Annotated in this window: 55 protein-coding genes (2 of these 55 only partly in view); 39 read left to right on the top strand and 16 right to left on the bottom strand. The window is 73.4% G+C overall.

Annotated elements, in window-relative coordinates; translation table 11 throughout:
- The 5 genes from ACFY93_RS19395 to ACFY93_RS19375 form a co-directional block, all read left to right on the top strand.
- Positions 1-298, top strand: partial view of a TraR/DksA C4-type zinc finger protein gene (locus ACFY93_RS19395; protein WP_391360302.1) — the 3' portion only. Its footprint begins 488 nt before the window's first position; 298 of the gene's 786 nt are visible here — the last part of the coding sequence; its start codon lies beyond the left edge, outside the window; it ends in the stop codon at positions 296-298.
- A gap of 112 nt (positions 299-410) precedes the next feature.
- Complete coding sequence (gene lspA, locus ACFY93_RS19390) at positions 411-1,061, top strand: signal peptidase II (RefSeq protein WP_391360299.1); 651 nt, start codon at positions 411-413, stop codon at positions 1,059-1,061.
- Between the two features lie 49 nt (positions 1,062-1,110).
- A complete protein-coding gene (locus ACFY93_RS19385) occupies positions 1,111-2,055 on the top strand; it encodes an RluA family pseudouridine synthase (protein WP_391360296.1) in 945 nt (314 codons plus the stop codon).
- Positions 2,052-2,519, top strand: coding sequence for a GNAT family N-acetyltransferase (locus ACFY93_RS19380; protein WP_391360294.1), 468 nt, complete (start codon positions 2,052-2,054; stop codon positions 2,517-2,519). Before ACFY93_RS19385 ends, ACFY93_RS19380 begins: the two co-directional genes overlap by 4 nt.
- Positions 2,520-2,838: 319 nt before the next feature.
- Entirely contained in the window at positions 2,839-4,425 is a 1,587-nt protein-coding gene (locus tag ACFY93_RS19375; protein ID WP_391360292.1) for a Na+/H+ antiporter, read from the top strand.
- A gap of 145 nt (positions 4,426-4,570) precedes the next feature.
- Here ACFY93_RS19375 and ACFY93_RS19370 read toward each other — a convergent pair whose 3' ends face one another.
- Positions 4,571-5,707 (bottom strand): mechanosensitive ion channel domain-containing protein, encoded by a 1,137-nt coding sequence (locus ACFY93_RS19370; protein WP_391360289.1) that lies wholly within the window; start codon positions 5,705-5,707, stop codon positions 4,571-4,573.
- A 120-nt stretch (positions 5,708-5,827) separates the two neighbouring features.
- Here ACFY93_RS19370 and ACFY93_RS19365 point away from each other — a divergent pair, with 120 nt between their 5' ends.
- Positions 5,828-6,421: a dienelactone hydrolase family protein gene (locus ACFY93_RS19365; protein WP_391360286.1), complete on the top strand. Its 594-nt coding sequence runs from the start codon at positions 5,828-5,830 to the stop codon at positions 6,419-6,421.
- Here the strand turns inward: ACFY93_RS19365 and ACFY93_RS19360 are convergent.
- From ACFY93_RS19360 to ACFY93_RS19340, 5 genes are all read right to left on the bottom strand, one after another.
- Entirely contained in the window at positions 6,403-7,386 is a 984-nt protein-coding gene (locus ACFY93_RS19360; RefSeq protein ID WP_391360283.1) for a M43 family zinc metalloprotease, read from the bottom strand. The two genes, ACFY93_RS19365 and ACFY93_RS19360, sit on opposite strands and share 19 nt — an antisense overlap.
- 375 nt (positions 7,387-7,761) lie before the next feature.
- Positions 7,762-9,426, bottom strand: a complete 1,665-nt coding sequence (locus ACFY93_RS19355) for an alkaline phosphatase D family protein (protein WP_391360281.1) — start codon at positions 9,424-9,426, stop codon at positions 7,762-7,764.
- A gap of 107 nt (positions 9,427-9,533) precedes the next feature.
- Positions 9,534-10,358, bottom strand: a complete 825-nt coding sequence (locus ACFY93_RS19350) for a thioredoxin domain-containing protein (protein ID WP_391360279.1) — start codon at positions 10,356-10,358, stop codon at positions 9,534-9,536.
- 80 nt (positions 10,359-10,438) lie between these two features.
- Complete coding sequence (locus ACFY93_RS19345) at positions 10,439-11,122, bottom strand: hypothetical protein (RefSeq protein WP_391360505.1); 684 nt, start codon at positions 11,120-11,122, stop codon at positions 10,439-10,441.
- Between the two features lie 110 nt (positions 11,123-11,232).
- The gene (locus ACFY93_RS19340) at positions 11,233-12,576 is read right to left on the bottom strand and encodes a DUF2252 family protein (RefSeq protein WP_391360276.1); all 1,344 of its coding nucleotides are present in this window, start codon (positions 12,574-12,576) and stop codon (positions 11,233-11,235) included.
- Positions 12,577-12,871: 295 nt separating this feature from the next.
- On the opposite strand from ACFY93_RS19340, the gene dnaE reads away from it, so the two are divergent.
- Positions 12,872-16,411 carry a DNA polymerase III subunit alpha gene (gene dnaE, locus ACFY93_RS19335; RefSeq protein ID WP_391360274.1) on the top strand — a complete coding sequence of 1,180 codons (3,540 nt, stop codon included), beginning with the start codon at positions 12,872-12,874 and terminating at the stop codon, positions 16,409-16,411.
- A gap of 98 nt (positions 16,412-16,509) precedes the next feature.
- On the opposite strand, the gene ACFY93_RS19330 is transcribed toward dnaE, so the two are convergent.
- Positions 16,510-16,689, bottom strand: coding sequence for a hypothetical protein (locus ACFY93_RS19330; protein ID WP_391360272.1), 180 nt, complete (start codon positions 16,687-16,689; stop codon positions 16,510-16,512).
- Positions 16,690-16,918: 229 nt separating this feature from the next.
- Here ACFY93_RS19330 and ACFY93_RS19325 point away from each other — a divergent pair, with 229 nt between their 5' ends.
- From ACFY93_RS19325 to ACFY93_RS19310, 4 genes are all read left to right on the top strand, one after another.
- Entirely contained in the window at positions 16,919-18,136 is a 1,218-nt protein-coding gene (locus ACFY93_RS19325; RefSeq protein WP_391360269.1) for an NYN domain-containing protein, read from the top strand.
- Between the two features lie 103 nt (positions 18,137-18,239).
- Positions 18,240-19,211: an ATP-binding cassette domain-containing protein gene (locus tag ACFY93_RS19320; protein ID WP_391360502.1), complete on the top strand. Its 972-nt coding sequence runs from the start codon at positions 18,240-18,242 to the stop codon at positions 19,209-19,211.
- A 61-nt stretch (positions 19,212-19,272) separates the two neighbouring features.
- Positions 19,273-20,103, top strand: coding sequence for an ABC transporter permease (locus tag ACFY93_RS19315; protein WP_391360267.1), 831 nt, complete (start codon positions 19,273-19,275; stop codon positions 20,101-20,103).
- Positions 20,104-20,137: 34 nt separating this feature from the next.
- A complete protein-coding gene (locus tag ACFY93_RS19310) occupies positions 20,138-20,788 on the top strand; it encodes an AAA family ATPase (RefSeq protein WP_391360265.1) in 651 nt (216 codons plus the stop codon).
- Here ACFY93_RS19310 and ybaK read toward each other — a convergent pair.
- From ybaK to ACFY93_RS19290, 4 genes are all read right to left on the bottom strand, one after another.
- Positions 20,785-21,333, bottom strand: a complete 549-nt coding sequence (ybaK, locus tag ACFY93_RS19305; protein ID WP_391360264.1) for a Cys-tRNA(Pro) deacylase — start codon at positions 21,331-21,333, stop codon at positions 20,785-20,787. The two genes, ACFY93_RS19310 and ybaK, sit on opposite strands and share 4 nt — an antisense overlap.
- Before the next feature lie 18 nt (positions 21,334-21,351).
- Positions 21,352-22,092, bottom strand: coding sequence for an LON peptidase substrate-binding domain-containing protein (locus ACFY93_RS19300; RefSeq protein WP_391360261.1), 741 nt, complete (start codon positions 22,090-22,092; stop codon positions 21,352-21,354).
- A gap of 11 nt (positions 22,093-22,103) precedes the next feature.
- Complete coding sequence (locus ACFY93_RS19295; RefSeq protein ID WP_391360259.1) at positions 22,104-23,168, bottom strand: hypothetical protein; 1,065 nt, start codon at positions 23,166-23,168, stop codon at positions 22,104-22,106.
- Between the two features lie 170 nt (positions 23,169-23,338).
- The gene (locus tag ACFY93_RS19290) at positions 23,339-24,853 is read right to left on the bottom strand and encodes an oxidoreductase (RefSeq protein ID WP_391360499.1); all 1,515 of its coding nucleotides are present in this window, start codon (positions 24,851-24,853) and stop codon (positions 23,339-23,341) included.
- Between the two features lie 226 nt (positions 24,854-25,079).
- Between ACFY93_RS19290 and hisD the strand changes: the two genes are divergently transcribed.
- The 17 genes from hisD (at position 25,080) to ACFY93_RS19205 (ending at position 42,722) form a co-directional block, all read left to right on the top strand.
- Complete coding sequence (gene hisD / locus ACFY93_RS19285; RefSeq protein ID WP_391360257.1) at positions 25,080-26,405, top strand: histidinol dehydrogenase; 1,326 nt, start codon at positions 25,080-25,082, stop codon at positions 26,403-26,405.
- Positions 26,402-27,559: a histidinol-phosphate transaminase gene (locus ACFY93_RS19280; protein WP_391360254.1), complete on the top strand. Its 1,158-nt coding sequence runs from the start codon at positions 26,402-26,404 to the stop codon at positions 27,557-27,559. Before hisD ends, ACFY93_RS19280 begins: the two co-directional genes overlap by 4 nt.
- On the top strand, positions 27,556-28,149 hold the full coding sequence (hisB, locus tag ACFY93_RS19275) for an imidazoleglycerol-phosphate dehydratase HisB (protein ID WP_391360252.1): 594 nt from the start codon (positions 27,556-27,558) through the stop codon (positions 28,147-28,149). Before ACFY93_RS19280 ends, hisB begins: the two co-directional genes overlap by 4 nt.
- Positions 28,150-28,153: 4 nt before the next feature.
- Positions 28,154-28,318: a hypothetical protein gene (locus ACFY93_RS19270; protein WP_391360249.1), complete on the top strand. Its 165-nt coding sequence runs from the start codon at positions 28,154-28,156 to the stop codon at positions 28,316-28,318.
- The gene (gene hisH, locus ACFY93_RS19265; RefSeq protein ID WP_391360247.1) at positions 28,309-28,959 is read left to right on the top strand and encodes an imidazole glycerol phosphate synthase subunit HisH; all 651 of its coding nucleotides are present in this window, start codon (positions 28,309-28,311) and stop codon (positions 28,957-28,959) included. Before ACFY93_RS19270 ends, hisH begins: the two co-directional genes overlap by 10 nt.
- Positions 28,956-29,681 carry a bifunctional 1-(5-phosphoribosyl)-5-((5-phosphoribosylamino)methylideneamino)imidazole-4-carboxamide isomerase/phosphoribosylanthranilate isomerase PriA gene (gene priA / locus ACFY93_RS19260; RefSeq protein WP_391360245.1) on the top strand — a complete coding sequence of 242 codons (726 nt, stop codon included), beginning with the start codon at positions 28,956-28,958 and terminating at the stop codon, positions 29,679-29,681. The genes hisH and priA overlap by 4 nt, the downstream gene beginning before the upstream one ends.
- On the top strand, positions 29,678-30,076 hold the full coding sequence (locus tag ACFY93_RS19255) for a Rid family hydrolase (RefSeq protein WP_391360242.1): 399 nt from the start codon (positions 29,678-29,680) through the stop codon (positions 30,074-30,076). The genes priA and ACFY93_RS19255 overlap by 4 nt, the downstream gene beginning before the upstream one ends.
- On the top strand, positions 30,073-30,828 hold the full coding sequence (hisF, locus tag ACFY93_RS19250; RefSeq protein ID WP_391360240.1) for an imidazole glycerol phosphate synthase subunit HisF: 756 nt from the start codon (positions 30,073-30,075) through the stop codon (positions 30,826-30,828). Before ACFY93_RS19255 ends, hisF begins: the two co-directional genes overlap by 4 nt.
- A 127-nt stretch (positions 30,829-30,955) precedes the next feature.
- Positions 30,956-31,543 carry a helix-turn-helix domain-containing protein gene (locus ACFY93_RS19245; RefSeq protein WP_391360237.1) on the top strand — a complete coding sequence of 196 codons (588 nt, stop codon included), beginning with the start codon at positions 30,956-30,958 and terminating at the stop codon, positions 31,541-31,543.
- Positions 31,544-31,556: 13 nt separating this feature from the next.
- Complete coding sequence (locus ACFY93_RS19240) at positions 31,557-32,831, top strand: MFS transporter (protein ID WP_391360234.1); 1,275 nt, start codon at positions 31,557-31,559, stop codon at positions 32,829-32,831.
- Between the two features lie 271 nt (positions 32,832-33,102).
- Positions 33,103-35,970: an AAA family ATPase gene (locus ACFY93_RS19235; protein ID WP_391360232.1), complete on the top strand. Its 2,868-nt coding sequence runs from the start codon at positions 33,103-33,105 to the stop codon at positions 35,968-35,970.
- Positions 35,971-36,137: 167 nt separating this feature from the next.
- Entirely contained in the window at positions 36,138-37,400 is a 1,263-nt protein-coding gene (locus tag ACFY93_RS19230; RefSeq protein ID WP_391360229.1) for a helix-turn-helix domain-containing protein, read from the top strand.
- A 266-nt stretch (positions 37,401-37,666) separates the two neighbouring features.
- Positions 37,667-38,608, top strand: a complete 942-nt coding sequence (locus ACFY93_RS19225; RefSeq protein ID WP_391360227.1) for an ATP-binding cassette domain-containing protein — start codon at positions 37,667-37,669, stop codon at positions 38,606-38,608.
- Positions 38,605-39,420, top strand: coding sequence for an ATP-binding cassette domain-containing protein (locus ACFY93_RS19220; protein WP_391360224.1), 816 nt, complete (start codon positions 38,605-38,607; stop codon positions 39,418-39,420). Before ACFY93_RS19225 ends, ACFY93_RS19220 begins: the two co-directional genes overlap by 4 nt.
- Complete coding sequence (locus tag ACFY93_RS19215; protein WP_391360222.1) at positions 39,417-40,307, top strand: branched-chain amino acid ABC transporter permease; 891 nt, start codon at positions 39,417-39,419, stop codon at positions 40,305-40,307. The genes ACFY93_RS19220 and ACFY93_RS19215 overlap by 4 nt, the downstream gene beginning before the upstream one ends.
- Positions 40,300-41,463 carry a branched-chain amino acid ABC transporter permease gene (locus ACFY93_RS19210; RefSeq protein WP_391360219.1) on the top strand — a complete coding sequence of 388 codons (1,164 nt, stop codon included), beginning with the start codon at positions 40,300-40,302 and terminating at the stop codon, positions 41,461-41,463. Before ACFY93_RS19215 ends, ACFY93_RS19210 begins: the two co-directional genes overlap by 8 nt.
- Positions 41,460-42,722 (top strand): ABC transporter substrate-binding protein, encoded by a 1,263-nt coding sequence (locus tag ACFY93_RS19205; RefSeq protein WP_391360216.1) that lies wholly within the window; start codon positions 41,460-41,462, stop codon positions 42,720-42,722. The genes ACFY93_RS19210 and ACFY93_RS19205 overlap by 4 nt, the downstream gene beginning before the upstream one ends.
- Before the next feature lie 48 nt (positions 42,723-42,770).
- On the opposite strand, the gene ACFY93_RS19200 is transcribed toward ACFY93_RS19205, so the two are convergent.
- Complete coding sequence (locus ACFY93_RS19200; protein WP_391360214.1) at positions 42,771-43,406, bottom strand: TIGR03085 family metal-binding protein; 636 nt, start codon at positions 43,404-43,406, stop codon at positions 42,771-42,773.
- Between the two features lie 131 nt (positions 43,407-43,537).
- Here ACFY93_RS19200 and hisI point away from each other — a divergent pair, with 131 nt between their 5' ends.
- The 11 genes from hisI to lgt all read left to right on the top strand — a co-directional run bounded on the left by hisI (position 43,538) and on the right by lgt (position 52,941).
- Positions 43,538-43,981, top strand: a complete 444-nt coding sequence (gene hisI, locus ACFY93_RS19195) for a phosphoribosyl-AMP cyclohydrolase (protein ID WP_391360211.1) — start codon at positions 43,538-43,540, stop codon at positions 43,979-43,981.
- An 11-nt stretch (positions 43,982-43,992) separates the two neighbouring features.
- Positions 43,993-45,480, top strand: a complete 1,488-nt coding sequence (locus ACFY93_RS19190; RefSeq protein ID WP_391360208.1) for an anthranilate synthase component I — start codon at positions 43,993-43,995, stop codon at positions 45,478-45,480.
- Between the two features lie 51 nt (positions 45,481-45,531).
- On the top strand, positions 45,532-46,188 hold the full coding sequence (locus tag ACFY93_RS19185; RefSeq protein WP_391360206.1) for a TIGR02234 family membrane protein: 657 nt from the start codon (positions 45,532-45,534) through the stop codon (positions 46,186-46,188).
- Positions 46,189-46,366: 178 nt separating this feature from the next.
- Entirely contained in the window at positions 46,367-46,600 is a 234-nt protein-coding gene (locus tag ACFY93_RS19180; protein WP_391360203.1) for an HGxxPAAW family protein, read from the top strand.
- A 104-nt stretch (positions 46,601-46,704) separates the two neighbouring features.
- Positions 46,705-47,160 (top strand): DUF2752 domain-containing protein, encoded by a 456-nt coding sequence (locus ACFY93_RS19175; protein ID WP_391360201.1) that lies wholly within the window; start codon positions 46,705-46,707, stop codon positions 47,158-47,160.
- Positions 47,161-47,359: 199 nt separating this feature from the next.
- Entirely contained in the window at positions 47,360-48,169 is an 810-nt protein-coding gene (gene trpC, locus ACFY93_RS19170; RefSeq protein WP_391360198.1) for an indole-3-glycerol phosphate synthase TrpC, read from the top strand.
- Between the two features lie 6 nt (positions 48,170-48,175).
- Entirely contained in the window at positions 48,176-48,544 is a 369-nt protein-coding gene (trpM, locus tag ACFY93_RS19165) for a tryptophan biosynthesis modulator TrpM (RefSeq protein ID WP_391360196.1), read from the top strand.
- Positions 48,545-48,698: 154 nt separating this feature from the next.
- Complete coding sequence (gene trpB, locus ACFY93_RS19160) at positions 48,699-49,985, top strand: tryptophan synthase subunit beta (RefSeq protein ID WP_391360193.1); 1,287 nt, start codon at positions 48,699-48,701, stop codon at positions 49,983-49,985.
- Positions 49,982-50,797 (top strand): tryptophan synthase subunit alpha, encoded by an 816-nt coding sequence (gene trpA / locus ACFY93_RS19155; RefSeq protein ID WP_391360190.1) that lies wholly within the window; start codon positions 49,982-49,984, stop codon positions 50,795-50,797. The genes trpB and trpA overlap by 4 nt, the downstream gene beginning before the upstream one ends.
- 132 nt (positions 50,798-50,929) lie before the next feature.
- Positions 50,930-51,715 carry a thioredoxin domain-containing protein gene (locus ACFY93_RS19150; RefSeq protein ID WP_391360187.1) on the top strand — a complete coding sequence of 262 codons (786 nt, stop codon included), beginning with the start codon at positions 50,930-50,932 and terminating at the stop codon, positions 51,713-51,715.
- Between the two features lie 119 nt (positions 51,716-51,834).
- A complete protein-coding gene (lgt, locus tag ACFY93_RS19145) occupies positions 51,835-52,941 on the top strand; it encodes a prolipoprotein diacylglyceryl transferase (RefSeq protein ID WP_391360186.1) in 1,107 nt (368 codons plus the stop codon).
- A 166-nt stretch (positions 52,942-53,107) separates the two neighbouring features.
- Here lgt and ACFY93_RS19140 read toward each other — a convergent pair whose 3' ends face one another.
- The 4 genes in view from ACFY93_RS19140 to ACFY93_RS19125 are tightly spaced (each overlapping or abutting the next) and all read right to left on the bottom strand, a layout consistent with a single transcriptional unit that may run on beyond the window.
- Positions 53,108-53,965, bottom strand: coding sequence for an aldolase/citrate lyase family protein (locus ACFY93_RS19140; protein WP_391360183.1), 858 nt, complete (start codon positions 53,963-53,965; stop codon positions 53,108-53,110).
- Positions 53,962-55,188 carry a CoA transferase gene (locus tag ACFY93_RS19135; RefSeq protein WP_391360181.1) on the bottom strand — a complete coding sequence of 409 codons (1,227 nt, stop codon included), beginning with the start codon at positions 55,186-55,188 and terminating at the stop codon, positions 53,962-53,964. The genes ACFY93_RS19140 and ACFY93_RS19135 overlap by 4 nt, the downstream gene beginning before the upstream one ends.
- Positions 55,185-56,540, bottom strand: coding sequence for an ADP-ribosylglycohydrolase family protein (locus ACFY93_RS19130; protein ID WP_391360498.1), 1,356 nt, complete (start codon positions 56,538-56,540; stop codon positions 55,185-55,187). Before ACFY93_RS19130 ends, ACFY93_RS19135 begins: the two co-directional genes overlap by 4 nt.
- Positions 56,540-56,964: the 3' end of an ADP-ribosylglycohydrolase family protein gene (locus ACFY93_RS19125; protein WP_391360178.1), read on the bottom strand. The gene runs 733 nt beyond the window's last position; only the last 425 of its 1,158 coding nucleotides appear in the window; the start codon falls outside the window, past its right edge — the gene reads right to left on this strand; its stop codon occupies positions 56,540-56,542. Before ACFY93_RS19125 ends, ACFY93_RS19130 begins: the two co-directional genes overlap by 1 nt.

Below are 56,964 nucleotides of genomic sequence, written 5' to 3'. Positions count from 1 at the left end.
CACCGAGATCTCCTCGTCGCAGGAGGCGCTCGCCGGCCTCATGCGGGACTCCGGGGACGGCGCGGGCGACGACGAGGCGGACACCGGCACGAAGAACATCACGCGCGAGCACGAGATGGCGCTCGCGGCCAACGCGCGGGAGATGCTGGACCAGACCCGGCGCGCGCTGGAGCGGCTCGACGCGGGCACGTACGGGCTCTGCGAGAACTGCGGAAACGCCATCGGCAAGGCGCGGATGCAGGCCTTCCCGCGTGCCACGCTGTGCGTGGAGTGCAAGCAGAAGCAGGAGCGGCGCTGACCGGCCGGCCACGGGTCCGCCACGGATCGGCCCCGGCCGCTCCTGAGCCGTGCCCCGGGGCCGCCGTGTCGTACTCTCGTCCTCAGTCGGAAACCTAGGTTGAGGGACTCACGTGGCAGAGGCGGAGCGCATCATCGGTACCCCGGACGTTCCGGGGACGGCGGGGTCCGGTCCGGAACAGTCCGGCGACAAGGCGGACCCGGCCGGGCGTGCCGGCTCCGACGCGGCCCCGGAGGCCGGGTCCGGCGAGGCGAAGGACCCCGAGCGGCAGCCCCGGGGCCGCCGCAGGGTCGCCGTCCTCTTCGTCGTCGCCGTGCTGGCGTACGCCCTCGACCTGGCCAGCAAGATGATCGTGGTCGCCAGGCTGGAGCACCACGAGCCGGTCGAGGTCGTCGGGGACTGGCTGCGGTTCGAGGCGATCCGCAACGCGGGCGCCGCCTTCGGGTTCGGCGAGGCCTTCACGGTCATCTTCACCGTGATCGCGGCGGCCGTCATCGTGGTCATCGCGCGCCTCGCCCGCAAGCTGCACAGCCTGCCGTGGGCGATCGCGCTGGGACTGCTGCTGGGCGGCGCGCTCGGCAACCTCACCGACCGGATCTTCCGTTCCCCCGGCGTGTTCGAGGGCGCCGTCGTCGACTTCATCGCGCCCAAGCACTTCGCGGTCTTCAACCTGGCCGACTCGGCGATCGTCTGCGGCGGCATCCTGATCGTGCTGCTGTCCTTCCGCGGGCTCGACCCGGACGGCACCGTCCACCGGGACTGACGTTCGACTCCGGTCAAGCGGTGTCCGGCCCGTCCGGCATACTCGACGGGTGAGCACGATTCCCGAGATCCGAACCCTGCCCGTGCCCGACGGCCTGGAGGGCGAGCGCGTCGACGCCGCCATCTCGCGCATGTTCGGCTTCTCCCGCACGAAGGCCGCCGAGCTCGCCGCGGCGGGGAAGGTCACGGTCGACGGCTCGGTGGCCGGAAAGTCCGAGCGGGTGCACGGCGGCGCCTGGCTCGAGGTGGAGATGCCGCAGGCGCCCGCCCCCGTCCGGATCGTCGCCGAGCCCGTCGAGGGCATGGAGATCGTGCACGACGACGACGACGTGGTCGTGATCGTCAAGCCGGTCGGCGTGGCCGCCCACCCCAGCCCCGGCTGGTCGGGACCGACCGTGATCGGCGGCCTGGCCGCCGCCGGGTACCGCATCTCGACCTCGGGCGCCGCCGAGCGCCAGGGCATCGTGCACCGCCTCGACGTGGGGACCTCCGGCCTCATGGTCGTCGCCAAGTCGGAGTACGCGTACACGTCGCTCAAGCGCCAGTTCAAGGAGCGCACGGTCGACAAGCGCTACCACACACTGGTGCAGGGCCACCCCGACCCGACGAGCGGCACCATCGACGCGCCCATCGGCCGCCACCCGAACCACGACTACAAGTGGGCCGTGACCGCCGAGGGCAAGGCCTCCGTCACGCACTACGACCTGATCGAGGCGTTCCGCGCCGCGTCCCTGCTCGACGTGAAGCTGGAGACCGGCCGCACCCACCAGATCCGCGTCCACATGGCCGCCCACCGCCACCCCTGCGTCGGCGACCTGACCTACGGCGCGGACCCCACCCTCGCCAAGCGGCTCGGTCTCACCCGGCAGTGGCTGCACGCGGTGCGGCTCGGCTTCGAGCACCCGGGCGACGGCCGGTGGGCGGAGTTCGCGAGCGACTACCCCGAGGACCTGCAGAAGGCCCTCGACAAGGTGCGTGAGGAGAGCTACGCGTGAGCGCCGCCCGCACCGTGCGGGTCGCCGGGGACGCGGCCGACCGTGAGGCCTGCTTCACGGTCCGCAAGGAGGTCTTCGTCACCGAGCAGGGCGTCCCGCAGGACATCGAGTACGACGCGTACGACGCCGGTGCCCTGCACGTGCTGGCGGTCCGCGAGGACGGCACGCCGCTCGGCACCGGGCGCCTCCTGCACGGCGAGGCGGCTGCGGCCAAGACCGGTGGCGATCCGGCCGTCGGCTCCCTGGGCCGGCTCGCCGTGACGCGCGAGGCGCGCGGGCTGGGCGTGGGGGCCGCGCTGGTGCGCGCCCTCGAGGACGCGGCACGCGCGCACGGTCTCACGGCGGTCGACCTGCACGCGCAGACCCACGCGCTGGCGTTCTACGAGCGGCTGGGATACGTGGCCTACGGGCCGGAGTTCCCCGACGCGGGCATCCCGCACCGGGCCATGCGCCGCACCCTCTGACCAGCCGCACCTTCTGACCGCCGCGCCCTCTGACCCGCCGAGCCCCCTGACCCGCCGCCCGGACCTCCGCCGGTGAGCCGTGTCCGCCGGCGTACACCGGGCGTGCCGGAGGCCGCCGTGAACCGCCCCCGGCCGCGCCGGTGCGCGCCCCGGGTCCGCTCCGGTCCGAATCCGGGTCGCCTCCAGCCGGGAAAGTCCCGTCCGGCGTGGCACGCTGGACGTCCGGCCGGTCTTGATCGCCCGCGCGGCGGGACCGGAACGCACCCGGGCCTGACGGCCCGGACCGCCGCCACACGCCGAGACCGTCGGAGCGCTGATTGTGGATCAGTTGGCCCTGCTGTTCGTGCTGTTGCTCGGGGCCGTGATCAGTGTCCCCGTGGGGGACCGGTTCGGGCTTCCCGCCCCGGTGCTGATGACGCTGCTCGGGCTCGTCCTGGCTCTGCTCCCCGTCGTGCCCAACGTGGACATCCCGCCCGATCTGATCCTGCCCGCCCTGCTGCCGCCGCTGCTCTACGCCGCCGTACGCCGGACGTCCTGGCGGCAGTTCACGTCGAACAAGCGGCCGATCTTCCTTCTCGCCGTCGCCCTGGTGTTCGTCACCATGGCGGCGGTGGCCGCGGTCGCCTCCACGATCGTGCCCGGTCTGCCGCTCGCCGCGGCCTTCGCCCTCGGCGCCCTCATCGCGCCGCCCGACCCGGTCGCGGCCACGGCCGTCGCGGGCCGGCTCGGACTGCCGCGCCGGCTCGTGTCGATCCTCGAGGGCGAGGGGCTGTTCAACGACGTGACGGCGATCGTCATGTACCACGTGGCCATCGCCGCCGCCGTCAGCGGCACCTTCTCGGTGGGGCAGGCGGCGCTGGACCTGCTGCTGTCCGCCGTCGTCGCGATCGCGGTCGGCCTCGCGCTCGGCTGGGCGGCGAACAAGCTCATGGACATCCTGGGCGACCCGACCCTGCAGATCGGTCTGACCCTGCTCGTGCCCTACGCGGCGTACGTGCTGGCCGAGGAGGCGCACGGCTCCGGTGTGCTCGCCGTGCTCACCACCGCGCTGTTCCTCGCGGAGTACGCCGCCGACCCCGACGACGTCCTCACCAGGCTGGCCGGGCACACTTTCTGGGACATCGTCGACACCCTGGTCACCGGGGTCGCGTTCGGGCTGATCGGGCTGGAGCTGCACATCGCCGTCCAGACGGCCTCCGGGCGGTGGGGCGAGATGCTCGGGTGGGCCGGCGCGATCGTCGTGGTGGTGGTCCTCGTACGGCTGGCGTGGCTGCTGCCGGCGACCTGGCTCACCAAGAGACTGCACGCCAAGCGTGACCACGACGAGGACATCCCGACGAGCTGGCGGGAGACCGTCGTCATGTGGTGGTCGGGGATGCGCGGGGTGGCCTCGGTGGCCCTGGCGCTGGCGATCCCGCTGAAGATGGACGACGGGTCGCCGTTCCCGGACCGGGACGAGATCGTCTTCATCGCCTTCGGAGTGATCATGGCGACCCTGGTGCTGCAGGGGCTCACGCTGCCCTGGCTGGTCCAGAGGCTCGGCGTGCGGGCCGACACCGAGCGCGAGAAGGACTTCGAGAAGGACCTGGCGGTCCGCGCGGCCAAGGCGGCGAAGGCGCGGCTCAAGGAGATCGAGGCGTCCGAGGAGCTGTCCGAGGAACTCGCCGAGCAGCTGTTCAGAAGGGCCCTGGACATCGGTCTGCGGATCAGCCCCGACATGGCGGAGGACGAGCGGCAGGAGGCGCACGAGAAGCGGATGGTCCGGATCAAGCGGGTCCGGCGCATCCAGGGGGAGATGCTCTCCGCGGCCCGCCACGAGGTGATGGCCGCCCGCAGCGAGCCGGATGCCGACCCGGAGATCGTGGACCGGGTACTGCGCCACCTGGACGTGCGCAGCCTCAGGTGAACGCGGGGGCGGGGGCCGGCCCGTGTGCGGGATCGCACGGTCCGCGAGACGCCCCCGCGCGGACCGTACGCGGGAGAGGCGCCGCCCCCGGGTCCGCTCGGCACGGCGCGGCCGGCCGCGGACCCGGGGGCGTTCGCCCGTGGGCTCAGCCGCGTCCCGTGCGCGGCGTCTCGTGCGCGCGCACCCGTGCCGGGCGGGGCAGGGACGCTCCGTCCGCGCGGCCGTCCAGGCGGACGGCCGCGCGGTCGGGGGCCGGGACGGCGTCCGCCGTGTTGACGCGGGGAAGCGCGTACGGGTGCTTCTCGGTGAGCCACCGGATCATCCGTTCGCGGACCGTGACGCGCACCGTCCAGATGTCGTCGGCGTCCTTCGCGGTCACCAGGGCGCGGACCTGCATCGTGTTCGGCGTCGTGTCGGTCACGGCGATGCCCCAGTCGCGGCCGTCCCAGGCCGGGCACTCGCGCAGGATGTCGCGGAGCTTGTCGCGCATCTCGCTCACCGGCGCCGTGTGGTCGAGGTGGAAGTAGACGATGCCGGTCATCTGGGCGCTGCCGCGCGACCAGTTCTCGAACGGCTTCGACGTGAAGTAGGACACAGGCATCGTGATGCGCCGCTCGTCCCAGGTGCGCACCGTCAGGAACGTGAGGGTGATCTCGTCGATCGTGCCCCACTCGCCGTCCACCACGACCGTGTCACCGAGCCGCACCATGTCGCCGAAGGCGATCTGCAGCCCCGCGAAGAGGTTGCTCAGGGTGGACTGGGCGGCGACACCGGCGACGATGCCGAGGATGCCGGCCGAGGCCAGCAGTGAGGCCCCCGCCGCCCGCATCGCCGGGAAGGTGAGCAGCATCGCCGCGACCGCGACGACCCCGACGACCGCGGAGACCACCCGCTGGATCAGCGACACCTGCGTACGGACCCGGCGGACCCTGGCCGGATCCCGGTGGGCGGCCGCGTAGCGGGCGTACGAGGAGTCGACGATCGCGGCGGCGATCCGCACCGCCAGCCACGCGGCCGACCCGATGAGGACCAGGGTGAGCGTCCGGCCGATCGCGGCCCGGTGGTCGCGGAGGGCCTCGATCTGGTCGTACGACCCTCTGAGCAGCGCGGTGCACAGGACGACCTGGAAGGGGACGCCGCCGCGTCGCAGCAGCCCCCACAGCGGGGTCTCGTGGTGGCGTTCGTCGGCCCGTCGCAACAGCTGGTCGACGGCCCAGCCGACGACCAGCGTGAGTACGACCGAACCGCCGCCTACGATCAGCGGACGCAGTACGTTCTCCATGCCTTCGAACGTAACCGGCCCCGAAGCTCATGAACATGTGATCTGGGACCCGTCACGGGTACGCGCCGGGCCCGTACCGCCGCAAGCGGAGAGTTGGGCCGGGTACGGCACCATGGGGTCATGAACATCATGCTCTTTCACTCGGCCTACGGGCCGCGGCCGGCGGTGCGCGCGGCGGCGGACCGGCTGCGCGCGGCGGGACACGAGGTGTGGACCCCCGACCTCTTCGAGGGACGCATCTTCGAGACCGTGGAGGAGGGCATGGCCCGCAAGGACGAGATCGGCAAGGAGGAGCTGCTCAAGCGCGCCGTCCTGGCCGCCGCGCCCTACTCCGACCGCGGCCTGGTGTACGCGGGCTTCTCGCTGGGCGCCTCCCTCGCGCAGACCCTCGCGCTCGGCGACCACAAGGCCCGCGGACTGCTCCTGCTGCACGGCACCTCGGACATCGCCGAGAGCGCGTCGGCGGACGAACTTCCGGTGCAGCTGCACGTCGCCGAGCCGGACGCCTTCGAGACGGACGACTGGCTGAACGCCTGGTACCTGCAGATGCGCGGGGCCGGTGCGGAGGTGGAGATCTACCGCTACCCGGGCGCCGGGCACCTCTACACCGACCCGGACCTGCCCGACCACGACGCGGAGGCCGCCGAGGCCACCTGGCAGGTGGCTCTCGGCTTCCTCGACTCGCTCGGGACGGATCAGCCGGCGGCCCGGTAGGCGGCCCAGCTGTCCTGCATGCGCTGCACCTGACCCGACGTGAACTGGTACATGCACGCGTCGTACGTGTAGTCCATGAAGTTGTGGATCGGGTCGGCGCCCGCCTTGCGGGTGCAGGTGTCGCGGCCCTCGGGGCACTGGTAGGCGGCGCTCTTCTCGGCCGGGGTGTCGTCGACGTAGTCGCCGTTGCCGCTGCAGCCGCCCTGGAAGGTGTGGTACAGCCCCATCCAGTGGCCGACCTCGTGGGTGGCGGTGTCACCCTCGTCGTAGTTGGTGGCCGAGCCACCCGGCAGGGACGAGTTCAGGATGACGACGCCGTCCATCGACGGGCTGGAGCGGTAGGAGCTGGGGAAGGTGGCCCAGCCCAGGAGGCCGTCGCCGATGTTGGCGGCGTAGATGTTGAGCGCGTCGGCGCCGCCCTTGCGCAGGGCGGACTTCATCGCCTTCTCCTCGGCAGAGCCGGAGCCGACGGTGTACCAGGCCGCGTTGTCGGTGTAGTCGGTGCCGGCCAGCGTGAACTGGAAGCCCGAGTCGGTGTTGCCGGTGCCGCCGCCGGCGTAGGCCGCGTTCAGGACGTTCATCTGGGCGCCGATGTCGGCGGAGCTGAGGTTGCCGGCCGCGCCGTCGTGGATGACGTGGAAGTAGACCGGGATGGTCGTCGAGGCGGCGAGCGTCGCGCCGCGGCCGCTCGAACGCAGCTTGTCGAGCCGGGCGCGCAGGTCGGCGTCCATGGACTGGGCGCGGGTCTGGCTGAGTTCGTTCGGCTCGGCGATGTGCTCGCCGTGGCCGGGGCGGGCCTCACGGGCCGTGGCGTGGGTGTCGGCTCCGCAGTCGGCGGCCGTGGCCGTGGCGGCGGCGACGCCGGTGGGCGCGGACAGGGGAGTGAGCATCAGAGTTCCGGCCACGACGGCCGTGCCGAGAAGGCGTCTGCGCGTCAGGGAGGATATCCGGGCAAGCGCACGCATATGGGGCTCCTAGCGGATGCGGTGGGGAGAAGGGGCGCAGGGATCTTCCTGGCCGCCGCCGGGAGATTACGTGTACATGCCTGCATGGGGAGAGCGATGATCAGGCCCCGATCGGATGCGGGATGCACAGGGGCAATTGGGGCCAACGCGTTCCGCGTCATCCGCTCGTCGTCCGGAGTTTGAGATCTCGACGTAACGACTTCGGTTACCGGGCGGGTGGTGTGCCCGGATTCGGCTCATGATCCACACCACCCGCCGTAGCCCTCCGTGTTCTCCCTGTTGAGTCACGCACCGGCCGGACTTGGCTGAAAATCGCCGGAGCGGAGGCCGGGTGCGAAAGAAATCAGACAGGAACCGGCGGAGACCGGCCGGGGATCAGACGGGGTCGTAGGTCCGCTCGATCTTCTGGGTGCCGCTGCGCGTGCGGTACGAGCGGACCCAGGACGAGGTGGCGGCCGGGTCCGTACGGTCGGAGAGCACGTAGTAGTCCATCTGCGCGCGCTCGGCGGTGAGGTCCAGGACGCCGTAGCCGTGGCGGTCGGTGTCGACCCAGTGGACGTGCCGGTTGGCGGCGCGGATGAGCGGCGCGGCCACGGCCGAGACGGTGCCCTCGGGGACCTTGACGATGTCGTCGAGGTTGTCGGAGGTCATCGAGGTGACGACGAACTCCGTGGCCGCCGAGGCGGACAGCGGGTACGTACCGGCGTCCACCGGCACGTCGTTGGCCCATGCCATGTGGATGTCGCCGGTCAGGAAGACGGTGTTGCGGATGGAGCGGGACCGCAGATGGGCGAGGAGTTCGCGGCGGTCGTCGGTGTAGCCGTCCCACTGGTCGGTGTTGAGGGCGATGCCCTCCTGCGGGAGCCCGAGCAGCTTGGCCAGCGGCTTGAGAAGACTGGCGGGCAGCGAGCCGACGGAGAACGGGGAGACCATCACGGAGTTGCCGACCAGCCGCCAGGTGGTGTCGGAGGCCGCCAGTCCCGCCTTCAGCCAGTCGAGCTGGGCCCGGCCGGTGAGCGTGCGGTCCGGGTCGTCGACCGAGCCGCTGCCGGTGGACGCCTGCTGGGAGCGGAAGGACCGCAGGTCGAGCAGGGAGAGGTCGGCGAGCTTCCCGAAGCGCAGCCGGCGATAGGTGGTGCCCTCGATCGCCGGGCGGACCGGCATCCACTCGAAGTACGCCTGCTTCGCGGCCGCCTGACGCGCGGACCAGGTGCCCTCGGCACCCTCGGTGTGGTTCACCGCGCCGCCCGACCAGGCGTTGTCGGCGAACTCGTGGTCGTCCCAGATGGCGACGACGGGCGCCTTGTGGTGCAGGGCCTGGAGGTCGGGGTCCGTCTTGTAACGCCCGTGACGGGTGCGGTAGTCGGCGAGGGTGAGGATCTCGTGCGCCGGGGCGTGCGGCCGTACGACGGTGCCGCGCGCCGTGTACTCGCCGGACTTGTACTCGTAGATGTAGTCGCCCAGGTGCAGCCAGGCGTCCAGGTCGCCGCGCGCGGCCAGGTGCCGGTACGGGGCGAAGTAGCCGGCCTCCCAGTTGGCGCAGGAGACCACCCCGAAGCGCATCCCGGTGACGGCGGCGTCGGCGGCCGGGGCGGTGCGGGTGCGGGCCACGGGCGAGTCGGTGCCGCCGGCGGAGAAGCGGAAGAAGTAGTCGGTGGCGGGCTCCAGGCCGCGGATGTCCGCCTTCACGGTGTGGTCGGTGGCGGCGGAAGCGGTGGTGGTGCCCTTGGCGACGATCGTGGTGAACGCCTTGTCCGTGGCGACGGTCCAGCTCACCTCGGTGTCCCGGCCGCGTCCCGAACCGGGGGTCGCGTCGGGGTCGGGGGTCACCCGGGTCCACAGGAGGATGCCGTCGGGCAGCGGGTCGCCGGAGGCGACGCCGTGCAGGAAGGCGGGGGCCTCGGCGGCCCGGGCCGGGATCGCGGCGGCGAGCGGGGCGAGGACGGCGGTGGCGGCCGCGGCCTTGACGACCGTACGGCGGCGGGGGGCGCGGGAGTTGGAGGCGCCCTCGGTGTCGGAGTCTCTGAGTCGACTGGTCACGAGCGATCAGATTACTGATCAGTACACGCAGAGAGCGGGCGAACTCCGAAAGTTCGCCCGCTCTTCAGCGACTCAGAAGACCAGGCCTCGGGGGCGTGCCCCGGAGGTCAGGACTTCAGCGCCTTGCCGAGCGCCGCGGTGTAGTCGGCGACGCTCATGGGGGCGTTCTTGCCATCGCTGCCGGTGACGATCTTTCCGTCCATCATCAGGGTCGGGGTCCCTGGGAAGTTGTACTTCTTGGAGTCTGTGTCGAACTTTTCACTCATGACCAGAGCCCACTTGTCATAGGTGCCCGCCTTCACGGCCTTCTGGAACGGCTTGTTGTTCTTCAGCGCGTCCACCGTGTTCGCCACCTTGATCAGGTACGCGTCGCTCGCGAACTTGTCCTCGGTCTCGCCCGGATGATACTTCGCCGAGTACAGGGCGCTCTTGTAGTCGAGAAATGCTTGCGGGCTGACGTTCAGCGCGGCACCCATCGCGCTCAGGGCGTTCCTGGAGCCCTCTCCCGGGATGCCCGAGTCGATGAATGTGGCGCCGACGTACTGGATCTTGTACTTGCCGTCGTCGACATCCTTGTGCATGGTCGAGCCGACGGCTTGCTCGAGCTGGGCACAGATGGGGCAACGGGGGTCCTCGTACATCACGAGAGTTTTCTTCGCGCTGCTCTTGCCGATGACGACAGTCGTGCCGTTCTCACCGGTGGTGTTGGCAGGCTTGACGAGCTTCTCGTTCTTCACGGCATCCCAGCCGTCGGGCCTGTTGGCCTGCACGACCGCGTAGCCGATGCCGCCGGCTGCCGCGAGGACGGCGACGACCGAACCGGCCACGATCGCCTGGCGCTTCGCCTTGTCGCGCTTCGCCTGGCGCTCGCGCTCGACGCGCAGCCGCTCACGGGCCGCCGACTTCGCCGACTGGCTGTTCCGCTTGCTCATGCTGGTGTTCTCCATGGGGACGCGCGCACACCCGTGCGCGGGAATACGGGAATACGTGAAGGGAGAGGGATCGCCGGTGCTCAGGCCGTGACGGCCGGGCAGGGCGGTCCGCGCCTGCCCAGGGAGTGTGCGAGGAGGCGGGTGCGGGCCCTGCGGGTCCGCACGGCGGGGCGCGGGGCCCGGGCCGCCCGGACGCGCCGCACGCTCACCGCGGCGACCGCGACGAGCAGGGGACGGAAGGTGCTCGCGGCCACCGCCCGCAGCAACTGCTCCAGGGCCCGCTCACCGCGCCTCAGCCAGCCGGCCGCGAGCAGACCGACGGCGATGTGCGCGCCGAGCAGCAGCCAGGCGGCGGCCGGGTCGGTGTGCGCGAGGAGGGCGGCGGCACGGTCGGGGCCGGCGCCGGTGACCCGGGTCAGCGGGGTGCCGACCTCGCCGCCGCACAGCACGTCGAAGCCGACCGAGCGCAGGGGTCCCGCGACCGGGCCGCCCGCCGTGCCATAGCAGACGTGCTGGCCGGTGGTGAAGACCGTGTCGGCTGCCAGCTCCAGGGGGATCAGCAGGGCCGCGATCCGGGCGAAGCCGCGCTCGCGGCCCGCGAGGGCGTACGCGAGGACGAAGACGGCGCCCGCGATCGCGGCCACGGTGCTGAGGGGCAGGGGCATCCGGGACAGCAGGACGTGCGACGCGGTGGAGAGCGTCACGACGAGCGTCGTGAACACCGCCGCGCGCACGGCTCTGAGCTGGGTCCCGGATATGTCCATCGCGCTGGAGAGTGTCCCACGGGTCACCGTAAGGCCTCCCTAAAGGACGCCTATGAGTTACGGGAGCGTTGTGGAACGGCCCCTCCGTTCTCCTTGATCCGTCGCGACGCCTACAGCCCCGGGATCCGGCCGTTGCGGAACAGGTCCACGAAGATCTGGTGGTCCGTACGCGCGCGTGCCCCGTAGGCGTGGGCGAAGTCCACGAGGAGGCCCGCGAAGCCCTCCTCGTCGGCCGCGATCGCCGCGTCGATGGCCCGCTCCGTGGAGAACGGCACGAGCTCCGAGTGACCGCTCTCGTCGTCCGCCGCCGCGTGCATCGTGGCCGTGGCACGGCCGAGGTCGGCGACGACCGAGGCGATCTCCTCCGGGTCGTCGATGTCGCCCCAGTCGAGGTCCACCGCGTACGGCGAGACCTCGGCGACCAGCTGGCCGGCGCCGTCCAGCTCGGTCCAGCCCAGCCACGGGTCGGCGTGCGCCTGGAGCGCGCGCTGGGAGATCACCGTGCGGTGGCCCTCGTGCTGGAAGTACTCGCGGATCGAGGAGTCCGTGACGTGGTGGGAGACGGCCGGGGTCTGGGCCTGCTTGATGTAGATCACCACATCGTTCTCCAGGGCGTCGCTGTTGCCCTCCAGGAGAATGTTGTACGAGGGCAGGCCGGCCGAGCCGATGCCGATCCCGCGCCGCCCGACGACGTCCTTCACGCGGTAGGAGTCTGGGCGGGACAGGGACGACTCCGGCAGCGTCTCCAGATAGCCGTCGAAGGCCGCGAGGACCTTGTAGCGGGTGGCGGCGTCCAGCTCGATGGAGCCGCCGCCGGGCGCGAAGCGGCGCTCGAAGTCACGGATCTCGGTCATCGAGTCCAGCAGCCCGAAGCGGGTGAGCGAGCGGGCGTCGCGCAGCGCGTCCAGGAGCGGGCCCTGGGCGGTGTCCAGGGTGAACGGCGGCACCTCGTCGCTCTTGGCTCCGGTGGCGAGGGCGTGGACGCGCTCGCGGTAGGCGGCCGCGTAGATCCGGACCAGCTCGCTGATCTGGTCGTCACTGAGCGCCTTCGCGTACCCGATGAGGGCCACCGAGGCGGCGAACCGCTTGAGGTCCCAGGTGAACGGGCCCACGTAGGCCTCGTCGAAGTCGTTCACGTTGAAGATCAGGCGGCCCTGGGCGTCCATGTAGGTGCCGAAGTTCTCCGCGTGCAGGTCGCCGTGGATCCACACGCGCGCGGTGCGCTCGTCCAGGTACGGCCCGCCCCGCTTCGAGCCGAAGCCGATGTCGGCGGTCAGGTCGTGGTAGAAGAGGCCGGCCGTGCCCCGGTAGAACGCGAAGGCCGAGGCCGCCATCTTCCGGAACTTCACGCGGAACGCGGCCGGGTCGGCGGCCAGGAGCTCGCCGAAGGCGGTGTCGAAGACGGCGAGGATCTGCTCGCCGCGTTGCTCGGCGCTGAGCTGCGGGACCGACATCGCTGGGTGCCTCCTGGTGCAGGTGGTGTGCGAAAGGTGGTGCGAGACATGTGGTGCATGCCATGTGGTGCATGACATAGGGGACGGGCTTCGGGGCCCGGCCGTGCGGCCGCTCTCGGGTGGTTCCGGGCGCTTGCGTCGTTCCAACGGGTGACGCGCCGCCCGAGTGCCCGGCCGCCCCCGTACGAAGGTACGTGTGAGCGCCCCCGGAGTGTCAGTCGCCCGGCATAGACTTCCGAGCTGACCCCCGGACTGTCCGCAGCCCGTCGCCCGAGTTTCCCAGGAGGCCGCAGCCGTGTCGAAGCCGCCGTTCACGCACCTGCACGTCCACACCCAGTACTCGATGCTGGACGGTGCCGCGCGGCTCAAGGACATGTTCGACGCGTGCAACGAGATGGGCATGAGCCACATCGCCATGTCCGACCACGGCAACCTCCACGGGGCGTACGACTTCTTCCACTCCGCGAAGAAGGCGGGCGTGACGCCGATCATCGGCATCGAGGCGTACGTCGCCCCCGAGTCCCGGCGCAACAAGCGCAAGATCCGCTGGGGCCAGCCGCACCAGAAGCGCGACGACGTGTCCGGTTCGGGTGGTTACACGCACAAGACGATCTGGGCGGCGAACAGCACCGGACTGCACAACCTCTTCCGGCTCTCCTCCGACGCGTACGCCGAGGGCTGGCTGCAGAAGTGGCCCCGGATGGACAAGGAGACCATCTCCCAGTGGTCGGAGGGGCTCATCGCCTCCACCGGCTGCCCCTCGGGAGAGGTGCAGACCCGTCTGCGCCTCGGCCAGGACGAGGAGGCCCTGAAGGCGGCGGCCGACTACCAGGAGATCTTCGGCAAGGACCGGTACTTCCTGGAGCTGATGGACCACGGCATCGACATCGAGCGCCGGGTCCGCGACGGGCTGCTGGAGATCGGCCGGAAGCTCGGCATCCCGCCCCTGGTGACGAACGACTCGCACTACACGTACGCGCACGAGGCCGGCGCGCACGACGCGCTGCTGTGCATCCAGACGGGCAAGAACCTCTCCGACCCGGACCGCTTCCGCTTCGACGGCACCGGCTACTACCTGAAGTCGACCGACGAGATGTACGCCATCGACTCGTCGGACGCCTGGCAGCAGGGCTGCGCCAACACCCTGCTGGTCGCCGAGCAGGTCGACACCGCAGGCATGTTCGAGGCGAAGAACCTCATGCCGAAGTTCGACATCCCCGACGGCTACACCGAGGTCACCTGGTTCCAGGAGGAGGTCCGCCGGGGCATGGAGCGCCGCTTCCCCGGCGGCATCCCCGAGGACCGCCAGAAGCAGGTCGAGTACGAGATGGACGTCATCATCCAGATGGGGTTCCCGGGGTACTTCCTCGTCGTCGCCGACTTCATCATGTGGGCCAAGTCCCAGGGCATCGCGGTCGGCCCCGGCCGTGGTTCGGCGGCCGGCTCGATCGTCGCCTACGCCATGGGCATCACCGACCTCGACCCGATCCCGCACGGCCTGATCTTCGAGCGGTTCCTCAACCCCGAGCGCGTCTCCATGCCCGACGTCGACATCGACTTCGACGAGCGCAGGCGCGTCGAGGTGATCAGGTACGTGACCGAGAAGTACGGCGCCGACAAGGTCGCCATGATCGGCACGTACGGAAAGATCAAGGCGAAGAACGCCATCAAGGACTCCGCGCGCGTGCTGGGCTACCCGTACGCGATGGGGGACCGGCTCACCAAGGCCATGCCCGCCGACGTCCTCGGCAAGGGCATCGACCTCAGCGGCATCACCGACTCCTCGCACCCGCGCTACAGCGAGGCGGGCGAGATCCGCGCGATGTACGAGAACGAGCCGGACGTCAAGAAGGTCATCGACACCGCCAAGGGAGTCGAGGGCCTGGTCCGGCAGATGGGCGTGCACGCCGCCGGCGTCATCATGTCAAGCGAGCCCATCGTCGACCACGCGCCCGTCTGGGTCCGGCACACGGACGGGGTGACCATCACGCAGTGGGACTACCCCCAGTGTGAGTCGCTCGGCCTGCTGAAGATGGACTTCCTCGGCCTGCGCAACCTGACGATCATGGACGACGCCGTCAAGATGGTGAAGTCCAACAAGGGCGTCGAACTCGACCTGCTGGCCCTGCCGCTCGACGACCCGAAGACCTTCGAACTGCTCCAGCGAGGCGACACCCTCGGCGTCTTCCAGTTCGACGGCGGCCCCATGCGCTCGCTGCTGCGGCTGATGAAGCCCGACAACTTCGAGGACATCTCCGCCGTCTCGGCGCTCTACCGTCCCGGCCCGATGGGCATGGACTCGCACACCAACTACGCGCTCCGCAAGAACGGCCTGCAGGAGATCACGCCGATCCACAAGGAGCTGGAGGAGCCGCTCCAGGAGGTCCTGGCCGTCACCTACGGCCTGATCGTCTACCAGGAGCAGGTGCAGAAGGCCGCCCAGATCATCGCCGGGTACTCCCTCGGCGAGGCCGACATCCTGCGCCGCGTCATGGGCAAGAAGAAGCCCGACGAGCTGGCGAAGAACTTCACCATCTTCCAGGCCGGCGCCAAGAAGAACGGCTACAGCGACGAGGCGATCCAGGCCCTGTGGGACGTCCTGGTCCCGTTCGCCGGATACGCCTTCAACAAGGCGCACTCGGCGGCGTACGGCCTGGTCTCCTACTGGACCGCCTATCTGAAGGCGAACTACCCGGCCGAGTACATGGCCGGACTGCTCACCTCGGTCAAGGACGACAAGGACAAGTCGGCCGTCTATCTGAACGAGTGCCGGCGCATGGGCATCAAGGTGCTGCCGCCGGACGTCAACGAGTCGATGTCCAACTTCGCCGCGCAGGGCGACGACGTGATCCTCTTCGGCCTCTCCGCCGTCCGCAACGTCGGGACGAACGTGGTCGAGTCGATCATCCGCAGCCGCAAGGCCAAGGGGAAGTACGCCTCCTTCCCCGACTACCTCGACAAGGTCGAGGCGGTCGCCTGCAACAAGCGCACCACGGAGTCGCTGATCAAGGCGGGCGCCTTCGACACCATGGGCCACACCCGCAAGGGCCTCACCGCCCAGTTCGAGCCGATGATCGACAACGTGGTGGCCGTCAAGCGCAAGGAGGCCGAGGGGCAGTTCGACCTCTTCGGCGGCATGGGCGAGGAGGAGAGCACCGAACCCGGCTTCGGACTCGACGTCGAGTTCACCACCGACGAGTGGGACAAGGCGTATCTGCTCGCCCAGGAGCGGGAGATGCTCGGTCTGTACGTCTCCGACCACCCGCTCTTCGGACTGGAGCACGTCCTGTCCGACAAGGCGGACGCGGGCATCTCCCAGCTCACCGGCGGCGAGCACGGGGACGGCGCGGTCGTCACCATCGGCGGCATCATCTCCGGCCTCCAGCGCAAGATGACCAAGCAGGGCAACGCCTGGGCCATCGCCACGGTCGAGGACCTCGCCGGCTCGCTGGAGTGCATGTTCTTCCCGGCGACGTACCAGCTGGTCTCGACGCAACTCGTCGAGGACGCCGTGGTGTTCGTCAAGGGCCGGCTCGACAAGCGCGAGGACGTCCCCCGGCTCGTCGCGATGGAGCTGCAGGTCCCCGACCTGTCGAACGCGGGCACCAACGCGCCCGTGATCCTCACCATCCCGGCGGTCAGGGTCACCCCGCCCATGGTGGGCAGGCTGGGCGAGATCCTCAGCAACCACAAGGGCGACAGCGAGGTCCGCATCAAGCTCCAGGGCCCGCGCAAGACCACCGTGCTGCGGCTCGACCGGCACCGGGTGAAGCCGGACCCGGCGCTCTTCGGCGACCTGAAGGTCCTCCTCGGACCGTCCTGCCTGGCCGGCTGACCGGCACCCCCCGGCGCACGCGCAGGGCGCACCCGCACACCGGGTGCGCCCTGCGCGCTCTGTGCGTGCCCGGACCGCGACGGTCCGCGCACCGGGCGTCAGTTGTGGCCGAAGCGCTTCTGGTGCTTACGGGCAACATCCGCGGGGCTTCCCTGCGCGTGCGACATCGACGACTGCTGCGCCTCGGTCGCGTGCTGCTGGGCCCGCTCCTGAGCCTGCTCGGCCTGCGAGGAGCGCTGCTGATCGCCGCCCTGCTTGCGGTTCTTGTTCTTGGCCATGGTTCTGCCTCCTGCGGGGGATATAGGGGCCAGGGCCGGGACCAGACTCACACAGGCCGACAAGGGCCGCATTTCGGGCAATTACCGTGTGTGACAAGGCCGGTCGGAGAGTGATCGGCCGATGCGCCACGCCGAAGATCGAGTTCGGGCCGTTAACCTCCGCGAGGTCGGGCAGACTCGAAGCGAGCCCGAAGCAAACCTCCCGGAAACCGGAAAGAGGGTGGACCGCATGGACCGCTGCATCGTCCTGGTGGACGCCGGGTATCTGCTGGGGGCTGCCGCCAGTCTCCTCGCCGGAGAACCTTCGCGTTCCCGGATCACGGTCGATCACGCCGCCCTCATCCAGGGTCTGCGCGAACGCGCCGAGTCCGACACCGAACGGCCTTTGCTGCGCATCTACTGGTTCGACGGCGCCCCCGACCGCGTACCGCAGCCCGAGCACCGCAGGCTGCGCGTGATGCCCCGGGTGACCGTGCGGCTCGGCGCGCTGACCCGCAGTGACGGGCGGTGGGCGCAGAAGGGCGTCGACGCCGCCATGCACGCCGAACTGACCGAACTGGCCCGCAACCGCGCCTGCTCCGACATCGTCCTGGTGACAGGCGACGGCGATCTGCTGCCCGGCATGATGGCCGCCAAGGAACACGGCGTCGCCGTCCATCTGTGGGCCGTTCAGGCCGCCGACGGCGACTACAACCAGTCCGAGGACCTGGTCGCCGAGGCCGACGAGCGCCGGGTCCTGGACCGCGTCTGGATCACCAAGGCCGTCCGCGCCAAGGACTTCGGCGGTGTCTGCGCCCCGCAGCCGGTGCCCCGCCCGGAGATCGCCGCCATCCTCTCCGCCCCGCTGCCCGAATCGGCGCTCGCCGCCGCGGCCGAGCGGCCCGCGCGGGAGGCCGAGCACCGGGCCGCCGACGCCCACCACGGCGCCCAGGACCGGCCGGCCGCGGCCAAGGGCGTGCCCACCCCCAAGGACCTGGCCGCCCTGCGCGCGCCCGGCGCCGCCCAGCCCGCCCAGCACCCGGCGAGCGCCACCCTGCGCTGGTCCTCGGACAAGGGCTGGGTCGAGCGGCCGGGAGGCCCCGCGGAGTCCCCCGAGTCGGCCTCGCTGCCCACCCTCGCCCAGCTCACCTCGGCCGAACAGCGGTGGGCGGACCGCGAGGAGGACATCACCACCGTCGGCGGCGACCCCTACGAGGTCGGGCAGGTGTTCGCGCGTCGCTGGATCGCGCGGCTCACCGACCCGTCGCACGTGCAGAAACTCTCCGTGATGTACCCGCGCGTGCCGCACCGCGTCGACGGCGAACTGCTGCGCTACGCCGCCCGGTTCGGACTGCTCGCGCACAAGGACGACCAGATCGACGAGCACGACCGGTACGCGATCCGGGCCGGTTTCTGGCGCGAGATCGACGTCCGTACGTCGGCGGAGCACGCGCCCGCCGGGGAGTGAGCCGCCGCCCCGGGCGCATACCAGGGCGTACGACCCCGTAGTCTCGTACATCGTGAGTACGCGCAACGCACCGACAGTCCGTGACGGACACCGTGTGGACGCGGTGTGCTCGGTGCGCGGTCTGGTCAAGACCTATCCGGCGGGCCGCGGACGCCGCGGAACCCCCGCCACCCCCGAGGTCCGGGCCACCGACGACGTGTCCCTGGACGTCCGCCGCGGCGAGATCTTCGGACTCCTCGGCCCGAACGGCGCGGGCAAGTCCACCCTGGTCCGCCAGATGACGGGGCTCATGCGGCCCGACGGCGGCAGCGTGGAGATCCTCGGGCACGACATCGTGCGCCACCCCGAGCGGGCCGCCCGGATCCTCGCCTACCTCGGCCAGGAGTCCACGGCCCTCGACGAGCTGACCGTGTCGCTCGCCGCCGAGACGACCGGACGCCTGCGCGGCCTCGAACTGCGCCGGGCCCGTGCGGAGCGGGACGCCGTCCTCGACGAACTCGGGCTCACCCCGCTCGCCTCCCGCCCCCTGAAGAAGCTCTCCGGCGGCCAGCGCAGACTCGCCTGCTTCGCCGCGGCGCTGGTGGGCGAGCGCCCGCTGCTCGTCCTCGACGAGCCGACCACCGGCATGGACCCCGTCGCCCGCCGCGCCGTCTGGGCCGCCGTCGACCGGCGCCGGGCCGAGCACGGCACGACCGTCCTGCTGGTCACCCACAACGTCATCGAGGCGGAGACCGTCCTCGACCGGGTCGCCGTCCTCGACCGGGGCCGGGTCATCGCCTGCGACACCCCCACCGGGCTCAAGGAGCGCGTCGCGGGCGAGGTCCGCGTCGACCTGGTCTGGCGGGATCGGGCCCCGCTCGCCGTCCCCGAGGTCGCCGCGCTGCGCGCCCGCGCCCTGGAGTCGGGCCGCCGCTGGACGCTGCGGCTCGCCCCCGAGGAGGCCCGCGCCGTGGTCGCCACCGTCACCGGAGGGGCCGCCTTCGCCGCCCTGGACGACTTCACGCTGGCCACGCCGAGCCTGGAGGACGTCTATCTGGCGCTCGGCGGCGACACCCGGGGACTGGTCAAGGCATGAACCTGAGGGCGGCGGCAGCCGTACGGTCCGGCGTGACCCCCGCAGCGACAAGGAGTTCGACGTGAGTGTCGTACCCGCCGGGATCGTGCGGGCCGGAGCGCCGCCCGTGGACGGCGACCGCGCGGACGGCGTGCCGCCCGGGCCGCTCGGGCCGCGCGCCCGGCTGTGGCCCTCGCTCGCCGCCGTGTACCGCGCGCAGCTCTCCCGGGCCCGGGTCGCCCGGATCCCTCTGCTGTTCGTCGCCACCTTCCAGTCCGTCGGGATCATGGTCCTGATGCGCGGGGTCGTGGACGGCGGAGGCGAGGCGCGGGCCGTGGTGGCCGGGTCGTCCGTCCTCGTCGTCGCCTTCGTGGCGCTGAACCTGCTCGCCCAGTACTTCGGGCAGCTGCGCGCCGACGGCGGGCTCGACCACTACGCGACGCTGCCCGTGCCGCCCGCCGCCGTGGTGCTCGGCACGGCGGGCGCCTACGCCTCCTTCACCGTGCCCGGCACGGTCGTCACCGCCGGCTTCGGCTGTCTGCTCTTCGGGCTGCCGATGGCCCACCTGTGGGTGCTGGCCGCGGTGATCCCGCTGGCGGGCGCCGCCCTCGCGGGGCTCGGCGCCGCGTGCGGGCTGCTCGCGCCGCGCCCCGAACTCGCCACCCTGCTCGGCCAGCTCGGCATGTCGGCGGCGCTGCTGCTGGGCGTGCTGCCGGCCGGACGGCTGCCCACGGCCGTCCAGTACGCCCGGGACCTGCTGCCCTCGACGTACGGCGTCGAGGCGCTGGCCCGCGCCTTCGGGCCGCGTCCCGACTGGGCCCTCGTCCTCGGTGACCTCGCCGTCTGCGCGGGCGTCGGCGTCGCCTCGCTGGCCCTGGCGACCTGGGCGTACCGCCGGGCAGCCGTCCGGTGACGCGGCCGCGGGGGACGCCTGGCACGATGGCGGTGTGACCGCACCGCTGACTCCTCCTCCGCCGCCGCACCATCAGCCCCCGTACGGCTCCTGGCAGACGCCCGGGGGCGCGACGGCGGGCTCCGCGTACGAACAGGACGGGCCCGGCATGAAGACCGAACTGCGTCAGGCCGCCGTGATCACGGTGGCGGTGGCGCTCGGCGGCGTACTGCTCGGAGTGCTGTGGTCGTGGCTCGCGCCGCACGTGCCGCTGATCGCGGACGGGGAGGCGGTCTATCTGAAGGACACCGAGGGCGAGCAGGCCATCGGCGTCGACGGAACGTTCACGCTGCTCGCGCTCGCCTTCGGTGCCCTCAGCGCGCTGGTCGTCTTCCTGGTGCACCGGCGCGGCGGTGTCCCGCTCGTGGTGGCGCTCACCGTGGGCGGCGTGCTCGCCTCGCTGATCGCCTGGCGGGTCGGCATCTGGCTCGGGCCGGCCCAGGACGTGGTCGCCCACGCCAGGGCGGTCGGCAAGGGCGTCACCTTCTCGGCGCCGCTGGAGCTGAACGCGAAGGGCGCGCTGCTGGCCTGGTCCGTGGCGGCCCTGCTGGTCCACCTCGGCCTCACCGCCCTGTTCGGCCCCCGGGACCCCTACGAGACCCCGTACGCCGCGCCCCCGGCCCCGCCCGGACCTCCGCCGGCCTAGGACCCGCCTGGGCCCGCCTGGGAGCCCCCGGGGCCCTGCCGCCTCAGGGGCCGGCCGACCGGGGCCAGTACGGCGCCGGTCAGGGCCGCCAGGTCGGCGGGCGACAGCTCGACCTCGAGGCCGCGGCGGCCCGCCGAGACGCAGACCGTCGTGTGCGCGCTCGCCGAGGAGTCCAGGACCGTGCGCAGCCGCTTGCGCTGCCCGAGCGGGGAGATGCCGCCGCGCACGTAGCCCGTGGTGCGCTCGGCCAGCGCAGGGTCGGCCATCGCCGCGCGCTTGCCGCCGGCCGCGGCCGCCAGGGCCTTCAGGTCGAGCGAGCCCGCGACCGGGACGACGGCGACCACCAGCGTGCCGTCGACGTCGGCGACCAGGGTCTTGAACACCCGCTCCGGGGACACCCCCATCGCCTCCGCGGCCTCCTCGCCGTACGAGGGGTGCGCGGGGTCGTGCTCGTAGGCGTGGACCGTGTACGCGACACCGGCGGCCGTCAGGGCCACCGTCGCCGGGGTCCCGCCCGGCTGCTGCTTCTTCGCCTTCTTCGCCATCGCCTTCTCGTCCGTCGGTCAGTTGAGGCTGGTCGGGCCGCGCGTCAGCTCCGAGGCCGGCAGCGACGGCAGGTTGCGGATGATCGCGGTCTCGGAGCGCAGCAGCCCCAGCTCCTCGCGCAGCCGGGACGCCGTGTCCGGAGCCTGCAGCAGCCGCTGCTTCGCGGGGATGTCGAGCATCACGGCCGCCGCGACGAGATACGAGACGACGGCCGGCTCGTCCGGCAGCTCGGCGCCCGTCGACAGCGACCGCTCACGGGCGCCGGCGAGCCGCTTCTGGTACTGCCTGAAGGCCCGCAGGACGCCCTCCGCGAGTGCCCCGGCCTCCTGGCCCGGCTCCTCCTCCAGCTCCTCCAGTTCGGCGGTGAGGAACGCGCCGGAGGCGTCGACGGAGAGCAGCCTGGCCCGGGTCGTGCCGGTCGCGATGACCTCGAAGCTGCCGTCGGCGCGCTCCCTGATGGTCGCCGCGTCCGCGACGCAGCCCACCTCGTGGAACGCGGCGAGCGGGTCGTCGCCGAAACCGGCCGCGGGTCCGCGCTCGGGCACGGCGGTCTGGTCCGGCATGCCGGGCGCGCTGTGCGCGACCTCGTGGCCGTCGCGGATGGCGACGACGGCGAACCGGCGCGGTTCGTCCTCGGGGGTCTTCAGCAGCTCGCGCATCATGGCGCGATAGCGCTCCTCGAAGACGTTCAGCGGGAGCACGAGCCCCGGGAACAGCACCGAGTTCAGTGGGAAGAGCGGGAGCCGGACGGTGGTCACGACGGCAAAGCCTAATGGTCGCCGGGGCGGGCGTGTCCGGCGCGCTCACGGGACGGACGCCCGGCGGTGTCCCGCGGGGGCCGCAGCGGCAGGCCCGCGGCCACTTCGAGGCGTACGCCGTCGCGCAGTTCGAGGAACTGGCCGAGCGGATCGTCCGAGACCCGGTCCCAGGGGAACGCCGTGGCGTACGGGCCGATCAGGCGCAGCTGCTCCAGGGCGTCGTTCCAGCGGTCCAGCCGGATCAGGACGTACGCGAGGAGGTTGCGGACCTCGGCGGGCCACGGGTCCGCGGCCGGATAGGCGGCGGAGACGGTGATGGCGAGGTCGGCGGCGGCGTGCAGCCGGGCCCCGGTGCCCCGGCCGGTGCCGAGCCCGGGCGGCGGCGAGCCGCCCTCGGTCAGGCAGGCGAAGGCCGCGCGCACCGGCAGCGCCTGCACCAGCGAGCCGGGCAGCGCGTCCTCGGCGGCCCGCTCGGCGAAGTCGAAGCACTCGGTGTGCGAGCCGTACCAGGCGGCCGACAGGTACTGGAGGGCGGCGACATGGCAGCCGTAGTGGTGCGGGGAGCGGCGCACCGCCTGGGCCCACAGCAGCTCGAACTCGGTGTGCCCGGCGTTGGTGCCGCGCGCGTGGTCGAGCGCGATCCGCCAGGGCACCGGGTCGTGCGGGTCGCCCTCGGCCGCCGCGCCGATCAACGGGGCGACCTGGCGCAGCAGTTCGACGCGGGCGGGTGACTCCCAGCCGCGGCGCACCGCCAGTTCGGCCTTGATCAGCAGGGCGTCCGGGTCGTGCGGGGAGGCGTCCCGCCAAGCCTCCAGCCATCCGGTCCGGGTACGGGCGAAGGCGGCGAGGCGCGTGGTGTACCAGTCGCGGTTCTCCCACTCGGCCGACTCCCGGGTGGCGGCGAGGAGTTTGGCGGCGGGGGCGTACTCGCCGCGGCCCGCGGCGACGAGCACCGGGCCGAGGCGGGTGTCCGGGGCGTCGAGCAGCACCTCGTCGTCGGCGGGCAGGCCGGCGGCGAGGTGCGGGGTGTGCCGGGCCATCCGGGCGGTCCGGATCAGCGCGCGTAGCAATGCCATGGTGAGGTCATTGAAAACCGCCGGTCGGGGCGGGGCCAGGGGGGGCGGGATGACGCTTTCGTAACCCTCGGCCGGTTGTGCGCGAAGGGGTCAAGTTCTGGCAAAGGGTCGCCCTGGGCGGGGAGCCGGGGAGCCGGGGAGCCGGGGAGCCGGGGACGGCGGCCGGGGGCTCAGTTGCGGCGCAGCAGGCGTGTCGCGCCCGCCGCGACCGTGGTGGCCAGGACCCAGCCGAGGAGGACGACCGTCGCCGCCAGCCACTGCCAGCCGCCGCTGAGCTGCCAGTACCCCATCTGCCCGAAGTCGATCACCGGGAGGAGCAGGTCCAGGGCGAAGAGCGGGGCGTTCCACGAGGGGTGTTCGTGTGCCTTGATCGGCGGATGGTCGGCGTGGGTGAAGGCGAGGGACGAGGCGGCCCACAGCAGGGCCATCCACAGGGCGGCGCGGCCCGGCCGGTACCCGTACGCCACCGTCCAGTCCTGCGCGTACCCCCACAGCTTGGCCGCCGGGGGCAGCGTCTCGCGGCGGCGGCGCTGCTTGGCGAGCAGCACCTCGCGGGCGTCCTCGTCCGCGCCGCAGCCGCGCAGCACCGTCGCCAGGCACTCGTACGGCTCGGGGTTGTACTCGGCGGTCGCCGCGGCCACCCACTCCAGCCGCAGCGCCAGCGGGAACGCGCCCCGGGGCACCAGGCTCTCGTAGGTGAAGCCGCCCATCTGCAGGCTGCCGGGCCCCGGCCAGGCCGACGCCCTGTCGATCAGGTTGACCACCCGCGCGCCGGACAGCACGACCCGGCCGCGCCGCGGCCGCTCCCCGAGGAAGCGCAGCTCGGGCGTCTGCACCCGGCGCATCGACAGCTCCTGGCCGTCGGCAAGGAGGAAGCGGGCCTGCTCGAAGTCGACCGCGTCCCCGAACCGCCCGTCGTCGAGCCGGATGCCGCCCACGCACTCGAAGCGCTGCACCCGGGTGCCCCGGGCCGGGGTGGTGCCGCTGGTCTGCAGCGGGTTGCCGACGCCCGCTGGGGTCAGATAGAGGGTGCGCTCCACGGTCAGCTGCGGGGCGTTCAGCGCGAGCCGGCCGTAGGGGTTGCGCAGCCGGCTGCCGCGCAGGCTGAGGGAGACGCCGACGGTGGCGCTGCGCAGGCTCATCTCGCCGTGCGACTCCAGCATCTCGGCCTGGAGGTCCTGTCCGACGGTCATCCCGTCGCCGGTGAGCGAACGGCCGCTGCGGTCCCGGTGGATGACGGCCTGGTTGAGCAGCAGGTCGGTGCCTATGTGCGCGTCGGTGAGCCGGACACCGCGGTGGAAGCGGCAGCGCGGCAGATGCAGATCGCCCTCGGTGTGCACGCGGGCGCCCTCCAGGCGCGGTACCGAACAGTCGACCAGGCGGACGGTCGTGAACCGCGCCTCCGGCACCCGGATCTCGTTCTCGAAGCGGCACCCCTTCATCTCGACGTACGGGACGACGGTGCCGCCCGACAGGTCGAGCGAGCCCGTGACGAGCACGCCGGACAGCTTCAGGGAGGAGACCCGGCCGTCCAGCGCCGGCGGCCCGTTCAGCAGCAGCCAGGCCACGATCCGGGCCCGGACGCCGCGCTCGGGCCCCCACGGGTGGATTCCGTGCGGGTCGTCCGCTGCCGCGTCCCCGCTGCGCAGGTCGTACACGCTGCCGTTGCGGAACGCCTGCCACATGCCGGCCTCGGCGGCGGTCAGGTCCTCCGGCAGCTCTCCCGCGCCGGTGCGGGTCCCCTGCGTCACGGCTCATTCCCCCTTCCCCATCTACCAGCGGGTTCGTACAGCTGTTCATGCCCGCTGAGTGACCGCCTGAACACTGATGGTGAGGAGGAACTCCGGGATGTCGTATCAGTCATTGATACGGGCGACCGGCGGCCTGGGCGGGTCTGAGAGAATTGACCGCGTGATCTCCCGAATCGATCTGCGCGGCGACGCCCTCCCCGAGGGTTCCGCCCTGCGCGACCTGCTGCCCCGAGCCGACTTCGACGTGTCCGCCGCCCTGGAGAAGGTGCGGCCGATCTGCGAGGCCGTGCATCATCGCGGGGACGCGGCGCTGATCGACTTCGCGGAGAAGTTCGACGGCGTGCGCCTCGAGAGCGTGCGGGTGCCCGCCGAGGCGCTCGACAAGGCCCTCCGGGAGCTCGACCCGGCCGTGCGCGCCGCGCTGGAGGAGTCCATCCGCCGCGCCAGGGCCGTCCACCGCGCCCAGCGCCGCACCACCCACACCACCCAGGTCGTGCCCGGCGGCACGGTCACCGAGAAGTGGATCCCGGTCGACCGCGTCGGCCTGTACGCACCGGGCGGCCGGGCCGTCTACCCGTCCTCCGTGATCATGAACGTGGTGCCCGCCCAGGAGGCCGGCGTCCCGTCCCTCGCGCTGGCCTCCCCGGCCCAGGCCGAGTTCGGCGGGCTGCCGCACCCGACCATCCTCGCCGCCTGCGCCCTGCTCGGCGTCGACGAGGTGTACGCGGCCGGCGGCGCCACCGCCGTCGCGATGTTCGCGCACGGCACCGAGTCCTGTCCGCCGGCCCCCATGGTCACCGGCCCCGGCAACATCTGGGTCGCCGCCGCCAAGCGCTACTACGCCGGCCGCATCGGCATCGACGCCGAGGCCGGTCCCACCGAGATCGCGATCCTCGCCGACGACAGCGCCGACCCGGCGCACGTCGCCGCCGACCTGATCAGCCAGGCCGAGCACGACCCGCTCGCGGCCGCCGTCCTCGTCACCGACTCGCCGGCGCTCGCCGACGCGGTGGAGAAGGAGCTGGAGCCGCAGGTCGCCGCCACCAAGCACATCGACGACCGGATCGTCCCGGCCCTGTCCGGCCGGCAGTCCGCGATCGTGCTCGTCGACGGCGTCGAGGAGGGACTCAGGGTGGTCGACGCCTACGGCGCCGAACACCTGGAGATCCAGACCGCCGACGCGGCCGCCGTCGCCGACCGGGTCAGGAACGCCGGCGCGGTCTTCGTCGGCCCCTGGGCCCCCGTCTCGCTCGGCGACTACGCCGCGGGCTCCAACCACGTCCTGCCCACCGGCGGCTGCGCCTGCCACTCCTCGGGCCTGTCCGTCCAGTCCTTCCTGCGCGGGGTCCACGTCGTCGACTACACGCGGGACGCGCTGGCCGAGGTCGCGCACCACGTGGTGACGCTGGCGGAGGCGGAGGACCTGCCGGCCCACGGGGCGGCGGTCAAGGCGAGGTTCGGATGGAAGGTACCCGAGAGCAAGTGAGCACGTTCGGCATCGACGACCTCCCCGTACGGGACGAGCTGCGGGGCAAGTCCCCGTACGGCGCGCCCCAGCTCGACGTCCCCGTACGGCTGAACACCAACGAGAACCCCTACCCGCTGCCCGAACCGCTCGTCGAGCGGATCGCCGAGCGGGTCCGTGAGGCGGCGCGGAACCTCAACCGCTACCCGGACCGGGACGCGGTGGAGCTGCGCACGCGGCTCGCCGCATACCTGACGGACACCGGCGGACACCGCGTCGGCGTCGAGAACGTCTGGGCGGCCAACGGGTCCAACGAGGTCATCCAGCAGCTGCTGCAGACCTTCGGCGGACCGGGCCGCACCGCCCTCGGCTTCGAGCCGTCGTACTCGATGCACGCGCTCATCGCGCGCGGCACGGGCACCGGCTGGATCTCCGGGCCGCGCGGCGAGGACTTCGCCATCGACCCGGCCGCCGCCGAGAAGGCGATCGCCGAGCACCGTCCCGACGTCGTCTTCGTCACCACCCCCAACAACCCCACCGGCAACGCCGTCCCGGCCGAGACGGTCCTCGCGCTGTACGAGGCCGCCCAGGCCGCCGGGCCGTCGATGGTGGTCGTCGACGAGGCGTACATCGAGTTCAGCCACGGCGACTCGCTGCTGCCCCTGCTGGAGGGCAGGCCGCACCTCGTCGTCTCGCGGACCATGTCCAAGGCGTTCGGCGCGGCCGGCCTGCGCCTCGGCTACCTGGCAGCCCACCCGGCGGTCGTGGACGCCGTCCAGCTCGTCCGGCTGCCGTACCACCTCTCGGCCGTCACCCAGGCGACCGCGCTGGCCGCCCTGGAGTTCACCGGCACCCTGCTGGGCTACGTCGAGCAGCTGAAGGCCGAGCGGGACCGGCTGGTCTCCGGACTGCGTGCGATCGGCTTCGAGGTGACGGAGTCCGACGCCAACTTCGTGCAGTTCGGGCGCTTCGACGGCGAGAACGGCTCGCACGAGGCCTGGCGCAAGATCCTCGACCGGGGCGTCCTGGTCCGGGACAACGGCGTACCGGGGTGGCTGCGGGTGTCCGCGGGAACCCCGGCCGAGAACGACGCGTTCCTCGACGCGGCCAGGGACGTCATGGCGCAAGCCGCACGCGAACGCACGAAGAACCAGGAACAGGAGCAGAGCGGATGAGCCGCGTCGGGCGCGTGGAGCGCACCACCAAGGAGACCTCCGTCCTCGTCGAGATCGACCTCGACGGGTCCGGAAAGGTCGATGTGTCGACCGGGGTCGGTTTCTACGACCACATGCTCGACCAGCTCGGCCGGCACGGCTTGTTCGACCTCACGGTGAAGACCGAGGGCGATCTGCACATCGACTCGCACCACACCATCGAGGACACCGCCCTCGCCCTCGGCGCCGCCTTCAGGCAGGCGCTCGGCGACAAGGTCGGCATCTACCGCTTCGGCAACTGCACGGTCCCGCTGGACGAGTCGCTCGCCCAGGTGACGGTCGACCTGTCCGGCCGCCCCTACCTCGTGCACACCGAGCCCGAGAAGATGGCGCCGATGATCGGCGAGTACGACACGACCATGACCCGGCACATCCTGGAGTCGTTCGTCGCCCAGGCGCAGATCGCGCTGCACGTGCACGTGCCCTACGGGCGCAACGCGCACCACATCGTGGAGTGCCAGTTCAAGGCCCTCGCCCGCGCCCTCAGGTACGCCTCCGAGCGCGACCCGCGGGCCGCCGGCATCCTCCCCTCCACGAAGGGCGCGCTGTAATCCCATGAGCGGTCTGTCCACCGTCCTGATCGTCGTCGGGCTCTTCCTGCTCGGCGGCGTCTACTCCTTCGTCAAGCAGCAGATGCCCAGGAGCCTGATCGTGCTGCTCTCCATCGGCGCCGCGATGTGCCTCGTCTCGGGTGTCCTCAGGCTGGAGGTGTGGAATTGAGCGGCCCCGCGAAGCGAGTCGTCGTCTTCGACTACGGCTTCGGCAACGTCCGGTCCGCCGAGCGTGCCCTCGCCCGGGCGGGAGCCGACGTCGAGATCACCCGTGACTTCGACCGGGCCATGAACGCCGACGGGCTGCTGGTGCCCGGCGTCGGCGCCTTCGCGGCCTGCATGCGCGGTCTCAAGGAGGCGCGCGGCGACTGGATCGTCGGCCGCCGCCTCGCCGGCGGGCGCCCGGTCATGGGCATCTGCGTCGGCATGCAGATCCTCTTCGCGCGCGGCATCGAGCACGGCCAGGAGACCGAGGGCCTCGACGAGTGGCCCGGCACGGTCGCGCCCCTGCAGGCCGACGTCGTCCCCCACATGGGCTGGAACACCGTCGAGGCCCCGGAGGGATCGGCGCTCTTCGCCGGCCTCGACGCCGACGCGCGCTATTACTTCGTGCACTCCTACGCGGTCCACGACTGGTCCCTGGAGACGGCCAACCCCACATTGCGGGCGCCCCTGGTGGCCTGGTCCACCCACGGCAAGCCCTTCGTGGCCGCCGTCGAGAACGGCGCCCTGTGGGCCACGCAGTTCCACCCCGAGAAGTCCGGCGACGCCGGAGCCCAGCTCCTCACCAACTGGATCGGAACACTGTGAGCAAGCTCGAACTCCTCCCCGCCGTCGACGTCCGCGACGGCCAGGCCGTCCGCCTCGTCCACGGCGAGTCCGGCACGGAGACCTCGTACGGCTCCCCCCTGGAGGCCGCCCTCGCCTGGCAGCGGTCGGGCGCCGAGTGGCTGCACCTGGTGGACCTGGACGCCGCGTTCGGCACCGGCGACAACCGGGCCCTGATCGCCGAGGTCGCCGGGGCGATGGACATCAAGGTCGAGCTGTCCGGCGGCATCCGCGACGACGACACCCTCGCCGCCGCGCTCGCCACCGGCTGCACCCGCGTCAACCTCGGCACCGCCGCCCTGGAGACCCCGGAGTGGGTCGCCAAGGTCATCGCCGAGCACGGCGACAAGATCGCGGTGGGTCTCGACGTACGCGGCACCACGCTGCGCGGCCGGGGCTGGACCCGGGACGGCGGCGACCTCTACGAGACGCTGGAGCGCCTGAACGCCGAGGGCTGCGCGCGCTACGTCGTCACCGACATCGCCAAGGACGGCACCCTCCAGGGCCCCAACCTGGAGCTCCTCGAGAACGTCTGCGCCGCGACCGACCGCCCGGTCGTCGCGTCCGGCGGCGTCTCCTCCCTGGACGACCTGCGCGCCATCGCCGGCCTGGTCCCGCTGGGCGTCGAGGGCTCCATCGTCGGCAAGGCCCTGTACGCGAAGGCGTTCACCCTGGAAGAGGCCCTGGCGGCGGTGTCCCGGTGAGCGAGCTGCGACGCGTCGCCACCGGGGCCCCCTGGGAGGACACCTTCGGCTACTCCCGCGCGGTGGAGCTGCCGAACGGACTGGTCCTCGTCTCCGGCTGCACCTCCGTGGTCGACGGCCAGGTCGCCGGCGGAGGCCCCTACGAGCAGGCGGTCAACTCCTTCAACGTCGCGTTCGACGCGCTCGGGCAGCTCGGTCTCGGCCGCGAGGACGTGGTCCGCACCCGCATGTACCTCACGCACGCCCGCGACGTGGACGACGTCGGACGCGCCCACAAGGAACTGTTCGAGGCGGTGCGCCCCGCCGCTTCCATGATCATTGTCTCCGGCTTCGTGGACCCGAGTCTGGTCGTCGAGGTCGAGGTGGAGGCATACCGAGGGGGAGCGGGCACATGAGCCTCGCCGTACGCGTCATCCCCTGCCTGGACGTCGACAACGGCCGGGTCGTCAAGGGGGTCAACTTCCAGAACCTGCGCGACGCGGGCGACCCCGTCGAGATGGCCAAGGTCTACGACGCCGAGGGCGCCGACGAGCTGACCTTCCTCGACATCACGGCGTCCTCCGGGAACCGCGAGACCACCTACGACGTGGTGCGCCGCACCGCCGAGCAGGTCTTCATCCCGCTCACCGTGGGCGGCGGCGTGCGCACCGCCGAGGACGTCGACAGGCTGCTGCGCGCGGGCGCGGACAAGGTGGGCGTCAACACGGCCGCCATCGCCCGGCCCGAGCTGATCCGCGAGATCGCCGAGCGGTTCGGCCGGCAGGTCCTGGTCCTGTCGGTGGACGCGCGGCGGACCGCGTCCGGGTCCTTCGAGGTCACCACCCACGGCGGCCGCGAGGGCACCGGCATCGACGCGGTCGAGTGGGCGCACGAGGCCGCCGAGCTGGGTGCGGGCGAGATCCTGCTCAACTCGATGGACGCCGACGGCACCAAGGACGGCTACGACATCGAGATGATCGAGGCCGTACGGAAGCACGTGACCGTGCCGCTCATCGCCAGCGGGGGAGCGGGGCGCCTCGCCCACTTCCCGCCCGCCGTCGCCGCGGGCGCGGACGCCGTGCTCGCCGCGTCCGTCTTCCACTTCGGCGATCTGCGGATCGGCGAGGTCAAGGAGACCCTCCGGGCAGCGGGACACCCGGTGCGGTGACGCTGCGCTGAGCTTCGAGCCCCGGTCGCCCTGGAGGGGCGGCCGGGGCCGCTTTTCGGACGGATAGGAAAGGAATGTTGCGCAAAATGTGTTGCGCAACATTCCTTTCCTATCTATTCTGGCGGGCATGGATGGCAAGGAGAACCGCCGGATCACCGACCTCGGGACGCTGAAGGCGCTCGCCCACCCGCTGCGGGCCAATCTGTACCGGCTGCTGTGCGTCGACCGGACCGCGACGGCGTCACAGCTCGCCGAGCACGTGGACGAGGCCGTCTCGCTGGTCAGCTATCACCTGCGCAAGCTCGCCGAGCACGGGCTCATCGAGGAGGCCGAGGCGCAGAGCGCCGACGCGCGTGAGCGCTGGTGGCAGCCCGCGTCGAACGGGGTGAGCATCCGGGACGAGGACTTCCGTGACGCGCCGGAGAAGACCGCCGCCCACCTCGCGGCCGCCCGCCTTTTCCACGACCAGCGATCCGACCACTACCGCCGCTACCTGGACGAACGGCCTACCTGGAGTACGGAGTGGAACGCCGCGTCCGTGGACAACGAGTCCTGGATGCGGCTGACCTCGGCGGAACTGACGGAACTCCGGCGGGAGCTGGAGGAGTTGCTGCGCCGGTACGACGAGCGGGGCCGCGCCGCCGAGGCCGCGGGTGATACCGAGGGGCGCGAGCACGTTGCCCTCTACATGTACGGCTTCCCCTTCCGTGTCTGAGAGGACCCCGGCCGTGAGCGACACTCTGACACCTGCCGCACCCCTCACCGAGGCCCGGCCCGCCCACCGCGACGGCAACGTGCTGCGCTGGCTCGCCGCCTACACCGCCTCGATTCTCGGCGACAACGTCTACTACATCGCCCTGTCCTGGGCCGCGGTCCGCGCCGGGACGCCCTCGCAGGCCGGGCTCGTGATGGCCGTGAGCGCCGTCCCGCGTGCCCTGCTGATGCTCGGCGGAGGAGTGGTCGCCGACCGCTTCGGGCCCCGCAGGGTCGTCATCGGCAGCGACGCCGTGCGCTGCGCGGCCGTCCTCGCCGTCGCCGCGCTGCTCTTCACGGCGGGCCCGGGCCTGTGGCCGCTCGCCCTGCTCGCCCTCGTCTTCGGCACCGTCGACGCCGTCTTCATGCCCGCGGTGGGCGCCCTGCCCCCGCGGATCACCGGCCACGGCCAGCTCGCCCGCGTCCAGGGCATGCGCGGGCTCGCGATCCGCTTCGCCAATGTCGTGGGCGCCCCGCTCGGCGGGCTCGGCGTCGCCCTGGGCGGCTCGGCGGCGGCCTTCGGACTCGCGGGACTGCTGATCGCGGTGTCGGTGCCGCTGCTCGTCTCCGTACGGATGCGCGCTCTCCCGGCGTCGGACGCGCGGGACGGGGAGGGGCCGGGCGAGCCGCCCGCGCCGCGCACCGCCTGGCGGGACCTCGGCGACGGGCTGCGGTACATCCGCCGCCACCGCGTCCTGGCCCCGCTCATGGTGGCCATCGCCCTCGGCGACCTCGGCTTCGTCGGCCCGCTCAACGTGGGCCTGACCCTCCTCGCCGACCAGCGCGGCTGGGGGGCCTCCGGCATGGGCTGGGTGCTCGCCGGGTTCGGCACCGGCGCCGGGGCCGCCGCCCTGCTGCTGACGGTGCGCGGCAGGCTGCCGCACGCCGGGTGGCTCCTGTCGGTGGCGATCATCGCGGGCTCGGCCGCGATCGGCGCGCTGGCGTACGTCCCCCACGTCGCCGTCGCGGTCGGCGTGGCCGTACTCGTCGGCCTGCTCGCCGGGCTCAGCGGCGCCCTGTGCGGCGCGCTGCTGCAGACCCAGGCCGAGCCCGCCTACCTCGGCCGGGTCAGTTCCGTCGCGGGCATCGTCAGCCTGGGCATCGCGCCGCTCAGCATGCCGGTCTCCGCCGCCGCCATCGGCGCGTGGGGGACCGGCCCGGTCTTCGTCGCCAGCGCCGCGCTGTGCGGGTTCGGCGGGGTCTTCGCCCTCTGCTCCCGCGCCCTGCGCCGCGCCGAGCTGCCGCGCTGAGCCGCCGCGCCGAGCGGAGCCCGCGTCCGGCGTCGCCCATCGGTCCCGCGCCCGTGCGGCCGGGCGTCGCGGACGTGCCCTGCCCGGGCTGTCCCGTGCTGTGCCCGCGCTGTGCCCGCGCACAAGGTTGAGGCTCGCGCGGTAGGAGCGCGCCCAGCGCGGGGTGCCGTCGCGGCGGGGCGTTCGCGCTGGTCAGCGGCCCGGCGAAGGGGTGTGCGAGGCCGTCCGGCACCCGGTTCCCCCGTCGGTCGCGCGGTCGTAGCCTGCCGCCGTGACCGGACAGAAGATCCCCCCACGTCCGCTCCGACCGCCCAGGCTCCACGGCCGGAGCGTGGAACTCGAGACCGTCGATACGCTGCTCGCCCGGCTGCGCTCCGGCCGCGGCGGCGCCCTCCTCCTCACCGGCGCCCCCGGCCTCGGCCGCACCGCGCTGCTCACCGAGGTCCGCCACGCCTACGACCAGGGCGCCGTCTGGCACACCCGGGCGACCAGGGCCGAGAGCCGTATCCCGTACGGAGGGCTGCACGCCCTGCTCAGCGCGGGCGGCGTCCCCGAGGCGGAACGGGCGCGGCCGGGCCGGGCGCCGAGGCCGCTCGGCATCCTGCGGGCCCGGCTCGAACCCGCGGCGCTGCTGGAACTGCTGGGCGAGCGGGTCGCGGCGGAGCCCCTGCTGGTCTGCGTGGACGACGTCCACCTGTGGGACGGGCCGTCCCGCGCGGCGCTCGGCTTCGTCGCCCGCAGGCTCGACACCCCGCGTCCGGTCGGCCTGCTGCTGTCCGCGGCGGGCCGCGGCCGTGCGGACGGGGACCTCGCCGGACTCCCCCTCGTGCGGCTCGGCCCCCTCGACCGCGCGGCGGCCGGCGCCCTCCTCGACGACCGGGCGCCCTGCCCCCTCGACCCGGCGGTACGGGCGGAACTGGTCCGGGAGACGGCCGGCAATCCGCGGCTGCTGAGCGACCTGCTGGCCGCGCTGAGCCCGCGTCAGCTCCAGGGCGAGGCCCCGCTGCCGCGACCGCTGGTCGGCCCCGACGCGCTGCTGCGGGTGCGCGGAGCGGGCCCCGGCGACCTGCCGTCCGGAGCCCGGCTGATCCTGCTGCTGGCCGCGGCGGCGCACGAGCAGGACCCGGAGGGGCACGGCGCCGACCTCACCCTCGTGCTCCGCGCCGCCGGCACCGCCGGGGCGGGCCGGGCCGAACTGTCCGAGGCCGAGGACGCGGGGCTGCTGCGCGTCGCGGGGGAGCGCCTCGTCTTCGACGACGAGCCTCTGCGCCGGGCGCTCTACGCCGGGGCGCCGCAGGCACGAAGGCGCCGCGCGCACGCCCTGCTGGCGCTCGCGCACGCCGGTGAACGGCAGCGGCTGCCCCGGCTGCTGCACCGCGCGCTGGCCGTGACGGGACCGGACCCGCGCCTCGCCGCCGACCTCGTCTCCACCGCGGAGGACGACCCGCGCTGGACGCACGCCGAACGGTCCGTGGCCCTGGAGCGGGCAGCCGGGCTCACCGAGCACGACGGGGCCCGGGTCGCGCGGCTGGCCGCCGCCGCCGAGCACGCGCGGCTGGCGGGGCGGCCCGAGCGGGCGCGCGCACTGCTCGCCGAGGCCCGGCCGCTGCCCGCCCACGACGCGGTGCGCGGCCGCGCCGAACTGGTCCGCGGCCTGCTCGGCCTCCAGGACGGCCCGGTCGCCGACGCCTACGAGGTGCTGCGGCTGGCGGCGGAGCTGATGGGCCCCTACGACCCGCGGCGCACCGGCACGGCCCGCCTCGCCGCGATGGAGGCGGCCTGGCAGGCGGGCGACGCCCTGGCCTGCCTGCACGCCACCACCGCCCCGGCGTCCCCGGCGAGACCGGGGCAGGCCCCCGGACGGTCGCGCACGGAGCCGGAGCGGGCGTTCGCCGACGAGTACCGCGAGGGGACGGCCGACCTGCTGAGCGGGCGTACGGAACGGGGCCGGACGGTGCTGCGCGGGCTGGTCGCCCGGGGCGAGCACGCCGGTGACCCCCGGCGGCTGGTGTGCGCGGGCGCCGCCGCACTGCTGGTCGGGGACCTCGCCGCCGCCTGCCGGGTGCACGCGCGCGCCCTCGCCGTCGCCCGGTCCCGGGGCCTCGCCACCCTCGTACCACTGACCCTGGAGCGGCTGGCCTACGCCGAACTGCGGGCCGGGCGGCACCTCAGGGCCCGGGTGCACGCCGAGGAGGGACTGCGTGCGGCCCTGCGCACCGGGCAGCGCAACCTCGCGGCCCACCAGCACGCCGTCCTCGCGCTCGTCGCCTCCGTCGAGGGCGACGCACGGGCCGTCGGCGAGCACGCCGCGGCCTGCTGCGCCGTCGCGGAGCCGCACGGGCTCGTCCAGGCCGCCACGCTCGCCCAGTGGGCGCTGGCCCGTACCGACCTGAGCCGGGGCCGCGCCCCCGAGGCCGCCGCCCGGCTCGGCCCCCTCGTGCGGCCCGGCCCGCGCGGCGGCCACTTCGCGGTGCGGATGCTCGCCGTCCCCTGCTACGTCGAGGCGGCGGTCCTGGCGGGCGAACCGGACGGCGCCCCGGCGGCCGTAGACGAGTTCGCCGTCTGGACGGGGATGGGCGTCGACCCGGGCGCCCCGGCCCTGCTCGCCCGCTGCCGGGCCCTGCTCGAAACCGTCGAGAGCGGGAACGATCCCGGCGCCGACGGCACCCGTACCGGCGTCCATCCGGCCGAGGCCCGCTACGCGGAGGCCCTGGCACGGCACGACCTCGCGGGCGGGGACTTCGAACGGGCCCGTACGCAACTGCTGTTCGGGCAGTGGCTGCGGCGCAGAAGGCGCCCCGGCGAGGCGCGGGGACGGCTGCGGGACGCGCTGGTCGCGTTCGAGCGCTGCGGCGCCCGCGCGTGGGCCCAGCACACCCGGGCCGAGCTGCGGGCCACCGGGGACGCGCCCGCGCACCCGCCGCCCGGGGCGCTGACACGGCTGACGCCGCAGCAACTGCGGATCGCCCGGTTCGTCGCGGAGGGCGCCACCAACCGCGAGGTCGCCATGCGGCTGTCGGTGAGCCCGCGCACGGTCGACCACCATCTGCGCAACGCCTTCGCGCTCCTGGGGGTCCGCTCCCGCGTGGAACTGGCCCGGATCGTCGACCGCGACGACGGGCCCGCCCCGGAGCGCTGACCCCCGCGCCGGGGACGAATCGCGTTCCGCTCGTCCGGAATTTGACGACAGACCCTAGGGACCGACCGGACGGTATGTCATCCTTCGGAGCCAAGGACTGCTCCGGAGCCGCGGCGGGGGGACGAACGCCGCGCGCCCGGCGCGAACCGACCCGGTGGAGGACCGCGATGTCGAACGCCGTACGAGCCCGTGTCCGGGCGGTGCCCGGACTCCCGCCCGCCTCGCCGCCCGTCCGCTCCCCTTCCCTCCTCGACGCCGAGGCCGTCGCCGTGCTGCGCCGTGCCGCCGCCGTCCTCATGGACGACCTCCCCGAACTCACCGACCGGCTGCTCGCCGTCCTCCAGGAGCGGGAACCGGCCTACCGGGCGGCGATCGAGGCGGACGCCTCCGGGCTGTGGCAGGAGGCGCACCGCTCCCTGCGCCACAACGTCGGCTCCTTCCTGCACCCCAGGGAGTCCCGGGACGCGGCCCGGCGCTGCTCCTGGCGGATCGGCGCCGAACGCGCGGAGGCCGGACTGCCGCTCGACGCGCTGCTGCACGCCTTCCGGCTCGGGGGCGCCCTGGTGTGGCGCGGACTCGTCGACGAGACGGCACGCCGCGACCCCGACGACGTACGCCTGCTCGTGCACGTGGCGGCCGACGTGTGGAACTTCGTCGACGAGCACTGCACCCTCGTCGCCGACGCCTACCGGCAGGTGGAGCGGCAGCTCGCCTGGCGGCGCGAGAACCGGCTGCGGCTGATGACCACCGCCCTCCTCGACGGCACCGCCCGCATCGCCGACCTGCCGGACGTGGCCGCCGCCCTGGAACTGCCCGAGCACGGCAGGTACGCCGTCGTGAGCGTCGCCGCCGCCCACCCGGCCGCCCACGTCGGGACCCGGCTGCTGTCCCTGCCGCCCGGGATGCGCGTGCTCTGGCAGACCGGAGCGGACGCCGAACACGGCATCGTCCACCTCGCCGACGCCGAGCCCGCCGACCTCGTCGCGTGCGTGACCGTCCCGGCCGGGGCCCGCGTGGGCATCAGCCGCGCGGTCGACGGCCTCGCCGCCGTCGGCGACGCCCGCCGCCTCTCCGAGACCGCGCTGCGCGCCTGCCCCGAGACCGGCGGCACCGTCCTGCTCGACGAGCACCTGCCGGCGGCCCTGCTGGTGTCCGCGCCCGCCCTGGGCACGGCCCTCGTCGACCGCGTCCTCGGCCGGCTGCTCAGCCTCGACCCGGCCGACCGCGACCTGCTGCTCGACACCGTCAGCGTCTGGCTCGACAGCGACGGCTCCGCCCAGCGCGCCGCGACCCGGCTGTACTGCCACCGCAACACCGTCCTCAACCGCCTGCGCCGCTTCGAACAGCTCACCGGCCGCAGCCTCACCCGACCCGCCGACGTCGTCGACACCTCCCTCGCGCTGACCGCCCGGCGCCTGCTGGGAAGCTGAGCGGCCGGCCGCCGGTGTGAACGGGTACGGCCGGACGGCGGGCGGGCACGGCGGCACGGGCGGCCCCACGGACGGGACGGACCCGGCCGCGAGGGCCGGCACTCGGGCGGACGGGACGCCGCCCACTGGGCAGGGGCACAACCCCGGGCCGCCGACGCTGGGAGCCCGTCCCGAGGCGCGGCACGGCGCTGTACCCGGCCCGGCACCCGTGCTCTCGTAGGGCCACTTCCCCCGTTCGTCCGCCTCCGCGGAACCGAGGAGTCGTGATGCCCTCACTGTCATCGGACGGCACCCGGCAGGACCTGCCCCTGCCGGACCCGCCGCCCCCGGCCGGCCCGCCCCCGGACGGGCCGCCCCACCTGCGCGTGCGCGACCTCGACGTGGCCTACGGCCGCGCCCTGACGGCGCTGCGGGGTGTCCGCCTCGACGTGCCGGCGGGCGGCGCCGTCGCCCTGCTCGGCGCCAACGGCGCGGGCAAGAGCACCCTGCTGCGCTCCGTCTCCGGCACCCTGCGGCTGCACCGCGGCGCGATCACCGCGGGCAGCGTCCACTACGGCCCGCTGCGCCTGAACGGACAGGACCCGGTGGCCGCCGTACGCGCCGGCGTGGTCCAGGTGCCCGAAGGCCGCCGGGTGTTCGCCGGACTCACCGTCGACGAGAACCTGCGGGCCGGCGGCCTGGGCCTCGGCCGCCGCGCACCGGCCGTCGTCCGCTCCGCCCGCGAACGCGTCTTCGGCCTGTTCCCCCGGCTCGCGGAACGCCGCACCCAGCGCGCCGGACTGCTGTCGGGAGGCGAACAGCAGATGCTCGCCATCGGGCGCGCCCTGATGGCCGAGCCCCGGCTGCTGCTCCTCGACGAACCGTCCCTCGGCCTCGCCCCACTGATGGTCGAGCGGATCGCCGAGGTGATCCGGGAGATCAACGCGCAGGGCACCTCGATCCTGCTGGTGGAGCAGAACGCGGCGATGGCGCTGGCGCTGGCCGGCCACGCGTACGTCCTCGACGTCGGCGAGGTCCGCCTCGCCGGACCGGCCGCCGAACTCCGCCGCACCGACGCCGTCCGCCGCCTCTACCTGGGCGAGGACACCGAGCCCGGCCCCGGGGCGGGCGCACCGGCCCGCGACACCCCCGGGGCGGGCGCACCGGCCCGCGACACCCCCGAGGCGGGCGCACCGGCCCGCGACACCTCCGCGCGGGGTGACGCATGAGCCAGCCGCCCCCGCCGCTGCGCGTCGACGACGTGACCGTCCGGTTCGCCGGGCTCACCGCGCTCGACTCCGTCGGCTTCACCGTGACACCCGGCAGCGTGCACGCGCTGATCGGACCGAACGGCGCCGGCAAGTCGACCTGCTTCAACGTCCTGTCCGGACTGTGCCGGCCCGCGAACGGCCGGGTGCTCCTCGGCGACCGGGACCTCACCCGGATGCCCCCGCACCGGATCGCGCTGCTCGGTGTCGCCCGCACCTTCCAGAACATCGTCACCACCGCCGGCACCGTCGGCGACAACCTGATGCTCGGGCGGCACGCCCTGTCCCGCGCCGGGTACACCGCGACCGCGCTGCGCCTGCCGGGCGCGGTGCGCGAACAGCGCGGCCACCGCGCCCGCGCCCGGGAGATCGCCGAACTCACCGGCCTCGGCGCGCTGTTCGACACCCCCGTGGCCCTGCTCTCCTACGGCGACCGCAAACGCGTCGAGCTCGCCCGCGCCCTCTGCCTCGAACCCCGCGTCCTGCTCCTCGACGAGCCGGTCGCCGGCATGAACTCCGGCGAACGCGCCCGCACCGTCGAGGTCGTCCGCACGGTCCGCGAGGAACTCGGCCTGTCCGTCGTCCTCGTGGAGCACGACATGGGCCTCGTCATGCGCCTCGCCGACGAGGTCACCGTCCTCGACTTCGGACGCCGCATCGCCGCGGGCACCCCGGACGAGGTCCGCCGGGACCCCGAGGTCCGCCGCGCCTACCTCGGCACCCCGGCCACCTCCGACACCCCTTCCCCGGCACACCAGGAGCACATCGCATGAGCACCGCCCTGGACACCGTCCTGAACGGGCTCGCCCTCGGCTCGGTCTACGCCCTGGTCGCCCTCGGCTTCGTCATCATCTTCAAGGCCAGTGCCGTGATGAACTTCGCGCACGGCTCCCTGCTGCTGCTCGGTGGCTACCTGACCGCCGTCTGGCACGACACGCTCGGCTTCGCCGGGGCCCTCGCCCTGGCCGTCCTCGCCACCGCCGCGGCGGCCGGCCTCATCGACCGGCTGCTGCTGCGCCGCCTCGACCCGAACGCCGCGCACGTCCTGACCATCGTCACCATCGGCGTCGACATCCTGCTGACGACGGACCTCACCCGCCGCATCGGCGGTGACCTGCTGACCCTGGGCGACCCCTGGGGCTCCGGCGTCACGAAGCTCGGCCCGGTCACCGTCGCCGACAGCCGGATCGCCTCGATCCTGGTGTCCCTGGCCGTCATCGGCGCCGTCTTCGCCGCCTTCCGGTTCACCCCGTGGGGCCTGTCCCTGCGCGCCGCCGCCGAGGACCAGGAGGCCGCCGCGCTGATGGGCATCAGGCTCGCCCGGATCCGCACCCTCGCCTGGTGCCTGGCCGGTGCCCTCGCCGCGCTCGCGGCCGTCTTCCTCGCCGCGTTCCCCGCGCCCGGCCTGGAGCGTACGACCGGACAGATCGCCCTGAAGGCCTTCCCCGCCGCGATCCTCGGCGGCATGGCCTCACCGCCCGGCGCGCTCGCCGGAAGCCTGCTCATCGGCGTCACCGAGGCGCTCGCCGCCGGCTACCAGTCCGAACTCTCCGCGCTCGGCGACGGGTTCGGTGACGTCGTGCCGTACGCGGTCATGGTGCTGGTGCTCCTCGTCCGGCCGGCCGGTCTCTTCGGAACGAAGGAGGCGGCCCGTGTCTAGACGCGCCACGGCCGGCGCCTGCGCCGTACTCGTCCTGTGCGCCCTGCCGTTCTACCTGGGGGCGTTCTGGCTCCAGGTCGGACTGTTCTCGATGGCCGCCGCCCTCGGCGCCATCGGCCTCGGCCTCCTCACCGGCACCGCGGGCCAGCTCTCCCTCGGCCACGCCTTCTTCCTCGCCGTCGGCGCCTACGGATACGTATGGCTCGCCGGGGAACCGGGACCCGGCCTGCCGCCCGCCCTCGCCCTGGTCCTCGCGGTCTGCCTCAGCGGCGCCGTGGGCGGACTCTTCAGCCCCGTCGCCGGGCGGGTGCGCGGCGTCTACCTCGGCGTCGCCACGCTCGCCCTGGTCTTCCTCGGCCATCACGTGATGCTCAACGCCGACTCCGTCACCGGCGGCTTCAACGGCCGGTCCGTACCCCCGATGTCCCTGGGCGGCTTCACCTTCACCGCCACCGAACCCCACCTCACCGTGCTGGGCGTGCCGTTCGGCGCCGAGGAACGCCTCTGGTACCTGGCCCTCGCCCTGCTCGGCGCCGGCTGGTTCGCCGCCCGCAACCTGCTCACCGGCCGCCCCGGCCTCGCCCTGACCGCGCTGCGCGACAGCGAGACCGCCGCCTGCGTGATGGGCGTCCCGGTGGCCCGGCAGCGCTCGGCGGCCTTCGTGGTCTCCTCCATGTACGCGGGCCTCGCCGGAGTCCTGCTCGCACTCGTCTTCCGCAGGATCGTGCCCGACTACTTCGGCCTCGCCCTGTCCATCGACTACCTCGCCATGATCGTCATCGGCGGCCTCGGCTCGGTGGCGGGCGCCGCCGCGGGCGCCGTGTTCGTCACCGCGCTGCCCCTTCTCATGGCCCGCTACGCCGAACAGCTCCCGCTGGTCGCCGCGCCCGGCGCCCCCGGCCACGGAGTCGGCCCCACCGAGGCGTCCCGCTACCTGTACGGCGCCGCCATCGTCCTCGTCCTCCTGTTCGCCCCCGACGGACTGAGCGGCCTCACCCGGCGCGCCGCCGCCCGGCTCCGCCGCGCACGCGCCGCCCCGCCGGCCGCCACCGCCGCGTCCGGCCCCCCGCCCACCGACCCTCCCACCGACGATCCGGCCGCCTCCACCCCGGCCGCGCCCGCGACAGATCCACGACACAAGGAGCGCACCTCGTGAACAGCACGGGACGCACAGCACTCGCCGCCACGCTCGCCGCCCTGCTGCTGGCCGCGGCCGGATGCAGCACCAAGGCCGACGACTCCGGCAAGGACACCGGCTCGGACGGCGTCAGGACCGGACCCGGAGTCACCGCCGGGAAGATCCGGCTGGGCGCGCTCACCGACCTGACCGGCCCCTACGCCACCCTGGGCAAGAGCATCGTGCAGGCCCAGCAGATGTGGGCCGACGAGACCAACAAGAAGGGCGGGATCTGCGGACGCAAGGTCGAGATCGTCGTCAAGGACCACGGCTACGACGTCCAGAAGGCCGTCGCCTCCTACACCGAGATCTCCCCGGACGTCCTCGCACTGCCCCAGGTCATCGGCTCGCCCGTGGTCTCCGCCCTGCTCGACGACGTGGACCGCGACCACATGCTGACCTTCCCGCAGGCCTGGGCCGCCGACCTGCTCGGCCAGGACTCCGTCCAGGTCCTCGGCACCACCTACGACCTCGACATGGTCCGCGCCGTCGACTTCCTCACCCGCGCCCAGGGCATCAGGAAGGGCGACCGGATCGGCCACGTGTACTTCGAGGGCGACTACGGGGCCAACGCCCTCGAAGGGTCCACCTGGGCCGCGAAGAAGGCGGGCCTGACCGTCGTCGGCCAGAAGATCAAGGCCACCGACACCGACCTGTCCGCCCAGGTCACCGCACTGCGCAAGGCCGGCGTCAAGGCCGTCCTGATCAGCGCGGGACCCAGCCAGACCGCCTCCCTGGCCGGAGTCGCCGCCTCCCGCGGCCTGAAGGTCCCCATCGTCACCAGCGCCCCCGGCTACGCCCCGCAGCTCCTCAAGACCCCGGCGGCGCCCGCGCTCACCGGGATGCTGCACATCGTCAGCGCCGCCCCGCCCGTCAGCTCCGACCTGCCCGCCGTACGGAAGATGGTCGCCTCGTACCAGAAGAAGTACCCCGGCGAGCTCGTCGACGCGGGCACCCTCTCGGGCTACAACGCGGCCGAGCTGATGGGCCGTGACCTCAAGGCGGCCTGCGCGGCCAAGGACCTCACCCGCGAGGGGCTCGTCAAGGCGCACCGCTCACAGAAGCAGGTGGACAACGGCCTCGGCACCCCGGAGGACTTCTCCGACGCCGCACGCCCCGCGGGCCTCGCCGTCTACGTCACCAAGCCGGACAAGAAGGCGACCGGCGGCTCCGTCCTCGTCGAGGACGCCCGCGTCCTGCCCGCCGTGAAGGAGTACCTGGCCGCCCGCGAGAAGTAGGCACGGGCCACCGCGGGACCGCCTCCCGGTCCCGCGGGCCCGGAAGCCTCAGATCCCCAGCTGCTTCGTCTCGTGCAGCCGTGCGATCGCGTCCTTGTCGCCGTCCAGCGCGACATCGGCCACGTCCTGCCGCCCGTACACGAACAGCAGCAGCTCCGAGGGCTCGCCGGTCACCGTCACGACCGGCGTGCCCTTGCGGGCGACCACCGTCCTGCCGTCCGGCCGCCGCAGCACGAGACCGGTGGGGGCGCTGCGCCCGGCGAGCCGCGCCGTGCGCTCCAGCCGGGACCACAGGGCGTCCTGGAACACCGGATCGAGCACCCGCGGCGTCCAGCCGGGCCGGGCACGCCGCACGTCCTCCGTGTGGATGTAGAACTCCACCGTGTTCGCGGCCTCGTCGATCTGCTTCAGCGAGAACGGCGAGAAACGCGGCGGACCCGTACGGATGAGCTGGATCAGCTCCTCGTACGGCTTCGCGGCGAACTCCGTCATCACCCGCTCCAGACGGGACGCGAGCTGCTTGACCAGTATCCCGCCGGCGGCGTCCGCGCGGCGCTCGCGCACCACCACGTGCGCGGCGAGATCGCGGGTGCTCCAGCCGTCGCACAGGGTGGGTGCGTCCGGTCCCTCGGCCTCCAACAGATCGGCGAGGAGAAGTCGTTCACGCTTGGCATGGGTCGACATGCGGGCCAGCCTACGACCGTCCCCGCCACCACGCCCACCCGGCCGCCGCACCCGTGGTCCCGCCCCGCCCGCCCCTCTCAGCCCGTGGACGCCGCCCGGACCGCACCCGCCCGCGCGGCACAATGGTGGCCATGACCAGCACGCCCGCCCGTCGCCCGGCCACCGCCCCGCACGCGGACGCCACGCGCCACGGCTCCCCGCCCAGCAGCCTCGACCCCGCGATCGCGGCGCGCCTCAGGCGCGGCGCCGACGGACTCGTCCCCGCCGTCGCCCAGCAGTACGACACCGGTGAGGTGCTGATGCTGGGCTGGATGGACGACGAGGCGCTGCACCGCACGCTGACCACCGGCCGCTGCACCTACTGGTCGCGCAGCCGCCAGGAGTACTGGGTCAAGGGCGACACCTCCGGCCACGTCCAGCTCGTCAAGTCGGTGGCCCTCGACTGCGACGCCGACACCGTCCTCGTACGGGTGGACCAGGTGGGCGCCGCCTGCCACACAGGCGACCGCACCTGCTTCGACGCGGACGTCCTGTTCCAGGGCTCCGACGCCGACGCACCCCGCTCCGGTCAGTAGGGTCGGCCGCCATGGACCTCGAGACGTTCCGCAAGCTGGCCGCCGACCGCAGGGTCGTCCCGGTCGGCCGCAAACTCCTCGCGGACGGCGACACGCCGGTCGCGCTCTACCGCAAGCTCGCCGCCGAACGCCCCGGCACCTTCCTCCTGGAATCCGCCGAGAACGGCCGCACCTGGTCCCGTTACTCCTTCGTCGGCGTCCGCAGCCGGGCCACCCTCACCGAACGCGACGGCCAGGCCCACTGGCTCGGCACCCCGCCGGTCGGCGTCCCCACGAGCGGCGACCCGCTGGCCGCCCTGCGCGCCACCATCGAGGCCCTGCACACCCCCCACGGCGAGGACCTGCCCCCCTTCACCGGCGGCATGGTCGGCTACCTCGGCTACGACATCGTGCGCCGCCTGGAGAGGATCGGCCCCGGCGACCGCGACGACCTGCGGCTGCCCGAGCTGACCATGCTGCTCACCAGCGACCTCGCCGTCATGGACCACCGGGACGGCTCCGTCCAGCTGATCGCCAACGCCATCAACCACAACGACCTCGACACGGGCGTCGACGAGGCGTACGCCGAAGCCGTCGCCCGCCTCGACGCCATGGAGGCCGACCTCTCCCGCCCCGTCTCCCAGCCCCCGGCGGCCCTGCCGCCCTCGGAACTGCCCGAGTACACCGCGCTGTGGGGCGGCCCCGACTACCAGGACGCCGTCGAGGACATCAAGGAGCGCATCCGGGCCGGCGAAGCCTTCCAGGTCGTCCCGTCCCAGCGGTTCGAGACGCCGTGCACGGCGAGCGCCCTGGACGTCTACCGGGTGCTGCGGGCCACCAACCCGTCCCCGTACATGTACCTCTTCCGGTTCGACGGCTTCGACGTCGTCGGCTCGTCCCCCGAGGCCCTGGTCAGGGTCGAGGACGGGCAGGCCATGCTGCACCCGATCGCGGGCACCCGGCCGCGCGGCGCCACCCCCCAGGACGACCAGGCCCTCGCCGAGGAACTCCTCGCCGACCCCAAGGAACGCGCCGAGCACCTGATGCTCGTCGACCTCGGCCGCAACGACCTGGGCCGGGTCTGCGAACCCGGCTCCGTCGAGGTCGTCGACTTCATGTCCGTCGAGCGGTACTCGCACGTCATGCACATCGTGTCCACGGTGACCGGCCGGGTCACCGGCGGACGCACCGCCTTCGACGTGCTGACCGCCTGCTTCCCCGCCGGCACCCTCTCCGGGGCGCCCAAGCCGCGCGCCATGCAGATCATCGACGAGCTGGAGCCCTCGCGGCGCGGACTGTACGGCGGCTGTGTCGGCTACCTCGACTTCGCGGGCGACTCCGACACGGCCATCGCCATCCGCACCGCCCTGCTGCGGGACGGCACGGCCTACGTCCAGGCCGGTGCCGGCGTCGTCGCCGACTCGGACCCCGTCGCCGAGGACACCGAGTGCCGCAACAAGGCCGCCGCGGTCCTGCGCGCCGTCCACACCGCCAACCGGCTCGGAGATCTCGGGAACTAGGACGCGTCTCACTCCGCCCCGGGTGCCTGTTCGCCCGGGGTTCAGGCGATAGTGGAGTACGTGACTGCTGTTCCGCACCCCCGATCCCAGGCGCTCGGACCCGCCCGCTCGCGCGACGTGGGCCGCCGCAGCCTCGGCGTCGCCCTGCTGTCCGGCGCGCTCGGCGCGGCCGTGGCCCTGCTCGCCTCCCGCCAGGGCTGGTCCTCCGGCACCGTCGCGGTGCCCGGCGGCGACTTCCCGCTGAGCGCCACGGGCAGCGAGGTCACGGGCGTGCCCGCGGCCCTCGCCATAGTCGGACTCGCCGCGCTGGTGGCCGTCTTCGCCGTCCGCCGCGCCGGACGCCTGCTCGTCTCCGCGCTCCTCGCGGTCTCCGGCGCCGGCACGGCCGCCGCGGCCCTGCTCGGCGTCGGCGACACCGCCGCGCTCGACGAGAAGGCCGCCAAGACCTCCGGCAACACCTCCGCGACCGTCGAGGCGCTCAGCCACACCGCCTGGCCCTACGTGGCGGCGGCGGGCGGCGCGCTCATCCTGCTCGCCGGGCTGCTCGCACTGCGCTACGGCCGGCTGTGGCCCGCGATGTCCGGCCGCTACGAGCGGGACGGGCGCCCCCGTCCCCGCAAGGCCCCGGTCGTCGACCCCGACCGCCCCGAGGACCTGTGGAAGGCCCTGGACCGCGGCGAGGACCCGACGGGCCCCGATCCCGCCTGAGCGCGACCCCGCCGGCCCGGTCGGACACCACCGGCCCGAGCCGGCGCGCGAGGAACGACCCCCGTGCTCCTCACGGACGCGCGAGGAACGACCCCGCGCTCATCGCGGACGCGCGAGTACGGGACAATGACCCACGAGTGTCCGACTCACACACGTACACAGCAACGAGGAGCAAGTCATGGCGGGCAGCAGCCACGGTCACACCCCGGCCGCCTGGACCGGTGTCATCATCGCCTTCATCGGTTTCTGCGTGGCGGGTGCCTTCATGGTGTTGGCCAACCCGCTGGGCTTCTGGGCCGGCCTGATCGTCGTCGCCCTCGGAGGTGTCGTCGGCGCCGCCATGAAGGCGGCCGGCATGGGCCAGTCGAAGTCCGACCATCCGGTCCACGAGGCCGCCGGCTCCCAGAGCTGATCCTCCCCGTAACCCGCACGTCCGCGAGGCGGCCCCGGAGCGCGAGAGCCCCGGGACCGCCTCTCGCGCGTACGGGCGGGCGCGGGAGCCGGGGGAAGGGCAGAATGCGGGGCGTGGACGCAGAGCAGCAGACGATGCCGTGGGCGCCCGGCAGCCGGCCGGGGGCCATGGCGCGGCGCCTGGCCGCCCCCGGGGCGGTCCTCACCGCCGTCGCCTGCGCCTTCGCCTACGTCGGGGCCGTCGACCCGAACCAGCCGGGCCACTACCCCGCCTGCCCGCTGCTGCGCCTCACCGGCCTGTACTGCCCCGGCTGCGGAGGTCTGCGCAGCGCGCACGCCGTCGCGCACGGGGACCTGGTGGCCGCGCTCGGGGACAACGCCGTCGCCGTCGCCGGGTACGCGCTGTTCGCCGTGCTGTGGTCCGTCTGGGTGGTCCGGGCCGTGCGCGGGCGCCCGCTGCGGATCGATCCGCGGCCCGTGCACCTCTGGACGGGAGGCACCCTGCTGCTGCTCTTCACCCTTGTCCGGAACCTGCCTTTCGGCGGCCCGCTCCATCCCTGACCCATCCCGGATCCGTCCTCGATCCGTCCTTGACCGGGGGACGAATGTCCAGGTAGTGGAATCGGCGTCAACCGGATGTGAGGCCTACGCCTTCCTCCGGATACCATCGCAGTGACCATCGGAATCGCCTCATGCGGGCATTCCGGTCGGATTGCTCGACCTGCTTCAACTCTCAACCGTCTGGAAGGGGGCCGCTCGCGTGAGTGTGCTCGACGAGATCATCGACGGAGTCCGTGCCGACCTCGCGGAGCGGCAGGCGCGCGTCAGCCTCGACGAGCTCAAGGAGCGCGCGGCGAAGGCGCCCGCGGCCCGGGACGGGGCGGCCGCGCTGCGCGGCGAGGGCGTGAAGGTCATCTGCGAGGTCAAGCGCTCCAGCCCCTCCAAGGGCGCGCTGGCCGCGATCGCCGACCCGGCGGGGCTCGCCGCCGACTACGAGGCGGGCGGCGCCGCCGTCATCTCCGTCCTCACCGAGGAGCGCCGCTTCGGCGGTTCGCTGGCCGACCTGGAGTCGGTCCGCGCCCGCGTCGACATCCCGGTCCTGCGCAAGGACTTCATCGTCACGTCGTACCAGCTGTGGGAGGCCCGGGCGTACGGCGCCGACCTCGCGCTGCTGATCGTGGCCGCCCTCGACCAGGCCGCCCTGGAGTCCCTCATCGAGCGCGCCGAGTCCATCGGGCTCACCCCGCTCGTCGAGGTGCACGACGAGGACGAGGCCGAGCGCGCGGTGGACGCCGGCGCGAAGGTGATCGGGATCAACGCGCGCAACCTGAAGACGCTCAAGGTCGACCGTTCGACCTTCGAGAGGGTCGCCCCCGGGGTCCCGCACGGCCTGGTCAAGGTCGCGGAGTCCGGGGTCCGCGGCCCGCACGACCTCATCGCCTACGCGAACGCCGGGGCCGACGCGGTCCTGGTCGGCGAGTCCCTCGTCACCGGCCGCGACCCCAAGACGGCCGTCTCCGACCTGGTCGCCGCCGGCGAGCACCCCGCGCTGCGGCACGGCCGGAGCTGACCCGCCGTGCGCCCCGCCGCCCACGCCGTGACCCGTCCGGGCTCCCGCCCCGACGGGCCGCCGGTGTGCGCGGACGCGCGGCGCACGGATCCGTCCCCGGTGCCCGAGGGCGCGTACGACCCGGCTAGGGGCGGCCTCCCGACGGTCCGGCGGCAGGTCCGCCGGGCGCGGCTGCGACCGGCCGCCGTCGCCGAGCACGCGAGCAGCGGCCCGTACGCCCGTCTCGCCCGGGGCTGCCGTCCGCGCGGCTGCCGGGCGCCCGCGCGGCGCGTCCACGGCCGCCGCGTCCGTTACGTCATCGGCGACGAGCCCGGCCAGGTCAACGGCATGCGATGGCCCGAGCGCGTACGCGCCACCGGACCCTCCCTCGGCTGACCGGCTGACCGGCTGACCGGCTGACCGGCTGACCGGCTGACCGGCTTGACCGGCTGACCGGTCCGCCTTGGGCGGGCCCCGGCGGCGTGCGCGTCCGCGTACCGAGACCGTTGTCCGACTTCGACCGGGGCCGACGCCCCTGCGAGGTAACCGCATGCCCAGTCAGTTCTTCCTTCCCGACCCCGAGGGCCGGGTCCCCAGCGCCGAGGGGTACTTCGGCGCGTTCGGCGGCAAGTTCATCCCGGAGGCGCTGGTCGCCGCCGTGGACGAGGTCGCCGTCGAGTACGACAAGGCGAAGGCCGACCCCGGGTTCGCCCGGGAGCTGGACGACCTGCTCGTCCACTACACCGGCCGGCCCAGTTCCCTCACCGAGGTGCCGCGCTTCGCCGAGCACGCGGGCGGCGCCCGGGTGTTCCTCAAGCGCGAGGACCTCAACCACACCGGCTCGCACAAGATCAACAATGTGCTCGGCCAGGCCCTGCTCACCAAGCGCATGGGCAAGACCCGCGTGATCGCCGAGACCGGCGCCGGCCAGCACGGCGTCGCCACCGCCACCGCCTGCGCGCTGTTCGGCCTCGACTGCACCATCTACATGGGCGAGATCGACACCCGGCGCCAGGCGCTGAACGTGGCCCGGATGCGTATGCTCGGCGCCGAGGTCATCGCCGTGAAGTCCGGCAGCCGCACCCTGAAGGACGCCATCAACGAGGCGTTCCGCGACTGGGTCGCCAACGTCGACCGCACGCACTACCTGTTCGGCACCGTCGCGGGACCGCACCCCTTCCCGGCGATGGTCCGCGACTTCCACCGCGTCATCGGCGTCGAGGCCCGCCGCCAGCTCCTGGAGCAGGCCGGACGCCTGCCCGACGCCGCGATCGCCTGCGTCGGCGGCGGGTCCAACGCCATCGGCCTCTTCCACGCCTTCATCCCCGACGCGGACGTCCGCCTGATCGGCTGCGAGCCCGCCGGGCACGGTGTCGAGACCGGTGAGCACGCGGCCACGCTGACCGCGGGCGAGCCCGGCATCCTGCACGGCTCGCGCTCGTACGTGCTCCAGGACGACGAGGGGCAGATCACCGAGCCCTACTCCATCTCCGCCGGACTCGACTACCCCGGCATCGGCCCCGAGCACGCCTACCTCAAGGACAGCGGCCGCGGCGAGTACCGGGCCGTCACCGACGACGCGGCCATGCAGGCCCTGCGCCTGCTGTCCCGCGCCGAGGGCATCATCCCGGCCATCGAGAGCGCGCACGCGCTGGCCGGGGCCCTGGAGGTGGGCAGGGAGCTGGGCAAGGACGGGCTGATCGTCGTCAACCTGTCCGGGCGCGGCGACAAGGACATGGACACGGCCGCCCGCTACTTCGGCCTGTACGACACCGACGGCTCCGTCGAGGCCGACACCGACACCGACACCGCCGAGATCGAGGGGGACGCCAAGTGAGCGGCAACATCCGGCTGTTGAGCGACACCCTCGCCGGGGCCCGTCAGGAGGGGCGGTCCGCGCTCATCGCGTACCTCCCCGCCGGCTTCCCGACCGTGGACGGCGGCATCGCCGCGATCAAGGCCGTCTTCGACGGCGGCGCGGACGTCGTGGAGGTCGGGCTGCCGCACAGCGACCCCGTCCTCGACGGCCCCGTCATCCAGACCGCCGACGACATCGCCCTGCGCGGCGGCGTCCGGATCGCCGACGTCATGCGCACGGTCCGGGAGGCGCACGAGGCGACCGGCAAGCCGGTGCTCGTGATGACGTACTGGAACCCGATCGACCGCTACGGCGTCGAGCGGTTCACCGCGGAGCTGGCGGACGCGGGCGGCGCGGGCTGCATCCTGCCCGACCTCCCGGTCCAGGAGTCGGCGCTGTGGCGCGAGCACGCCGCCAAGCACGGCCTCGCGACCGTGTTCGTCGTCGCGCCGAGCAGCAAGGACGCCCGGCTCGCCGAGATCACCGAGGCGGGCTCCGGCTTCGTCTACGCGGCCTCACTGATGGGCGTCACCGGCACCCGTGCGTCGGTGGGGGAGCAGGCGCAGGACCTGGTCCGGCGGACGAAGGCGACGACCGAGCTGCCCGTCTGCGTCGGCCTCGGCGTCTCGGACGCCGCCCAGGCCGCCGAGGTCGCGGGCTTCGCCGACGGCGTGATCGTCGGGTCCGCCTTCGTCAAGCGGATGCTGGACGCCCCGGACGAGGCCGCGGGTCTGGAGGCGGTCCGCGCCCTCGCGGGCGACCTCGCGAAGGGCGTGCGCCGCACGGCCTGACGGACCGGCCGGCCGGACACCCGACGGGAGCGGGTACGCGCGCGGAGCAACCGCGGGCGTACCCGCTCACTCGTACGAGTGGACCTGGGGCCCGGGAGACGCGCTGGGCCTGTCCGGTTCGTTCTGCCGGATGTGAGCGAGAAGAACCGTGAGGGAAAGCGCACCGCCCGCGAGCGGCTGGCGGTCGAGCGAGAGAAGCACAGAGCCGCGGAGAAGCGCCGCCGGGCGCTGATCGTGGGCGCGTCCGTGGTCTGCGTCCTGGGGCTGGCCGCGGTGATCGGCGTCCTCGCCGCGAACTCGGGCGGCGACAAGGAGGCCGCCAAGAGCGACACGTCGGGCCCGGTGGTGTCCCCCTCGGGGGCGCAGGGCAAGGACGGCCTCGCCATCCCCGTCGGCAAGGACGACGCGAAGTCGGCCCTCACGGTGTGGGAGGACTTCCGCTGCCCGGCCTGCCAGTCCTTCGAGACCCGGTACAGCCCGACGATCCACCAGCTGACGAAGTCCGGACAGCTCAGGGTCGAGTACCACCTGGCGACCCTCATCGACGGGAACATGGGCGGCAGCGGCTCCCGCCACGCGGCCAACGCGGCGGCCTGCGCCCAGGACGCCGGGAAGTTCGCCGCGTACCACGACGTCCTCTACAAGAACCAGCCCCACGAGACCGACGACGCCTTCTCCGACGACGGCAGGCTGATCGAGCTGGCCGGCCGGGTGAAGGGACTGGACACACCCGCCTTCCGCTCCTGCGTCAAGGACGGCAGGCACAACAGCTGGACCGTCAAGTCGAACGAGGCCTTCCAGAAGGGCGGCTTCTCCGGCACCCCGACCGTGCTGTTCGGCGGCAAGAACATCTACGCGGACCAGTCGATGACCCCCGCGAAGCTGAAGAAGATGGTCCAGCAGGCGAACGAGGACTGAGCCGCTGCCGGACACCCGCCCCCGGGGCCCCGAGCGGCCCCGGGGGCGGCGCACGTTATGGACCCGTTGCCGGGCTGGTTGCCGTGGGACGCGTGCGGCGCGGTAGCGTCATGTCTGCCATGGAACTTGCCTACATTCCCAGCCCGTCACGCGGAGTGCTGCACCTCGGCCCCATTCCGCTGCGCGGCTACGCGTTCTGCATCATCATCGGCGTCTTCGTAGCCGTCTGGCTCGGCAACAAGCGGTGGGTCGCCCGCGGCGGCCGCGCCGGCACGGTGGCGGACATCGCCATCTGGGCCGTGCCGTTCGGTCTCGTCGGCGGCCGGCTCTACCACGTGATCACGGACTACGAGCTGTACTTCAGCGCGGGCCGTGACTGGGTGGACGCCTTCAAGATCTGGGAGGGCGGGCTCGGCATCTGGGGCGCGATCGCGCTGGGCGCGGTGGGTGCCTGGATCGGCTGCCGCCGCCGTGGCATCCCGCTGCCCGCGTACGCCGACGCCGTCGCGCCCGGCATCGCCCTCGCCCAGGCCTGCGGCCGCTGGGGCAACTGGTTCAACCAGGAGCTCTACGGCAAGGAGACCGACCTCCCCTGGGCGCTGCACATCACGTCCGCGACCGACGGCCGGGTCCCGGGGTACTACCACCCGACGTTCCTGTACGAGTCCCTGTGGTGCGTCGGCGTCGCCCTGCTCGTCATCTGGGCCGACCGGCGCTTCAAGCTGGGACGCGGACGGGCCTTCGCCCTGTACGTCGCGGCGTACTGCGTGGGCCGCGCCTGGATCGAGTACATGCGCGTCGACGACGCCCACCACTTCCTGGGCATCCGGCTGAACGACTGGACGGCCCTCGGGGTCTTCGTCCTCGCCGTGGTCTACATGGTGGTCTCCTCCAGGCTGCGTCCGGGCCGCGAGGAGATCGTCGAGCCCGGCGCCCAGGACGACGCGGCCGGCGAGGACGCCCCGTCCGACGGTGACACTGACGCCGTCGACCTCGGCAAGGGCAAGCCCGCGTCCGGGAAGGACGAAGCCGGCAAGACGGAAAAGGCGGAGAAGGCCGACAAGGCCGACAAGACCGGCACGGCTGAAAAGAGCGGTAGGAGCGGCAAGACCGCCGAGGCCGACGAACCGGCGGTCGCCGCAGCCGAGGCCGACGAAGCCGCTGAGGCCGACGAGGTGAAGACGGCGGAGAAGGCCGGAAAGGCCGAGTCGGCCAAGAAGGGCTGACGGACCGCGCCGGGAGGCCGCCGCGAGCCGCCCGCCCGCACACACGCCCGACGGGGCGCCGGACCATCTGGATCCGGCGCCCCGTCGGCGTATCCGCCCGCCTCCGCCCGTGGCGTCCCGTCCGTCCCGTCGCGTGCGGGGCCGTGGCGTGCGGGGGCCGCGCCGCTCAGCTCAGCCGGTCGGCCAGCGCGAGCGTCCGGCGGGCGTCGTTGACCACCGCCGCGTCGACGAACCGGCCGTCGGGCAGGGCCAGGGCGCCGTGCTCGGTGGCGGCGGCCTTGACGACCTCCTGCGCGGCGACGATCTCCTCGGGGGAGGGCAGGTAGGCCCGCTCGATGACGGGCAGCTGCCGGGGGTGGATGGCCGCCCGGCCGAGGAAGCCCAGGGCGCGTCCCCGGGCGCACGACGCCGCCAGCCCGTCGAGGTCCCGGATGTCCGGGTGCACGGACTGGGTCGGCGGGGCGAGCCCGGCGGCGCGCGCGGCGACGACGACCCGCCCGCGCGCCCAGTCCAGGCCGGCGTCGTCGCGCACCCCGAGGTCCGCCCGCAGGTCCGACTCGCCCAGCGAGACGCCGTGCAGCGCCGGGTGCGCGGAGGCGACGGCGAACGCCCGCTCCACGCCGAGCGCGGACTCCAGCAGGGCGTACAGATTGAGCGCGCCGCCCTCGGCCGGTGCCGTCCGCTCGGCGACGTGCACGACGTCGCCCGGGGACGTCACCTTCGGCAGACGCAGCCCGGACACGCCGGGGAGGGAGGACATGGCCTGGAGGTCCGCCTCGGCCAGCGGACCGGTCAGGGCGTTGACGCGGACGTGGACCGGGACCGGTGGGGGCTCGGACAGCAGTTCCGCGGTGGCCGAGCGGGCGTACTCCTTGCGCTCGGGGGCGACCGCGTCCTCCAGGTCGATCAGGACGACGTCCGCTCCCGAGCCGAGGGCCTTGGTCACCACCGAGGGCCGGTCACCGGGAACGTACAGCCAGGTGAGCGGGTATGGGGCGGCGGTCCTGGTACGGGTGGGGGTCACAGGGCTCCCTCCGATCTCAGGGTGTGGATCTCGGCGCCGGACAGGCCCAGTTCGCCGAGTACGGCGTCGGTGTCGGCGCCGTGCGGGCGGCCGGCCCAGCGGATCGCGCCGGGGGTGGCGGAGAGCCGGAAGAGGACATTCTGCATCCGCAGGGGGCCGAGTTCGGGGTCGTCGACGGTGGTGACCGAGTCCAGGGCCGCGTACTGCGGGTCGGTCATGACGTCCCGGACGTCCGAGACCGGGGCGACGGCCGCCTCCGCCTTGTCGAAGGCCTCCAGGACCTCGGTGCGGGTGTGCCGGGCGATCCAGGTGCCGACCGCCTCGTCGAGGACGTCGGCGTGGCCGGCCCGCCCGGCACCCGTGGCGAACCACGGCTCCCCGGCCAGCTCGGGGCGGCCGACCAGATCCATCAGCCGCTCCGCGACCGACTGCGCCGAGGTCGACACGGCGACCCAGGAGCCGTCGGAGGTGCGGTAGGTGTTGCGGGGCGCGTTGTTCGCCGAGCGGTTGCCGGTGCGGGGCTGGACGTGGCCCAGCTGGTCGTACCAGAGCGGCTGCGGGCCGAGGACGGTCAGGATGGGCTCGATGAGGGCCATGTCGATCACCTGGCCCTCGCCGGTGCGGTCGCGGGCCGTGAGCGCCGCGAGGACCGCGTACGCCGTGGCGAGGCCCGCGATCGAGTCGGCCAGGCCGAACGGGGGCAGGACCGGGGGAGCGTCCGGCTCGCCGGTGATGGCGGCGAAGCCGCTCATGGCCTCGGCGAGCGTGCCGAAGCCCGGCCGGTGCGCGTACGGGCCGAACTGGCCGAAGCCGGTGACGCGGGCGAGGACGAGCCGGGGGTTCGCCGTCGACAGCTCCTCCCAGCCCAGGTCCCACTTCTCCAGCGTGCCGGGGCGGAAGTTCTCCACGATCACGTCGGCCGTCCGGGCGAGGCGCAGCAGGGTGGCCTGGCCGCCCCGCTTCGACAGGTCGAGCGTCATGACGCGCTTGTTGCGGCCCAGCAGCTTCCACCAGAGGCCGATGCCGTCCTTCGAGGGGCCGTGGCCGCGGGACGGGTCCGGCTTGGCCGGGTGCTCGACCTTGATCACCTCGGCGCCGAAGTCCCCGAGCATGGTCGCGGCGAGCGGCCCGGCGAACAGCGTGGCGAGGTCGAGCACCCGCATACCGGTGAGCGGCCCGTGCGCCAGGGAGGGTGTGCTGCCGGGCACGGTGTTGGGGGTCATGGGCGGCGGATCTCCCGGTGCGTGAGGTGGGCGAGGGCGTCGAAGCCGACGCCGTCGAAGTCGGCGACGGAGGAGGCGAGCCGGTTCTTCAGCGGCGCCGTCCACTGCTCGGGCAGGGCGGCGGGGTGCCCGGCGAGCAGGCCCGCGACGCTGCCCGCGGTCGCGCCGTTCGAGTCGGTGTCGAGGCCGCCGGACACGACCCGGCAGACCGACCCCGCGAAGTCGCCGTCCGCGTGGGTGAGGGCGGCGGCGATCAGCGCCGTGTTGGGGACGGCGTGCACCCAGTGGTAGGCGCGGTGGGTGGCGTGCAGGGTGTCGGCGACCGTGTCGAAGTCCGGTGTCGTACGGGCCAGCCGGACCGCGTGCCGGACCGCCCGGGCCAGCCGGGAGCCGGGCGGGACGACACCGAGCCCGGTGCGCAGGCAGGCGTGCACGTCGGCCGTGCCGGTGGCCGCCTCGGCGATCACGGCCGCCGTGAACATGGCCGCGTAGACGCCGTTCGCGGTGTGGGTGAGGACCGCGTCCCGGTGGGCCTGTTCGGCGGCCGCTCCCGGGTCCCCGGGACGGGTCCAGCCGTGCACGTCCGCGCGGATCAGGGCGCCGATCCACTCACGGAACGGGTTGCGGCGGCGGGCGGTGAGGGGCGGCTCGATCCCGTCGAGGAGGTTGCGGTAGGCGACGCGTTCCGCGGTGAAGGTGCGGCCCGCGGGCAGCTCGTCCAGCCAGAGCCGGGCCACGTCCGCGGTGGTGAAGTCCGGGCCGTGGCGGCGCAGCAGCAGCAGGTTCAGCAGGGGGTAGTTCAAGTCGTCGTCCTCCGGCATCCCGTCGATGTTCTCGGCGAGGGAGGTGGACGCGGAGCGTGTGTTCCAGGGGTGGGCGCGGGCCAGGGCGTCGGGGACGCCGCGGGCCGTGAACCAGGTGCGCAGCGGCCAGTTGCCGGTGGCGCGGGCGAGCGCGCGGATGCCGTCGAGGGGGAGCTTCTCGACCGGTTTGCCGAGCAGGCAGCCGGCCGCCCGGCCCAGCCAGGCGGCCTCCAGGGCGGACACGGTGGGCGCCGCGGGGCGCGGGGCGGGCCAGTCGGGGCACAGGGCCTTGATGCGTCCGAGGCCGGTGGGCTCGCGGTCCGCCAACGTGCCGGGCAGGTCGGCGAGTTCGTCGAGGAGGTCCTCGGCGAGGACCCGCAGGTACCGGGACGCCGCCGAGGCCGACGCCCCCGCGCGCGGCGGGGCCTCGGGGCCGCCGGCCGCCCGCCAGCGGGCCGCGACGGCCGACGGCTCGCGTCCGTCCTGCGCGGCCTGGCGCAGTTCGTGGCCGAGGAGGTCCTCCGGCTGGACCCAGGTCAGTCGCAGCATCACGTCCCCGCCAGTTCCCCGAACGCGGCCTCGTGGGCGCGGCGGCGGCGCACGTCCCGTTCGAAGACCTCGCGCGCCACCTCGGCGAGGGCCGCCGCCGGGGCGTGCAGGTCGAGGCGGCTGGACTCGGCGACGGTCTTCGCCCAGTCGTGCGGGACCTCCGAGCCCAGGGCACCGGCGATCGCTCCGGCCATGGTGGCGATCGAGTCGCAGTCCCGGCCGTAGTTGACCGAGCCGAGGACCGCGTGCCGGTAGTCGCCGCGGGCCACCAGCAGCATGCCCAGCGCGATCGGCAGCTCCTCGATCGAGTGCAGCCGGGAGGGCCGGCGGGCGCCGAGGGAGGGGGAGCGGTAGTCGGGGCCCACGGTGTCGTACGGGGCGACGGCCCCGCGCAGCGGCCGCAGCGCCGACTCGAAGTCCGAGT

The organism is Streptomyces sp. NPDC008313, assembly GCF_042956125.1.
In the GTDB taxonomy this organism is placed as follows: Bacteria; Actinomycetota; Actinomycetes; order Streptomycetales; family Streptomycetaceae; genus Streptomyces.
This window is presented reverse-complemented; position numbering and strand designations above follow the sequence as displayed.

Bases quoted from the DNA above. Each gene is read 5' to 3' on its own strand.
- ACFY93_RS19370 (WP_391360289.1), bottom strand. From the start codon at position 5,707: ATGGAGAACGTACTGCGTCCGCTGATCGTAGGCGGCGGTTCGGTCGTA.
- ACFY93_RS19365 (WP_391360286.1), top strand. From the start codon at position 5,828: ATGAACATCATGCTCTTTCACTCGGCCTACGGGCCGCGGCCGGCGGTG.
- ACFY93_RS19360 (WP_391360283.1), bottom strand. From the start codon at position 7,386: ATGCGTGCGCTTGCCCGGATATCCTCCCTGACGCGCAGACGCCTTCTC.
- ACFY93_RS19350 (WP_391360279.1), bottom strand. From the start codon at position 10,358: ATGAGCAAGCGGAACAGCCAGTCGGCGAAGTCGGCGGCCCGTGAGCGG.
- ACFY93_RS19345 (WP_391360505.1), bottom strand. From the start codon at position 11,122: ATGGACATATCCGGGACCCAGCTCAGAGCCGTGCGCGCGGCGGTGTTC.
- ACFY93_RS19340 (WP_391360276.1), bottom strand. From the start codon at position 12,576: ATGTCGGTCCCGCAGCTCAGCGCCGAGCAACGCGGCGAGCAGATCCTC.
- ACFY93_RS19330 (WP_391360272.1), bottom strand. From the start codon at position 16,689: ATGGCCAAGAACAAGAACCGCAAGCAGGGCGGCGATCAGCAGCGCTCC.
- ACFY93_RS19325 (WP_391360269.1), top strand. From the start codon at position 16,919: ATGGACCGCTGCATCGTCCTGGTGGACGCCGGGTATCTGCTGGGGGCT.
- ybaK (WP_391360264.1), bottom strand. From the start codon at position 21,333: ATGGCGAAGAAGGCGAAGAAGCAGCAGCCGGGCGGGACCCCGGCGACG.
- ACFY93_RS19295 (WP_391360259.1), bottom strand. From the start codon at position 23,168: ATGGCATTGCTACGCGCGCTGATCCGGACCGCCCGGATGGCCCGGCAC.
- ACFY93_RS19290 (WP_391360499.1), bottom strand. From the start codon at position 24,853: ATGTGGCAGGCGTTCCGCAACGGCAGCGTGTACGACCTGCGCAGCGGG.
- hisB (WP_391360252.1), top strand. From the start codon at position 27,556: ATGAGCCGCGTCGGGCGCGTGGAGCGCACCACCAAGGAGACCTCCGTC.
- ACFY93_RS19270 (WP_391360249.1), top strand. From the start codon at position 28,154: ATGAGCGGTCTGTCCACCGTCCTGATCGTCGTCGGGCTCTTCCTGCTC.
- hisF (WP_391360240.1), top strand. From the start codon at position 30,073: ATGAGCCTCGCCGTACGCGTCATCCCCTGCCTGGACGTCGACAACGGC.
- ACFY93_RS19245 (WP_391360237.1), top strand. From the start codon at position 30,956: ATGGATGGCAAGGAGAACCGCCGGATCACCGACCTCGGGACGCTGAAG.
- ACFY93_RS19230 (WP_391360229.1), top strand. From the start codon at position 36,138: ATGTCGAACGCCGTACGAGCCCGTGTCCGGGCGGTGCCCGGACTCCCG.
- ACFY93_RS19225 (WP_391360227.1), top strand. From the start codon at position 37,667: ATGCCCTCACTGTCATCGGACGGCACCCGGCAGGACCTGCCCCTGCCG.
- ACFY93_RS19220 (WP_391360224.1), top strand. From the start codon at position 38,605: ATGAGCCAGCCGCCCCCGCCGCTGCGCGTCGACGACGTGACCGTCCGG.
- ACFY93_RS19215 (WP_391360222.1), top strand. From the start codon at position 39,417: ATGAGCACCGCCCTGGACACCGTCCTGAACGGGCTCGCCCTCGGCTCG.
- ACFY93_RS19200 (WP_391360214.1), bottom strand. From the start codon at position 43,406: ATGTCGACCCATGCCAAGCGTGAACGACTTCTCCTCGCCGATCTGTTG.
- hisI (WP_391360211.1), top strand. From the start codon at position 43,538: ATGACCAGCACGCCCGCCCGTCGCCCGGCCACCGCCCCGCACGCGGAC.
- ACFY93_RS19190 (WP_391360208.1), top strand. From the start codon at position 43,993: ATGGACCTCGAGACGTTCCGCAAGCTGGCCGCCGACCGCAGGGTCGTC.
- ACFY93_RS19180 (WP_391360203.1), top strand. From the start codon at position 46,367: ATGGCGGGCAGCAGCCACGGTCACACCCCGGCCGCCTGGACCGGTGTC.
- ACFY93_RS19175 (WP_391360201.1), top strand. From the start codon at position 46,705: ATGCGGGGCGTGGACGCAGAGCAGCAGACGATGCCGTGGGCGCCCGGC.
- trpB (WP_391360193.1), top strand. From the start codon at position 48,699: ATGCCCAGTCAGTTCTTCCTTCCCGACCCCGAGGGCCGGGTCCCCAGC.
- lgt (WP_391360186.1), top strand. From the start codon at position 51,835: ATGGAACTTGCCTACATTCCCAGCCCGTCACGCGGAGTGCTGCACCTC.
- ACFY93_RS19135 (WP_391360181.1), bottom strand. From the start codon at position 55,188: ATGACCCCCAACACCGTGCCCGGCAGCACACCCTCCCTGGCGCACGGG.
- ACFY93_RS19130 (WP_391360498.1), bottom strand. From the start codon at position 56,540: ATGCTGCGACTGACCTGGGTCCAGCCGGAGGACCTCCTCGGCCACGAA.